36 protein-coding genes (2 of these 36 only partly in view) are annotated in these 57671 nt (G+C 72.2%); 16 read left to right on the top strand and 20 right to left on the bottom strand.

Annotation, left to right across the window (positions count from 1 at the left end; genetic code table 11):
• The 8 genes from WMF26_RS16820 to WMF26_RS16785 form a co-directional block, all read right to left on the bottom strand.
• Positions 1–768, bottom strand: the 5' end (the start) of a protein-coding gene (locus WMF26_RS16820; protein ID WP_438001160.1) for a PAS domain S-box protein. Its footprint begins 2145 nt before the window's first position; only the first 768 of its 2913 coding nucleotides appear in the window; it begins with the start codon at positions 766–768; the stop codon falls past the left edge of the window.
• Between the two features lie 228 nt (positions 769–996).
• On the bottom strand, positions 997–1422 hold the full coding sequence (locus tag WMF26_RS16815) for a DoxX family protein (RefSeq protein ID WP_438001159.1): 426 nt from the start codon (positions 1420–1422) through the stop codon (positions 997–999).
• Positions 1423–1518: 96 nt separating this feature from the next.
• Positions 1519–2373 (bottom strand): ABC transporter ATP-binding protein, encoded by an 855-nt coding sequence (locus WMF26_RS16810; RefSeq protein ID WP_438001158.1) that lies wholly within the window; start codon positions 2371–2373, stop codon positions 1519–1521.
• Positions 2370–3293: an ABC transporter permease gene (locus WMF26_RS16805; RefSeq protein WP_438001157.1), complete on the bottom strand. Its 924-nt coding sequence runs from the start codon at positions 3291–3293 to the stop codon at positions 2370–2372. The genes WMF26_RS16810 and WMF26_RS16805 overlap by 4 nt, the downstream gene beginning before the upstream one ends.
• Positions 3290–4720 (bottom strand): ABC transporter substrate-binding protein, encoded by a 1431-nt coding sequence (locus WMF26_RS16800; protein ID WP_438001156.1) that lies wholly within the window; start codon positions 4718–4720, stop codon positions 3290–3292. The genes WMF26_RS16805 and WMF26_RS16800 overlap by 4 nt, the downstream gene beginning before the upstream one ends.
• Before the next feature lie 4 nt (positions 4721–4724).
• Positions 4725–5699: a HEAT repeat domain-containing protein gene (locus WMF26_RS16795; RefSeq protein WP_438001155.1), complete on the bottom strand. Its 975-nt coding sequence runs from the start codon at positions 5697–5699 to the stop codon at positions 4725–4727.
• A 23-nt stretch (positions 5700–5722) separates the two neighbouring features.
• A complete protein-coding gene (locus WMF26_RS16790; protein ID WP_061625266.1) occupies positions 5723–6007 on the bottom strand; it encodes a 4Fe-4S dicluster domain-containing protein in 285 nt (94 codons plus the stop codon).
• A gap of 22 nt (positions 6008–6029) precedes the next feature.
• Positions 6030–7763 carry a fumarate reductase/succinate dehydrogenase flavoprotein subunit gene (locus WMF26_RS16785; RefSeq protein ID WP_437338033.1) on the bottom strand — a complete coding sequence of 578 codons (1734 nt, stop codon included), beginning with the start codon at positions 7761–7763 and terminating at the stop codon, positions 6030–6032.
• Positions 7764–8254: 491 nt separating this feature from the next.
• Here WMF26_RS16785 and WMF26_RS16780 point away from each other — a divergent pair, with 491 nt between their 5' ends.
• The 3 genes from WMF26_RS16780 (at position 8255) to WMF26_RS16770 (ending at position 15490) form a co-directional block, all read left to right on the top strand.
• Complete coding sequence (locus tag WMF26_RS16780) at positions 8255–12706, top strand: serine/threonine-protein kinase (RefSeq protein WP_061625268.1); 4452 nt, start codon at positions 8255–8257, stop codon at positions 12704–12706.
• Entirely contained in the window at positions 12703–13989 is a 1287-nt protein-coding gene (locus tag WMF26_RS16775; protein ID WP_061625269.1) for a patatin-like phospholipase family protein, read from the top strand. Before WMF26_RS16780 ends, WMF26_RS16775 begins: the two co-directional genes overlap by 4 nt.
• Before the next feature lie 400 nt (positions 13990–14389).
• Complete coding sequence (locus WMF26_RS16770) at positions 14390–15490, top strand: ABC transporter substrate-binding protein (protein WP_438001154.1); 1101 nt, start codon at positions 14390–14392, stop codon at positions 15488–15490.
• A 187-nt stretch (positions 15491–15677) separates the two neighbouring features.
• On the opposite strand, the gene WMF26_RS16765 is transcribed toward WMF26_RS16770, so the two are convergent.
• Entirely contained in the window at positions 15678–17870 is a 2193-nt protein-coding gene (locus WMF26_RS16765) for a PilZ domain-containing protein (RefSeq protein WP_438001153.1), read from the bottom strand.
• 305 nt (positions 17871–18175) lie between these two features.
• On the opposite strand from WMF26_RS16765, the gene WMF26_RS16760 reads away from it, so the two are divergent.
• Positions 18176–18538 (top strand): hypothetical protein, encoded by a 363-nt coding sequence (locus WMF26_RS16760; protein ID WP_437338028.1) that lies wholly within the window; start codon positions 18176–18178, stop codon positions 18536–18538.
• A 7-nt stretch (positions 18539–18545) separates the two neighbouring features.
• Here the strand turns inward: WMF26_RS16760 and WMF26_RS16755 are convergent, their stop codons facing one another.
• Positions 18546–23696, bottom strand: coding sequence for an AAA family ATPase (locus WMF26_RS16755; RefSeq protein WP_438001152.1), 5151 nt, complete (start codon positions 23694–23696; stop codon positions 18546–18548).
• A gap of 271 nt (positions 23697–23967) precedes the next feature.
• Between WMF26_RS16755 and WMF26_RS16750 the strand changes: the two genes are divergently transcribed.
• Together WMF26_RS16750 and WMF26_RS16745 are read left to right on the top strand one after the other, a co-directional pair.
• Positions 23968–24609, top strand: coding sequence for an RNA polymerase sigma factor (locus WMF26_RS16750; RefSeq protein ID WP_061623461.1), 642 nt, complete (start codon positions 23968–23970; stop codon positions 24607–24609).
• Positions 24599–25999 carry a FecR domain-containing protein gene (locus tag WMF26_RS16745; RefSeq protein WP_438001151.1) on the top strand — a complete coding sequence of 467 codons (1401 nt, stop codon included), beginning with the start codon at positions 24599–24601 and terminating at the stop codon, positions 25997–25999. The genes WMF26_RS16750 and WMF26_RS16745 overlap by 11 nt, the downstream gene beginning before the upstream one ends.
• A gap of 175 nt (positions 26000–26174) precedes the next feature.
• Here WMF26_RS16745 and WMF26_RS16740 read toward each other — a convergent pair whose 3' ends face one another.
• Positions 26175–26939: a hypothetical protein gene (locus WMF26_RS16740; protein ID WP_438001150.1), complete on the bottom strand. Its 765-nt coding sequence runs from the start codon at positions 26937–26939 to the stop codon at positions 26175–26177.
• Between the two features lie 436 nt (positions 26940–27375).
• Here WMF26_RS16740 and WMF26_RS16735 point away from each other — a divergent pair, with 436 nt between their 5' ends.
• Positions 27376–28509, top strand: a complete 1134-nt coding sequence (locus tag WMF26_RS16735; protein ID WP_438001149.1) for a hypothetical protein — start codon at positions 27376–27378, stop codon at positions 28507–28509.
• A 185-nt stretch (positions 28510–28694) separates the two neighbouring features.
• The gene (locus WMF26_RS16730) at positions 28695–29906 is read left to right on the top strand and encodes a hypothetical protein (RefSeq protein WP_438001148.1); all 1212 of its coding nucleotides are present in this window, start codon (positions 28695–28697) and stop codon (positions 29904–29906) included.
• Here WMF26_RS16730 and WMF26_RS16725 read toward each other — a convergent pair whose 3' ends face one another.
• Complete coding sequence (locus WMF26_RS16725; protein WP_438001147.1) at positions 29907–31031, bottom strand: STAS domain-containing protein; 1125 nt, start codon at positions 31029–31031, stop codon at positions 29907–29909.
• A gap of 295 nt (positions 31032–31326) precedes the next feature.
• A complete protein-coding gene (locus WMF26_RS16720; protein WP_438001146.1) occupies positions 31327–32646 on the bottom strand; it encodes an expansin EXLX1 family cellulose-binding protein in 1320 nt (439 codons plus the stop codon).
• A 413-nt stretch (positions 32647–33059) separates the two neighbouring features.
• Between WMF26_RS16720 and WMF26_RS16715 the strand changes: the two genes are divergently transcribed.
• From WMF26_RS16715 to WMF26_RS16685, 7 genes are all read left to right on the top strand, one after another.
• The gene (locus tag WMF26_RS16715; RefSeq protein ID WP_438001145.1) at positions 33060–34571 is read left to right on the top strand and encodes a 3' terminal RNA ribose 2'-O-methyltransferase Hen1; all 1512 of its coding nucleotides are present in this window, start codon (positions 33060–33062) and stop codon (positions 34569–34571) included.
• Entirely contained in the window at positions 34568–37135 is a 2568-nt protein-coding gene (locus tag WMF26_RS16710; protein WP_438001144.1) for a polynucleotide kinase-phosphatase, read from the top strand. Before WMF26_RS16715 ends, WMF26_RS16710 begins: the two co-directional genes overlap by 4 nt.
• A 349-nt stretch (positions 37136–37484) precedes the next feature.
• Positions 37485–39476: a S8 family peptidase gene (locus tag WMF26_RS16705; RefSeq protein WP_438001143.1), complete on the top strand. Its 1992-nt coding sequence runs from the start codon at positions 37485–37487 to the stop codon at positions 39474–39476.
• 276 nt (positions 39477–39752) lie between these two features.
• On the top strand, positions 39753–41408 hold the full coding sequence (locus WMF26_RS16700) for a LamG-like jellyroll fold domain-containing protein (RefSeq protein WP_438001142.1): 1656 nt from the start codon (positions 39753–39755) through the stop codon (positions 41406–41408).
• A gap of 472 nt (positions 41409–41880) precedes the next feature.
• Entirely contained in the window at positions 41881–43080 is a 1200-nt protein-coding gene (locus WMF26_RS16695) for a polysaccharide deacetylase family protein (protein WP_438001141.1), read from the top strand.
• Between the two features lie 208 nt (positions 43081–43288).
• Entirely contained in the window at positions 43289–44083 is a 795-nt protein-coding gene (locus WMF26_RS16690; RefSeq protein WP_438001140.1) for a peptidyl-prolyl cis-trans isomerase, read from the top strand.
• On the top strand, positions 44080–45078 hold the full coding sequence (locus WMF26_RS16685; protein ID WP_438001139.1) for a HupE/UreJ family protein: 999 nt from the start codon (positions 44080–44082) through the stop codon (positions 45076–45078). The genes WMF26_RS16690 and WMF26_RS16685 overlap by 4 nt, the downstream gene beginning before the upstream one ends.
• 226 nt (positions 45079–45304) lie before the next feature.
• Here the strand turns inward: WMF26_RS16685 and WMF26_RS16680 are convergent, their stop codons facing one another.
• The 5 genes from WMF26_RS16680 to WMF26_RS16660 form a co-directional block, all read right to left on the bottom strand.
• The gene (locus WMF26_RS16680; protein ID WP_438001138.1) at positions 45305–46690 is read right to left on the bottom strand and encodes an MFS transporter; all 1386 of its coding nucleotides are present in this window, start codon (positions 46688–46690) and stop codon (positions 45305–45307) included.
• 438 nt (positions 46691–47128) lie between these two features.
• Positions 47129–50164 carry an ATP-binding protein gene (locus WMF26_RS16675; RefSeq protein ID WP_438001137.1) on the bottom strand — a complete coding sequence of 1012 codons (3036 nt, stop codon included), beginning with the start codon at positions 50162–50164 and terminating at the stop codon, positions 47129–47131.
• The gene (locus tag WMF26_RS16670) at positions 50161–50448 is read right to left on the bottom strand and encodes a hypothetical protein (RefSeq protein WP_438001136.1); all 288 of its coding nucleotides are present in this window, start codon (positions 50446–50448) and stop codon (positions 50161–50163) included. Before WMF26_RS16670 ends, WMF26_RS16675 begins: the two co-directional genes overlap by 4 nt.
• A 152-nt stretch (positions 50449–50600) precedes the next feature.
• On the bottom strand, positions 50601–51572 hold the full coding sequence (locus WMF26_RS16665; RefSeq protein WP_438001135.1) for a macrolide 2'-phosphotransferase: 972 nt from the start codon (positions 51570–51572) through the stop codon (positions 50601–50603).
• Between the two features lie 400 nt (positions 51573–51972).
• Complete coding sequence (locus WMF26_RS16660) at positions 51973–54327, bottom strand: pyridoxal-dependent decarboxylase (protein ID WP_438001134.1); 2355 nt, start codon at positions 54325–54327, stop codon at positions 51973–51975.
• Positions 54328–54950: 623 nt separating this feature from the next.
• On the opposite strand from WMF26_RS16660, the gene WMF26_RS16655 reads away from it, so the two are divergent.
• Entirely contained in the window at positions 54951–56051 is a 1101-nt protein-coding gene (locus WMF26_RS16655) for a hypothetical protein (RefSeq protein ID WP_438001133.1), read from the top strand.
• 140 nt (positions 56052–56191) lie between these two features.
• On the opposite strand, the gene WMF26_RS16650 is transcribed toward WMF26_RS16655, so the two are convergent.
• On the bottom strand, positions 56192–56614 hold the full coding sequence (locus WMF26_RS16650) for an MbnP family protein (RefSeq protein WP_438001132.1): 423 nt from the start codon (positions 56612–56614) through the stop codon (positions 56192–56194).
• A 506-nt stretch (positions 56615–57120) separates the two neighbouring features.
• Positions 57121–57671, bottom strand: the 3' portion of a protein-coding gene (locus tag WMF26_RS16645) for a DTW domain-containing protein (protein ID WP_438001131.1). Its footprint extends 622 nt past the window's final position; only the last 551 of its 1173 coding nucleotides appear in the window; its start codon lies beyond the right edge, outside the window — the gene reads right to left on this strand; it ends in the stop codon at positions 57121–57123.

Raw genomic sequence — 57671 nt, 5'->3', positions numbered from 1 at the left:
ATCCGCGCCGATCAGGAAGAGGCGGCCGATCGCGAGCGGGGCCAGGACGACGAACGGCAGGGAGCGCCGCAACAGGACGCCCCCGGGCCCGCTGGCCGTCAGCACGGCGAACGCCCCGCCATCGCGCCGCGCCGCGAGGAGCCCGGCGCAGAGCGCGAGGAAGGCGATCGCGGCGTGGAGCGCCATGCCCGTGAACGGGAACAGCGGCGGCAGGCCGTAGAAGTAGCCGACGCCGAAGACGTACCCGGTCAGCGCGGTCAGCGCGAGCGCGGCGGCCGAGAGCGCGCCGCCGTCCGAGAGCCGGGAGGCTCGCCGCGTCTTCACGGGCAGCGAGAGGAGCGCCGCGCCGATCAGGACGCTGCAGAGCGCGGTGTTCGGCGGCGGCCTGCCGGGGAACTTGCTCGTGAACGCCACGCGCGCCGGGAAGAGCAGGCGATCGAGGCCGAGGTCCCACCCGAAGACGTACTGCACGAGGGCCACGAGGCCGAACGCGACGACGCCGGCGGCGCACGTCCGCCCGAGCAGCCGGCGGAGCGGCGCCGGACGCTCCCGCCCGCCCAGCGCCCAGAGCGACGCCGCCGCGAGGACGAGGGCGACCGCGGTGTTGGGCACCATGCTCGGCAGGCCGTCCGCGATGGAGACGAGGCGGGTCGACTCGATCGACCAGCCGAGCAGCCCCACGGACCCGAGGGTGAACGAACAGGCGGCCGCGATGGCTACACCGCGCGGCGCGCCGTTCGAGAGCGCCCTCGCCCCGCCGTCGTTCATCGAGCCCCTCCCAGCGGCAGCATAATGCCGGGGCCACCGGGACGGCCTCACTTCATTGGCGCAAACGGCGGCGATGCGCTCGCCGTCCGACCTCGATGGAACCGCGGGCTCCCGCGGTGCCCATCCCATGCGCCGGGCCGGAGGGATCGGCCGGCGAGGCTCAGGCGCGCCGCCGGAGCGCCGGCGGCGACGCGATGGCGCGCGTCGGGCGAGCGCGCGCGGAGCAGCTCAGCGCTTCGGCCCGAAGATCGCCGCGTCGGCGGAGAGCCTCCCCGGCCCGAGCAGGAGCAGCACGAGGGAGATGCTGAAGTAGACGGCCGCCGCCTCGTAGGAGGCGGCGCCCATCGCGAAGAACGGGTCGCCGCTCATCACGTGCACCGAGACGGCGACGGCCATGGTGATGGCGATCCCGAGCGACGCGAGCGGCGTCAGGAGGCCGAGGATCCAGGCGATGCCGCCGCCGACCTCGGCGAGGACGGCCAGCGCCTGCAAGAACCCGGGGACGGGCGCGGTGGGCCCCATCCAGCCGAAGGGGGCCTGGATCTTCCCCCAGCCGTGAAAGATGAAAGCAATGCCGGTGACGACGCGAAGCGCGAGCAGCCCGACCGAGCCGGAAAACGGCACGTCGGTCACCCGCAGGAACCTGGTGAGCATCGGGGATCACTCCTCTCGGCTCGGTAGTAAGGAAAAATGCAGAGAACATCAAGGCCGTGCGCCTGAGCTCGCCCCGCAGGCGCGCCGGTCGGCGCTTCACGCGGTCGGGCGCTGGTCGAGGCCGCGCGCGGGGGCCGCGGGCGGCGCGGTGATCACGCGCCCGTCGTTCAGGGCGTCGAGGCACCGCCGCTTGATCGCGGCGAACTCGCTCGAGCCCACGATCGCGGCGCTCCTCGGCCGCTCGAACGGCACGGCGATCTGCGCGCCGACGCGGCACGGCCGGCGGGTCATGAGGGCGATGCGGTCGGACAGGAAGATCGCCTCGTCGATGTCGTGCGTGACGAACAGCACCGTCGTGCGCACGTGGCGGATGACGTCGAGGAGCAGCGCCTGCATCGAGAGCCGGGTCTGGGCGTCGAGCGCGCTGAACGGCTCGTCCATCAGGACCACGCGCGGCTCGGTGATCAGCACGCGCGCGATCTCGACCCGCTGTTGCATGCCGCCGGAGAGCTGCGCCGGATAGGCGTCCTCGAACCCCGACAGCCCGACGAGATCGAGCAGGCGGCGGGACGCCTCCCGGCGCTCGCGCTCCGGGACGCCGCGCATCTTGAGGCCGAAGCCGACGTTGTTCAGGACCGTCTTCCAGGGGAGCAGCGAGGACTGCTGGAAGACCATGCCGCGCTCCGGCCCGGGCGCGTCGACCGGCTCGCCGCCGACGGCGATGCTGCCGCGCTCCGGCGTCACATACCCGGCGACGGCGTTCAGGATCGTCGATTTGCCGCACCCGGACGGGCCGAGCAGGCTCACGAGCTCGCCGCCCTCGGCGGTGAGATCGAGATCCCGCACCACCTCGACGCGGCGGGACCCCGCCCCGAGGGCCACGGACAGGCCGCGGATCTCGACGGCGCCCCCCGGGCTCTCCCGGCGCGCCGCGCTCGCCGCGGGCGTCATCGGCCCTTCTCCTCGGGCCGGTGCCAGGGCGTGAGCCACGCGCCGATCCGCTGGACGAGCGCGCTGCTGAGCATGCCCATCAGGCCGATGAGCAGCATGCCGAGGACGATGTCCGGGTAGCGCTGCAAGTTGTACGACTCCCAGGTGAAGTAGCCGATGCCGTACTGGCCGCCGATCATCTCGGCGGTGACGAGGCAGAACCAGGACGTGCCCATGCCGATGCTCATCCCGGTGATGATGCTGGGCAGCGCGCCCGGGAGGACCACCTCGAGGAAGAGGCGGAAGGGGCGCGCGCCGAGGCTGCGCGAGCTCGCGATGAGCCGCGGATCGAGGGCGCCGACGCCGAGGATCGTCGCGAGCAGGATCGGGAACAGCGCGCCCATATAGGTGATGAAGATCATGCTCAGCTCGGCCGACGGGAACATCAGGATCGCGAGCGGGAGCCAGGCGACGCCGGGGATCGGGCGCAGGACCTCGAGCGGCGGCAGGAGCGTGTCCTCGGCGAGCCGCGAGCGGCCGATGGCGAGCCCGAGCACGACGCCCGTGACGCCCGCGGCGACGAAGCCCGCGAGGACGCGGAGCACGCTGCTCCGGAGGTGCAGCCAGAGCTTCGGCGAGCCGAAGAGCTCCCGCGCCGCGACGAGGACCTCGGTCGGCGCGGGCACGTTGACGAACGTGACGAGGCCGAGGTCGACGCGCGACGTCGACGCCCACTGCCAGAGGGCGACGCACGCGGCCACGGACAGGACGCGCAGCGCGGCGCGGCCGAGATCGCGCCGCGGGCGCCGCTCGCCCCCCGGCGCCGGGGAGGCGCGCCGCCGCGACGCGCTCGCGCTGGCCGGCGCGGGCGCGGGCGCGAAGGTCGCGCGGCCGCCGAGCTCCGCCGCGGCGGGCGCGCTGCGCTCCGAGATCATCGTCATGGCGCCGCCGCCGTGAGCTTGGTGACGTCGCCCCGCAGGGTCGCGAAGTCGACGAGCGCCGCGGCGTTCTCCGCGGCCCACCGCTCGGCGTCCTCCTTCGCCAGGAACGCCGCGAGGCTCCCGTCGGGGCGCCGCGCGTACCACGCGCGATCGGCGAGGAGCTTCACCCCGCTGAGCCGGTCGTGCACGAAGGCGGCGCGGATCTCCTTGCCCTCGGCCGCGAGCTGCTTCAGCGCGGCGAGCGCGGAGCCCGGGCTCGCGTACGCGCGCACCTTCGGCTCGCCCCCGACCCAGATCTGCGCGGCCAGCGTCGGCTCGGCGATCGGCGCGCCGGACAGGGCGTCGCTCCCGGAGAGCGGGAGCTTCGCGTAGCTCGCGAGCCGCGCCTCGTAGTCGAGCCCGAGCTCCTGGGCCGCGCGCCGGATGTACCGGTCGTCCACGAACGCGCCCACGTCGAGCGTCGTGTCGGTGCGCTTGAGCAGCGTGAGCGTGTCGACGGCCACCTGGAGCGCGCGGCGGACCTCCGGCTTGACGGTGAAGTCCCGCGTCTGGATGCCGAGCGGCCCGTGGAACATGTAGGCGACCTCGGCGTCCACGCCGGTCACCTTCTCGATGAGCTCGCTGTACTTCTCGGGCTCCTCCGCGAACAGCCGATCGGCCTCGAGCGCCGCCTTGAGGAAGGCGACGACGATCTCCGGGTGCTCCTCCGCGTACGCCGCGCGCGCCAGGACGCCGTGCGCCGTCGGCACCTTGACGCTGGCGCCGTCGTAGATCTTCCGGGCGAAGCCGCGGAACGGGAACAGCTCGGCGAACGGGACGAAGTCGGCGTGCGCGTCGATCTTCTTCGCCTTCAGCGAGGAGCCGCCGACCTCGGGCGACTGCGACACGAGCGTCACGTCCTTGTCCGGATCCCAGCCGAGATCGCGGATCGCCCGGAGCAGCATGCCGTGGGCGGACGAGCCGAACGGGACCGAGATCTGCTTGCCCTTGAGGTCCTTCAGGCCCTGGGCCGGCGAGTCGATCGGCACCACGATGCCGTTGCCGCTCCCGAGCGCGCTGCCCGAGAGCGTGGCGATGTAGAGGCTGCGGCTCCCCTGCTTCTGGTGGGCGACGCCGTTCAGCACGCCGGGGAAGTCGGCCATCGCGCCGATGTCGAGCTTCCCGGCCACCATCTCGGTCGTCAGCGGCGGCCCCGAGGTGAAGTCCTTCCACTCGATCTCGTAGGAGACGTCCTTGTACTTGCCGTCCCTCGGGAGGTGCTTCTCGAGCAGCTTGAGCTCCCGGATCAGGAGCCCGCCGGTGGCGCAGTTGATCGTCGTGTCCTGCGTCCCGATGGCGATGCGGATCGTCCGCTTCTCTTCCTTCGTGCACGACAGGCCGACGAGGACCGCCACGAGGAGCAACAGCACGCGCGCTGCCTTGATCATCGGCTCAATCCCTCGCGAAGGTTTCATGGCGCCCGGCGCCTGCCCGGATGGCGTCGAGGGCGCGGGACGCCGCCTTCCGCACCTCGACGTCGGCGTCGCCGAGCAGCCGCCCGAGCGGCGCCTCGGCCGACGCCGCCGCGAGCTCGCCGAGCGCCTGGGCGGCGGCCTTGCGCAGGTCGGGCAGCTCGCTCCCGAGCAGCCCGACGAGATCCGCCGCGGCCGAGGCCGCCCGGAGCCGCCCGAGCGCGAGCGCCGCCTCCTTCCGCACCTGCCAGGCCGCGTCCTTGAGCGCGGTCCGGAGGTGCGGCGCGGCGAGGCCGTGCGCCGAGCGCCCGAGCACGATCGCGGCCTCGACGCGCACCCGCCAGTCGGGGTCGGACAAGAGCGCGACGAGCTCCTCGACGAGCGCCGGCGCGCCGAGCGGCTCGAGCGCGCCGATCGCGACCTGCCGCACCCGCGCGTCGGGATCGCGCAGGCTCCCGCGCAGGGCGCGCGCGGTCTCCGGCCGCCGCAGGTAGGCCAGCGAGAGGACCGCCTCGCGCCGCACCTCGGGCGAAGGGTCGACGAGCGCGCCCTCGAGGTGCTCGAGCGCCCGCGGATCGCGGATCTCCCGGAGCGCCACGATCACCGACATGCGCACGAACGGGTTATCATGACGCATTGCGTCAATCAGATAGGTGGCCGCCTCTGCCCCGCGGAGCTCGCGGAGCGCCGTGGCGGCGGCCTCGCGCACGTGGGTCTCGTCGTCGTCGAGCGCCCGGAGGATGGCGGGCACCGCGCGCGGGTCGCCGAGGTCCTCGAGGTGCCCGAGCGCGAGCGCCCGCACCGTGGGGTCCTCGTCGCGGACGGCCTCGATGAGCGGGTGGAGGATCTCCGGGTCCGAGAGGTCCTCGATCTGGGTCAGCGCGAGCTGGCGCGCGCCGGGATCGGGATCCCTGAGCACGCTCACGAGCTCCTGTGCGAGCGAAGGCTGTGTCATGTCGTCTCTCCGCCTCGAGGCCGCTACCGGATGAGGAAAGGGATCTTCACGGTGATGGCCTCTTTCGGGCAGTCGATCTCGCACGCGAGGCAATACCAGCACTCGTCGTAGGCCATGTGCGCCTTCTTCGTCTCTGGATGGATGGCGAGGCAGTCCACCGGGCACGAGTCGATGCAGATGCGGCACCCCTTGATGCAGGACGCCTCGTCGACGACGACCGGCAGATCGAGCCGGACGGAGGCCTCGGCGTGGCCGACGGTCCTGGCGCGCTGCGCCTTGACGGATTCGCGGTTGAGAAGGTGACCCATGGATTGATGACCTCGTTGCTCGTCAGAGCGGCGCGCGCTGCTCTTCGGCCGGGATGCGCAGCCGGTGGTAGGTTTTGAGCTCGCCGTCGTCGATCGGGAAGAGATAAGGCTCCACGGGTCGCTTGAAGGCGACCATCTCGCCGTCGTCGCCCTTCTTCAGGTTCACGTGGGTGAACCAGCGGCGGTCGTCCATCTCGGGGTAATCGAGCCGGTAGTGGTAGAGGCCCCAGCGGCTCTCGGTCCGGTACAGCGAGGCGCGCGCGGCCATCTCCGCGCAGTCGCGGATGAAGTGGCACTCCATCACGCGCATGAGCTCGTGGGGGCTCGCCGCCGTGACCTCGTCGAGCTCGTCCTTCGCGCGCAGGAAGTACTCGAGGCCGAGGGTCATCCGGTTGCCCGTCTTCGGCGGCTGCAGGTAGTCGTTCACGAGGCGCCGCACCTTGTATTCGTACTGGTGGGGCGCGACTCCGCTCTTCCGGGAGAGCGGGGCGAGGATGCGCTCGCGCTCGGCGTCGACGTCGGCCGCGAGCGGCTCGACGGCGGGCGTGCGATCGAGGTAGTCGAGCGCGTTCTGGGCGCAGATCTTCCCGTAGGTGAGCGCGCCGAGGAGGTAGTTGTGCGGCACGCACGCCATGTCGCCGGCGGCGTAGAGCCCGGGCACCGTGGTCTCGCCCTTCTCGTTGACCCAGACGCCCGAGGCGCTGTGTCCGCTGCACAGGCCGATCTCGGAGATGTGCATCTCGACGAGATCGCTCGCGTAGCTGTGCCCCCTCCCCTCGTGGAAGCGGCCGCGGCTCGGGCGCTCCGTCTGGTGGAGGACCCGCTCGACCTCGGTGATCGTCTCCGGGGCGAGGTGCGTGAGCTTGAGGTAGACAGGGCCGTTCGCCGAGTGCAGCTCCCGGTAGAACTCGAGCATCATCTGCCCGCTCCAGTAATCGCTCTCGATGAAGCGGTGCCCGCGCGCGTTCACCGTGTGCCCGCCGAGCGGGCCGGTGACGTAGGCGCACGCCGGACCGTTGTAGTCCTTGATGAGCGGGTTGATCTGGAAGCACTCGATGCCCGTGAGCTCGGCGCCCGCGTGGTAGGCCATCGAGTAGCCGTCTCCGGCGTTCGAGGGGTTCTCGTACGTCCCGTGGAGATAGCCGGACGCGGGCAGCCCGAGCCGCCCCGAGGCGCCGCAGCAGAGGATGACCGCCCTGGCCTTGATGATCTCGATGTGACCCTCCCGGGTGTCGAAGCCGATCACGCCGGCGACCTGCCCCTCGGTCACGAGGATCCGTGTGGCCATGACGCGGTTGATGACCCGCACCCCGGCGCGCTTCACCATGCGCGTGAGGATCTTCTTGAGATCGTAACCCTCCGGCATCGGGAGGACGTAGCTCCCGTTGTGGTGGACCTTCTTGACGTCGAAATCGCCCGAGCGCGTCTTCTGGAATTTGACCCCCCAGGAGTCGAGCTCCTGGAGCATCGCGAAGCTGTTCCGCGCGTATTCGTAGATGGCGCGCTGGTTCACGATGCCGTCGTTGGCCACCGTGATCTCTTTCACGTACTGCTCCGGCGTCGCGTGTCCGGGGATGATCGCGTTGTTCAGCCCGTCCATGCCGATCGCGATGGCGCCGCTCCGCTTGATATGCGCCTTCTCGAGGAGCACCACGCGCCCCCGCGGCAGGCGCTGCTGTGCCTCCACCGCTGCAGTCGAGCCTGCGCTTCCGCCGCCCACGACGACGACGTCCGCCTCTGTCACGCGAATGTCCATTACGAACCCCTCGAGGTCTCCAGCGCGCACACGACGACCCCGCCGCCGATCGGCCCGGCGGCCGGGGTCGGATGCACGGCGTCTTCCATTACGGACGCCGCATCCGCTGCACCGGATCCGCTTTAACAGACGGTCGCACCCTGGGCAATCGCTTTGTTGCCCTCGGCCGGCCGCGGCGGCCCGGGGGCGGGCCCCGCGTGAGGGCGCCTTGCAAGCGAAAATTCAGCGTCGATGGCGGACGGCCGCGCCGCCGCGGATCCGCGGCGCGCGGGCGGGCTCACCGGGCGCGCCGACCCCCGACCCGCCCAGAAAGATTCGCCTTTCCACCATGGTTGTCTCCCCGAAGACGCGGGCGGGACGCTACCATGCGGGTCAACCCGTAGTCCTCCCATGGATCGGGGGGAACCGCGCGCGGTCCTTCTTTCATCGGTCTCCCTGATCCACCGCGCCCGGCCCCTCCCAGCCGCGGCGCCCGCGCGCCGCTTCGCTGCATGGCCAAGCACCCGTCCCAGCTCGCCGACCTAGAGATCCAGCGCCGCCTGGGCGCTGGCGGCATGGCGGAGGTCTTCCTCGCCAAGAAGCGCGGCGCCGAGGGGACCTACAAGCTCCTCGTCGTCAAGCGGATCCTCCCCGCGCACGGGGCCTCGCGGCGCTTCCGCGCGATGTTCGTCGAGGAGGCCCACCTCGCGACCCGCCTGAACCACCCGAACATCGTCCAGGTCTACGAGTTCTCGGACCACGGCGAGGACGGGCTGCTCCTCTCGATGGAGTACGTCGAGGGCTTCGACCTCGGCAAGCTGATGCGCGCCGCCCAGCAGAAGGAGTCGCGGATCCCGCCCCTCGTGTCCGCGTTCATCGTCTCCGAGGCGGCGAAGGGGCTGCACTACGCCCACGAGCGCAAGGACGAGGGCGGCATGCCGCTCGCCATCGTCCACCGCGACGTCTCGCCGCAGAACATCCTCCTGTCGTTCGAGGGCGTCGTGAAGATCGCCGACTTCGGCATCGCCAGCGCGAACCTCTTCCGCGAGGAGCCCGGCGTGCTCAAGGGCAAGTTCGGGTACATGTCGCCCGAGCAGGCGCGCGGCGAGCGCGTCGACCGGCGGAGCGACATCTACGCCCTCGGCGTCGTGCTCTACGAGCTGCTCGCCATGCGCTCGCCCTACGGCAAGCTCGACGACGAGGCGCTCCTCCAGGCCGTCAAGGAGGGCCTGTTCGACCCCCCGTCGGCCCACGCGCGCGACATCCCGGCGGAGCTCGAGGCGATCGTGATGCGCGCCATGGCGCACGCGCCCGAGGACCGCTTCCAGACCGCGCGCGATCTCGCCGGCGCGATCGCGCGCGTGCTGCTCGCGAAGCAGGAGCTCGTCGACAACGCGTCGGTCGAGCAGACCGTGGCCCACCTGCTCGGCCGCGATCGGCACGAGGACGCGCGCGACAACGCCGCGGGCGGCGCGGCGGAGCAGGCCCCGGACAGCGGCTCCATGGCGCAGCCGCAGACGCTCGCGGCGGTGCCGGCCGCGCGCACGGGCGGCGAGGCCGAGAACACCGGGGCGCCGCGGGTCGTGCGCGAGGTGCGCCACGTCGCCGTGGTGACGCTGCGCATCGAGGGGGTGGACGAGCTGCTCGGGGCGCAGGGGCGGCTCGCCGGCAAGCGCAGCGGGCGCTCGATCCGCACGACCCTCGACGCGATCGCCTTCAAGCACGGGGCGATCTGGTCGTGGGAGTCGCACGCGAGCGCGCGCGCCGTCGTGGGGCTGCTCGCGAACCCGTCGCGCGCCGCGGCCGACGCGGCCTCGCTGGCCGTCGACGTGCACGAGGCGCTCGCCGGCGCGTCGGAGGACCTGCCCGTCGAGCTCCGCGCCGCGATCGGCATCGTCCGCGGCATCGCGTACGGCGAGCGCGACGAGCAGGGGCACCTCATCAACCACGTGCTCAAGGAGCCCGCGAATTTCCTGGCCGAGCGCCTCGGCAGCCGCACCCCGTTCGGCAAGACCTGGGTCGCGGGCGGCGTCTACCGCCTCGTCCGGCGCGACTTCCGCTGGGGCGACGCGCCGTCGCTCGATCTCAACGACGCCGGCGGCTACCAGGTCCCGCACCAGATGCGGCTCTACGCGCTGCAGCGCCCGCTCACCCGCGAGGAGCGGATGGCGGAGATCGCGCTGTCGCCGAACGACCTCGTGGGGCGCGACGCCGAGCGCGCGGACCTGCACGCCGCCTACCACCGCGCGGTGTCGCCGCCCGTGAAGGGCCTCGCCGAGCCGCCGTCGCGCTACGGCGAGAGCGAGCCGCCGCCGCCGCCGAGCCGGCAGAGCAAGCCGCCGAGCCCGCCGGGCGGCGCGCTCCGGGGCCAGTCGGTGGCGCGCGTCATCGTCGGCGAGATGGGCATCGGCAAGAGCGCGCTCATCTCGACGTTCCTCTCGGAGCTCCCCGGCGAGGCGCGCGTGCTCCACGTCGAGTGCTCGCCCGTGAAGAGCGAGCTGCCGCTCGCCACGGTCTGCGACGTGCTCCGCGACGTCACCGGGATGGGGCTCGACCACTCGATCGACGACGCGGCGCACGTGATCCGCGCGCTGCTCGGGTCGATCGCGCGCTCGCCGCTCGGGGCGCGCATCGTCACGCGCCTCGCCGAGCTCGTCACGGGCAAGCAGCTCGACCACCCCGAGGAGGACGCGTCGGCCTACGGCCGCGACGTGGTGGTGCGCGGCGTGAAGTACCTGCTCGGCTCGCTGGCGCGCCACCAGCCGCTCGTCGTCGTCATCGACGGCCTGCAGTGGGCCGATCGCCCGAGCCTGGAGCTCATCTCGGAGCTCCTCAAGCAGCGCTCGGAGCGGCTGCCGATCCTCGTGCTGCTGCTGACGCGCCCCGAGGAGCGCGTGACGCCGTTCATCGAGGGGCTCGTGCGGATCGAGCTCCGCGGCCTCAGCGCCGAGGAGCAGATGCGCCTCGTCGAGGCGCGCCTCGGCGTGCGCGAGGGCGTCTCGGCGGTCTGCGGCGAGCTCGTGCCGCGCGTCGCCGGCAACCCGTTCTTCCTGCTCGAGATGGTCGACGCGCTGCTCGAGCGGGGCACGCTGGAGATCGTCGAGCACCCGGACGGGCGGCACGAGCTCGTCCGCCACGACCGGACCGGCGATCGCGGCGAGCCGCTCCCGTCGACCCTGGAGCAGCTCATCGGCGACCGGCTGCGCGAGCTGCCGCCCGCGGAGCACGACGTCGTGAACTGGCTCGCGGTCGCCGGGGGCCCGCTGCTCAAGGACGACATCCTGAACCTGACGCGGCTCGCGGACGACGAGGCGGTGACGCGCCTCTGCGCGCGCGGCCTGTGCGATCGCCGCGCCGGGGCGGTGGACTTCCGGCACCCGCTCGTGCGCGACGTCGCCTACCTCGCGCTCGACAGCGCGAGCCGCGTGCGCATGCACCGCCGGCTCGGCGAGCACCTGTCGACGACGCCGCTCGCGCAGGGGCTCTCGGCCGCGATCGTGGCGCAGCACCTCGCGCGCGGCGAGGCGCCCGGGCCGGCGGCGGAGCTCTACCTCGACGCGGCGCGGGCCGCGCGCGCCGGGCACCAGGCGCAGCTGTCGCGCCGGTACTACGAGCGCGCGCTGTCGCTCCTGCCGACCGGCGACACCCGCCGGATGATCGCGCACGAGGCGCTGGAGGCGATCTTCCGCCACCTCGGCCGCCGCCGCGAGCGGAGGAAGCACCTCACGGCGCTGCGCCAGCTCGCGAAGGAGAGCGGGCAGGCGCGGTGGGCCGCGCTCGCGCTCGTGCGCACCGCGCGGCTCGACCTCGACGACGGCCACCTCGCCCGCGGCCTGCCGGTGGCGCAGCGGGCGGCCGAGATCGCCCGCATCGCCCGGCGCCCGGCGCTCGAGGTCGAGGCGCTGACGATCCTCTCGGAGGTGCTGCGCGAGCTCGGCGACGTCCAGGGGGCGATCAGCGCGGCCGACCGGGCGCTCCGGGTGACGCACATGGGCGGGCTGACGCCGCGGGCGCGCGCGGAGGTGCTGCGCACGAAGGGGGTGCTGCTGCGCCGGGTCGGCCGCGTGCAGGAGGCGGTCGAGGCCTACGCCGAGGCGATCGCGGTGTTCCGCGCGGTGGGCGCGCGCCGCAGCGAGGCGCGCGCGAAGAACTCGCTCGCGGTGGCGATGTTCGTGCTCGAGCGCTTCGAGGACGCGATCGCGGTCGGGCTCTCGTCGATTTCCATCGATCTCGCGATCGGCGGGAGGTTCCAGATCGCGAAGACGCTGAGCAACATCGGCCACGCGTACGCGAAGCTCGGGGACATGCCGCGCAGCCTCGCGTACATGAAGCGGGCGCGGGAGGCGCACGAGCGCTATGACGACCAGGATGCGCGGGCCGACACGCTCCTCTGCACGGCGGGGATCCTCCTCGAAGCGGGCGACGCCGACGCCGCGCACACCCTGTGCGCCGACGCGGGCGCGCTCATCGCGGTGACCGGCAGCGTGTACGACATGATCCACGAGCGCAACGTGCGCGGCCTCCTCGCGAAGGCGCAGGGCGACGTCCAGGCCGCGATCGCGAACGCCTCCGAGGCGCGGCAGCTCGCCGAGTCGCAGGGGCTGATGAGCTACCACGCGTACGCGACGGCGATCGAGGCGGCGGCGCGGGTGGACGCGGGCGAGGTGCACTCCGGGGTGCTGCTCGCGCGGACGGCGCTCGGCGCGGTCGAGGCGGGCAGCTCGGAGTACGGCATCGAGGTGCGCGACCTCTGCTGCGAGGCGCTGCAGAAGGGCGCGCCGGCGAGCGCGGCGGACGCGTACCACCGCGCCGCGCTCCACGTGCAGAAGGTGGCGAGCTACATCCGCGACGCGCGGCTCAGGGCGCTGTTCCTGGAGCGCGCCGTGGTGCGGCGCATCCTGGCCGCGGAGGCCGAGGGTCCGGCGGCGGGGCACGACCCGCTCCGCCGCGGGGAGATGGCATGACGGGTACCGGCGGAAGGACAGCGGCGAAGCCGCGGCGCAAGGTCGCGGTGATCCTCTCGGGCGGCGGCGCGCGGGGGGCGTACGAGGTCGGGGTGATGTCGTACGTGCTCGACGCGTTCGCCCGGCTGCGGGGCGCGCCGCCGAGGATCGACATCCTGTGCGGGACGTCGGTGGGGGCGGTGAACGCGTGCTACCTCGCGGCGCACCTCGACGATCCGACGCTGGGCGTGCGGCGGCTCGTCAACCTGTGGACGCAGCTGAAGCTCGAGACGGTGCTCGGCTTCGGGGTGCGGCAGGCGATCTCCTTGCCGAAGCTCATGTTCGGCGGCGGCTCGGAGGGCGTGGGCCTGTTCGACGTCTCGCCGATGCAGCGGCTCGTCGAGCGGGAGATCCCGTGGCGCGCGATCGCGCGCACGCTGCGCCACGGGTACCTGTCGGCGGTCAGCGTGTCGGCGACCGAGATCGCGACGGGCCGCACGGTGATCTTCATGCAGACCGGCCCGGACGGCGCGCTGCCGACGACGGCGCCGCCGCGGACGATCATCCGCGGGGCGCTGATCGGCCCGCCGCACGCGCTCGCGTCGGCGGCGATCCCGATCCTGTTCCCGCCGGTGCGCATCGGCCGGGATCTGTACATGGACGGCGGGGTGCGGCAGAACACGCCGATCGCGCCGGCGCTCCGGCTGGGGGCGACGCACGTGCTGGCGATCGGGCTGTCGCGGGAGGTGCGGAGCATCGACGCGGGGGACAGCGGCAAGCCGCCGGGGATGGCGCTGGTGCTCGGCAAGGTGCTGAACGCGTTCCTGCTCGACCACATCCAGACGGATTTCGAGGTCCTGACGCGGGTCAACCACATGATCGAGGACGGGGAGCGCGCGTTCGGGCCGGATTTCCTGCACTCGATCAACGGGGCGGCAGCGCAGCGCGGGGCGCTGCCGTACCGGCGGGTGGAGACGCTGGTGGTGCGGCCGAGCGTGGATCTCGGGCGGCTGGCGGCGGAGCACGTGAAGGCGGGCAAGGTGCAGGGGGGGCCGGCGATGATGCGGCGGCTGCTCTCGCTGGTGGACGTGGGGGCGGAGAACGACGCGGATCTGGCGAGCTACCTGTTGTTCGACGGGTCGTTCACGCGGAAGCTGATCGAGCTCGGGCGGGCGGACGCGGAGGCGAGGCGGCACGACGTGGCGGATTTCTTCGGGAGCGCGGCGGAGGAGGCGGAGCCGAGGCTCTCGGACAGCGCGGAGTGGTCGATTCCTCCTCCGGTGGGGCCCGGAGGGTCCATCTAGCTCGTCGAGGGCTGCCCGGCCCTCGGAGGGGGTGTTCGTCGCGCGGTGTGGGGCCCCGCCGAACTCGCCTGGCTCATGGATGCTCCGGCAAGCCGGAGCACCCATGAGCCAGGCTCAAACATCGGCCCGTCCCCACACCGCGCGACGAACACCCCCTCCGAGGGCCTACGGTTTCTTCTCTTCGCGTTGAACAGAGCTGCTGCGGCAGCAGCAGCAGAGGCGAGGAGCTGCTCGAATCGGTGCAGCGATGCGGCCCGAGGAGCGCGCCGGCAGATCGCGAAAGCGCGATTTGGGAGGGATGCGGGAGCGCAGGGGGACGGCATATGTGTTGCTACCACCGCCGGCTACCTCCATCCCTCGAACGAGACGAGAACCATCATGCCGACCCGAGCGACTCGCGGTGAGACAGCTCCCCTCCGGGGCTCCCCCTGAGGCGCCGACGCGCGGGCGCGGCGCGCTGACGCTCCTCTCGGCGCTCCTCACCCTCATCGCAGGCGCCTGTAGCAAAGCTGAGCCCACGCGGGCGTGGCACGAGGGTCGTGAGATCGAGACGCTGGAGCTCCGGTATCAGGGCTCACCGGGCTCGGTGTCGCCGCCCGAGCTGGCCGAGGACCTCGGGTATCTCGCGCCCATCCGCCTGGTGCACGTGGGCGACGTGCTCGGCGGACCGCAGAGCATCCAGGCCGTCGTCACCGGGGACACGGACTTCGGGAGCGCGTTCAACGGCGCCATCATCAAGCTGATCGCCGCAAAGGCGCCCCTCCGATCGGTCCTCGGCTCGTACGGCGTGAGCGAGCAGTTCTGGAGCGGGTTCTACGTGCTCGACGACAGCCCCATCCGCGCCGCGCGGGACCTCATCGGCAAGAAGATCTCCATGAACACGCTCGGCGCCCACAGCGAGTTCATGACGAAGGAATACCTCTTCCGCAACGGGCTCGGCGCGGAAGCGCGGCAGGTCACCCTGATCGTCATCCCCCCGGTCAACGGCGAACAGGCGCTCCGGCAAAAGCAGGTCGAGGTCGCGATCCTCGGGAACGTCTACCGCGATCGAGCCCTCGAGCGCGGCGGCGTCCGGGCAATCGCCACCGATTACGAGCTGTTCGGCGCATTCACGGCCGGGAGCTACGTCATGAGCACGAATTTCATCGAGGAGCACCCGAACGCCACGCGCAAATTCGTCGAGGCCACGGCCAAAGCGATCGCCTGGACGCAGACCACGCCGCGAGAGGAGGTCCTCGCGCGCTTCGCCTCGATCCTTCGCAAGCGGAACCGCAATGAAGACGACAGCATCCTCAAGTACTGGCGCAGCTACGGCGTCGCAGGAAAGGGCGGCGTGCTGGACGACAGGGACTTTCAGATCTGGATCGACTGGCTGATCCGAGACGGGGAGCTGCGCCCGGGACAGGTGAACGCCCGCGACCTGTACACGAACGACCTCAATCCCTACGCGTCCGGCAAGCCGCCTCACGATCGAGGCCAGACGCCCGCGGCCACGCCGTGATGTGAAGGCCTCGCACCCGCCAAGCACAGGCCCGAGGACGCAGCTCGAATCGTGAGCTTCCCGCGCTGCGGGCACGCGCCCTGGCGCAAACGACACAGCCGCGGAGCGTTCCTTCGAACGCTCCGCGGCTGGATTGCCTCGAACACAGCGCCCTGGCGGCCCCTCGCGCCCGTCCCCGGGCCGCCCCTCAGCGCTCCCTGTCCTTGGCCTTCTTGTCGCTCCCCTTCTCGCCCTTCTTCTTCTTGTCGTCGTCCTTCTTCGACTTTGCCTTCGACGCCACCTTCTTCGGCTCGTCGCGGCCGAGCGCGATCTCCAGGCGATCGCCGCGCGCCTTGGCCTTGTAGGAAGGCACGCCGTCCTTGAACTGCAGGGTGATCTCGGCGCCGTGCGGCGTGTTGACCACGCGCACCGACGCGATGCGCTTGTCCTTCCGGGCGAGGCCGCTGCCCGAGGACAGCGCGCGCCGGTCGGGCAGCGACACCGTGAAGCCCATCGCGCCGGCCGCGCCGTTCAGCTCCTCGATGGGGCCGTCCATCTTCAGCTTCAGCACGATGGGGTTCCTCACGGACCCCTGGCCCCACTCCTTCGGGCCCTCCTGCGCGTCCTCGTCCGCCTCCGCGTCGCCCTCGTCGCCTGGGCCGCCCGGGACCGCGGCGGACCGCTCGAGCGGATCGCCGGCCTGGGCGCCCGGATCGGCGGGCGGCGTCGGCGGCACGGGCTCCGTCGTCGACAGCGGCGTCGCGCCGAACAGCGGGACGTTCGCCGTCAGCACGCCGCCCGGCGCGGCCGCCGTGGCCGCGGCCGCCGGCAGGGCCGGCGCGCCGGACGACGCCGGCAGCGCCGACGCGCCCGCGGCCGCCTCCGCGGCCCCGGCGGCGGGCGCGTCGCCGCCGCGAAGGCCGAGGAGGCGCGCGGCCCCGAACACCACCAGCACCGCCGCCAGCCCGAGGAAGCTCCCGGCCGCGGCCGCCTTCTTGTTGAAGCGCGGCGGCTCCGCCCCCTCGCCCGCCGCCTCTTCGGCCTCCTCGCGCACCAGCCGGCGCCCGCCGGACTTCAGCGCGCCGGCCGGCGGCGGCGCCGTCTTGCGGCGCGGGCCGCCGTCCTTGCCCGACCCGTCCTCGCCGGCCGCGCGCGCAGCGCGCCGCGCCTTGATCCGCGCCACCATGCCGGCCATCGCCGTGGCCGCGCGCGCCCCGGCGCCGGCGAGCGCCGGCCCGAGCTTGCCCGCCACGGCCTTGCTCGCCATCGCGGCCTTCTCGCCGACGTCGCGCAGCCGGCTCGGCTGCGCGCCGGCCGCCTGCGCGGAGCCCGCCTCGTCCGACCCCTCCTGCGAAGGCGGCGCCGCGTCCTGCGCCGAGGCCGGCGCCGCGTCCGCCGCGGGCGCCTCCCGCGCCGAGAGCGCCGGCGACATGTCGCCGTCGTGATCGTCGTCCGCCGCGGCCGCCGCGCCGCCGCTCGCGCCCGCCGGGGCGCGCTCGCCCTGCGGATCGCGCGGCGGCGCCGACGACGCCCGCGCCGGGGCGCGCTCGCCCTGCGGATCGCGCGGCGGCGCCGACGACGCCCGCGCCGTCGCGCGCTCGCCCGGCGGCGCCGACGACGCCCGCGCGCCCTCGCCCGGCGGCGGCACCGACGGCGCCCGCGCGGGCGCCCCGGCGTCGAGCGCCGCCGCGGGCTTCGCCGGGGGCAGCGTCTCGGACGGCGCCCGCGGCCGCGACGCCCTGGCCGCGCGGGGCGCCTCGTAGCAAAGCGTGACCACGAGCTGCGGCACGCTCGTCGCCGGGTCGACCTCGACCTTCACGTGGTCGATGTACGCCTCGCGGCGCGTGCCCTGCTCGACCTCCTCCAGCTCGAGGGAACGCCCCACCTTGAGGAACTCCAGGTTGGAGCCCACCTCGAGGTCGTCGAGCCCACCCGCGCGCACGCGCGCCTTCATGGGCGAGCCCAGCCCGTCGATGTGGAGCCGCACGCGCGCGCCGCGCTGCGCCGTCCCCTGCCCCGCGCCGGACGGGATCGTGAGCGCCGGCGCGGAGCCGGCGGCGCCGGCGTCCATCGACGAGCACATCGCGCGCACCGCCTCCTCCGCCTCCGGATCGAGGCCGGTGAAGCGCAGGCCGAACTCGCCGCCGCGCGCCTGCTCGGCGCGCCAGCAGACCTCGCCCTCGACGACGAGCTCCTTGCCGAGCCCGTCGAAGCGGCAGATCAGCGCGTCGCCGACCCGCGGCAGGTACGCCGTGCGCAGGCGCATGCCCTCGGGCGACATGTCGATCGACTCGGCCTCGAAGCCGCCGCCCGACGTCTCGCCGACAGCGACGAGCGCCTCGATGCGGACCCGCTGCCCGGCGCCGGCGCGCCGCTCGCCGCCCTCGCGGTCCTTCTCCAAGGATTCCGGCGCCCTGCGAACGCCATCTCCGTCTGCGCCTCGAACGTTCATACGCCCATTCCTCCGCCTCGGCCGCGAAGCCGCGTCCGCGATCGCGGGACCTCCACGGTGCAGAGGGCCCACTGGCCGGCAGTACGGCGTAAGCCCCGCGCTGGCCAAATTTTGGAGGCCGCGCGGCGCCGCGGGACGCGCGCGCCGCGTGGATTTCTGGACGCCGCGCGGCGCCGCGGAACGCGCGCGCCGTGTGGATCCGACCGCTCGCTTCGCCTGGCGCCCCCGGGGGCAAACGTGGGAAGCTCTCGGCAATGGGCAAGGACGAGCCGCCGCAGAAAGACGACAAGCCCGCGCCGCCCGCGAACCAGGATGTCGTCTTCATCCACAGCCCCGTCGAGCAGGGCGAGGGCTTCCGGGTCATCCGGAGCCGGGAGGACCGGCTCGAGATCGGCGAGCTGCGGCCCACCGAGCACGGACGCCCGCTGACCGGGGAGCTCGTGAAGCTGACGCAGCGCTCCGAGCACGCCCGGCTCTTCGACGTCGAGGTGCTCCTCCCGGCGCCCGGCGGGGCCGACGCGCCCCGGTCGGGCCCCGCCCAGGTCGCGACCGACGCCTACCGCGCGAACTGGGAGGCGATCTTCGGCCCGCGCGAGGAAAACAAGCTCGCCAACTGAGCCGCGCTCAGGGGCGGCCGCCGGACGAGCGGCGCCCGAGCCGCGGCGCCTCGCCGGTCCTCCGGATCGCGTAGGCGATCCCGCGCTGGAGCGTCCCCTGGACGACGGTCCCGCCGAGGTCGATGTCGAGGCCGACCAGCGTCTGTGACACGCGGGGGCCGATGCCGGTGATCACCGCCTCGGCGCCGAGCAGGCGCAGCGCGGCGGCGGCGCGCAGGAGCGTGGCCGCGACGCTGCTGTCCACGCCCCGCACGCCCGTGATGTCCAGGATGACGACCCGGGCCCCCGTCTGCGACACGCCGCGGAGCGCCGCGGCGAGCGCCTCGTCCGCGCGCTGCGCGTCCATCGTCCCGATGAGCGGCATCACCATGACGCGATCGGTGATCGGGATGAGCGGCGTCGACAGCTCCGCGAGCCGCTCGCGCTGCACACGGATGAGGTCCTCCTGCAGGCCGGCGCGCTCCTGCTCGGCGCGCGCCCGCTCGGCGAGCTCCTCCTCGAGCCGCGCCATCGCCGACGAGAGCTCCGCGGTGCGGGCGGCGACGGCCGCCTCGAGCGCGTCGTTGGCGCGGCGGAGCTCGTCGCTCGCCGCCTGGACGCGCGCGTAGAGCAGCGCGTTGTTCACGGCGATGGCGGCCTGCGCGGCGACGAGCTCGAGCACGTCGAGGCGGGCGGGCGAGAACACGTCGGGCGCGGCGTTGTTCTCCAGATAGAGGACCCCCGAGAGCTCGCCCTGGCTCACCATGGGCAGCGCGAGCACCGATCGCGGCTTGCGCGCCGCGACGTAGGGATCGCCATCGAGCCGCGCGTCCTGCGCGGCGTCCGCCACGACGACGGCGCCCCCGGTGCTCATCGCGAGCTCGATCACCCGGGCGGCCGCGGCGCCGCTCTCGCGCACGGGCGTGGACGGCCCGACGCGCACCTCGCCCGCGTCCTCGACGACGGCCTCCACGCGCGGCCCGCCCTCGTGGCCCAGGATCAGCGCGCCCCGCTGGGCGCCGACGCTCTCGACGGCGAGCCGGAGCAGCCGCGTCATGACGCGGCCGAGGTCGATCTCGCGCGCCACCGCCTGCGCGGCGCGGATGAGCGCCGCCGCGTCGAGCAGCGCCACGCGCCGCGCGACCATCTCCGTGGTCGACACGGCGACCGAGGTCAGGTTCGACAGGAGGTCCGCGGACGCGGGCTGGCCCGCCGCCGCGCGGGGGAGCAGCTCGACGTAGGCCTCCTCCATCTGCCGCAGCTTGGCCGTGGCGCCCCAGCGCGCGTAGGCCTGGTAGGCCTCGACGAGGCACGACCGCGCGAGCCACGGCATGCGCCTCGAGGCGAGGAACCTGCCGCAGAGCTCGCTGACGAGCGCGCGGTAGCGCACGTACCCCGCCTGCTCCGCGGCGTGGCTCGCCTGCTGGTAGAGCTCGAGAATCGGCTCCAGCGCCTCCCCGGCGACGCGCGCGCGCTCCGCCCGGACGAGCAGCTCCAGGTGCCGGAGCTCGGGGCAATTCCGCGCGAGGACGGCGAGCTTGTCGTGGCTCGACGCGAGCATCTCGGCCAGCGCGCCGCCCTCCTCCCCGCTCGCCCGAGGGCCGAGCGCCAGGAGGGTGAGGCACGTGTAGAGCGGCAGATCGACGATGCCGATGTACTGGCCCGTCAGGGCGCGGGCCCGCTCCTGCGCGCGGCGCGCCATCCGGAGCGCGCCCTCGTGATCGCCGTAGAGGTACGCGAGCGCGAGCTTGTTCGTGTAGTAGAAGCCGGCGACGATCGCGAAGCCCACCCCCTCGAGCTTCGGCACGAGGGCGTCCTCGTCGAAGCCGGCGTCGCTCAGCGTGCCGCGGTCCAGCGTGCGCCCCTCGAGGTTCTGGATCACCTGCCGCGCGACGGTCTGGACCGCCGTCGACAGCGCGTCCTTCGTGCGGGAGGTGAAGCGCAGGAACCCGCCGACGTCCTCGCGCACGCGCCGGAGCTCGCCTTCCAGGCTGAGCTTCATCTGGGCGACGATGTTGGAGGACGCCGACGCGAACATGAAGTCGCCGGTCTCCATCCCGGCGACCCGCGCCCGCTGGAGGACCTCGAGCGCCTCGCGCTGCGGCCTCGAGAGGTTCATGACGACCCCGTAGTTGAAGTCGAGCTTCGCCCTGATGGCGTCGACCCGGTACCTGTCGTTCAGGGCGACGCCCATCCGCACGATCCTGTAGCCCTCGTGCGGCTGGCCCCAGAACGCGGCCAGGTAGAAGCCGTGGTACGCGTACGCCACGCTGGCCATCGGCGAGCTCCCGTGCCGGAGCGACAGGTTCGCCATCCTGACGGCGAGGAGCTGGGCCAGCGGCGGGTTGAGAAAATACGCCGATGGCGAGCCGTAGCCGAGCATCTCCACCGCGACCTTGACGCGCGGATCGGCGAGCTCCGGGCCCGCGCCGACGTCCTCGCCCCGCCGGGCGGCGAAGCCGCGCTCGGCGTCGGCGAGCTCCGCGCGGAGCGCGGCGGCGAGCGCCTCGCCCTCGGTGGGCACCTCCATGCCGAGGAGGCGCAGGCCCTGGAGCGCCACCGCGAGCGAGTCCGCCCAGCGGTGCTGCGCGTTGTAGAGGACCATCCGCATGCAGTGAACGCGGGCGCGCTCCACGTCCGAGGCGGCGCGCTCGAGGAGGGCGTCGAAGAGCGCCTCCGCCTCGTCGAAGCGGCCGCTCAGGTGCGCGCACTCGGCCTTCGCGGCGTGGATGTTGAAGACGTCGAAGACGTCGAAGGCGAGGCCCGGCTCGCCGGCCCATGGGTCCGGGCCGAGCGCGGACACCGCGGCGCTCAGGTAGCCGAACGCGGCGTCGTACGCGGTCGCCGCCTGCGCGCGCCGCCCCGCGGCCAGGTTGAGCCGCACGAGCTCGCCGCGCTCCGCCGCGCCCTCGATCAGGGCCGCCGCGACGTTCAGGTGGCCGACGACGACGAACAGCTCCTCGTCGCTCGGGTCCTCGCCGAGGCTCGCCGCGAGCAGCCGGCCGATGCGGTGGTGCAGCCGCTTGCGCTCCGGCTCGTCGATGAGCGCGTACGCCGCCTGCTGGACGCGATCGTGCAGGAACCGGTACGAGACGCGGAACGAGGGGTCCTCGAGCAGCCTGCCCGCGACCGCCGCGTCGCCGGCGTGGACGAAGCGGTACTCGGGATCGAGGGGCACGACGAGGCCCTCCCGCAGGGCGTCCCAGAGCGCCGCGGCCACCTCGCCCGGGGGCTGCTCGGCGACGAGCGCGAGCGTCCTGAGGTCGAAGCGGTGGCCGACGCAGGCGGCGAGCCGGAGGGCGCGCTGCGCGCCGGGCGCGAGCCGCCGGATCTTCGCGGACATCAGCTCGACGACGCCCTCCGCGCCCTCCGCGCTCCGGGCGCGCTCGAGGCTCCACGCCCACGCCCCCGCGGCCGGATCGAAGCGCACGATCCCCTCGCCGGCGAGCGCGTGCAGGAGCTGGTGGATGAAGAACGGGTTGCCCGCGGTCCTCTCCAGGATCAGCGCCGCGAAGGCGTCCGTGTCCTCGAGGCGGCAGCGCAGGGCGTCGGCGAGGAGCCGGCGGATGTCCTCGATCTCGAGCGGCCCGAGCCACACATCGGACGCGGGCGCGTTCGCCGCCCGCAGGTCGCGGACGAGCCTCGCCAGCGGGTGGGCGTCGTCGACCTCCTGGTCGCGGTAGGCGCCGATCACGAGCATCCCGCGGCCGTCGGGATCGGTCATCAGGAGCTCGAGGAGCCTCAGCGAGGCCGGGTCGGCCCACTGGAGGTCGTCGATGAAGAGCACGAGGAGGTGCTCCTCCGCGACGGCGCGGACGAAGGTCTGGAACGCGAGGCTGAAGCGGTTCTTCGACTCGGTCGGCCCGAGCGGCTGCACGGCGGGCTGGGGTCCGACGACGCGCTCGAGCTCGGGGATCACGTCGACGACGACCTGCCCGATCGCGCCGAGCGCGGCGCTCAGCCGGGCCTTCCAGCGCGCCACAGACTCCTCGCCCTCCGACAGCATGCGCTCGCACAGCTCGCCGAACGCCTGCGCGATGGCCGCGTAGGGGGTGCGCTGCTTGAGCTGGCCGAACTTCCCCGACACGAAGTACCCGGGCCGCTGCGCGAGCACCTTGTAGACCTCGCGGACGAGGGCGGACTTGCCGACGCCGGCGTGGCCGGAGATGAGGAAGAGCTCGACGGCGCCGGCCGCCGCGCGCTCGCACGCGGCCACGACCGCCTGCGTCTCGGCCTCGCGCCCGTAGAGCTTCTCCGGCAGCCAGAGCCGGCCGCCCGCGTCGCGCTCGCCGAGCGGGAAAGGATCGACGCGGCCGTCGGCCTCGTACCGCCGGAGGCACTCCTCGAGATCGGCGCGCAGCGCCTCGGCGCACGGATACCGATCCTCGGCGGCCTTGGAGAGGAGCTTCATGACGAGATCGGAGACGACGCGCGGGATCTCGGCCGACGCGGCGTGCGGCGGCGTCGGCGTCCTGGCCAGGTGGCAGTGAACGAGCTCCATGGCGCTCGGCGCCGTGAACGGGGGAGCGCCCGTGAGCATCTCGTAGAGGGTGGCGCCGAGGGAGTAGAGGTCCGTCCGGCAGTCGAGGTTGCGGTTCATCCAGCCCGTCTGCTCGGGCGACATGTACGCCAGGGTCCCCTCCGCGGCGTCCGGGCTCTCGGCCCGCGGCGCCTCCTGCGACAGGCGCGTTGCGATCCCGAAGTCGGAGAGCTTGACCACCAGCGGATCGAGGCGGACGAGGATGTTGTGCGGCTTGATGTCCTTGTGAATGACGCCCGCGTGGTGCAGCGCCGCGAGGGCGTCCGCGACGTGGATGCCGATCCGCAGGATCGTCGCCAGGCTGAGCCTGTCGCTCCGCAGGACGATGTCGAGCGACGCGCCGCCGAAGTCCTCCAGGACGAGCACGGGCCCCCCGTCGCTCTCCTCGACGTCGAGGATACGGAGGACGCCCGGGTGCGCGATCTCGCGCGTGATCACCTGCTCGTGGCGGAGCCTCGCGATCGCCCGCGGCGACGCCCGCCCCGCGCTCGCTCCCTTCAGCACGACGGGCTGCCCGTCCGACGCGCGGCGCGCGCGGCGCACGATGATCATCCGCCCCTCGTGGAGGACGGCGTCCGCGGCGTAGCCCTGCAGCGGGCTCGCGGATCCAGTGGCATAAGCCGCGCCAAGTGTCGTCATGCGTACAGGTTACAGCTGATACGGAACCTACCGTGACGCCGTTCGACGTCGCGTCGGGGGCGCCGTGGGGCGCGGTGGCCGGGATCAATGATTCCGCGCACATCCAATCGATGTTCCTTCTCGTTCCTTGGCGGGAGCTCCTCCGGGGCGCGGGCGTTCCGAATCTTGAGCCGCGGCGGCCCTCCGGAGAACACTGCTGGACGTGATCCGAAGCCGTCGGTCGACCGTGCCGCCATTGACAGCGGTCGCGCCCTCCACGCAAAGGGGGAGCGTGCAGGCGTTACCGCTGTCCGCGACCGACGACGTGGCGCTGGCGCGCGCCGCCGCGCAGGGGCACCCGGGCGCCGCGCCGATCGTGTGGCAGCGGTTCGCGCCGCTCGTGCGCCGGATCCTGAAGCGCACCCTCGGCCCGGGCGACGAGGTCGACGACCACGTGCAGGACACGTTCCTGCGCTTCTTCCGCGTGGCGAAGGACCTGCGCGATCCGTCGCTGCTCTCGAGCTTCATCGTCGGCATCGCGGTGCGCGTCGCGCGCGCCGAGCTGCGGCGCCGGCGCCTGCGGCGCTGGCTCCAGCTGTCGCCCTCGGGCGAGCTCCCGGACGTCGGCAGCGCGCAGCAGGATCCGCAGGGGCGCGCGGCGCTCGCGCGGCTCTACGGCATCCTCGACCAGGTGGACGACCGCTCGCGGACGCTCTTCGTCCTGCGGTTCATCGAGGGGCTCGAGCTCACCGAGATCGCCGCCGCGCTCGGGTGCTCGCTGGCCACGACGAAGCGCCACCTCGCCCGCGCGTCCCACCGGATCCTCACCGCCGCGCAGCGCGATCCCGCGCTCTCGGCCTACCTCACGAAGGCCCCGCAAGCGCTCGATCAGCCCGGGAGCCTCCTTGCCTGCGGAGGAGAGCATGATGAATGAAGCGGAGAAGTTGAGCCGGCTCGCCGACCTCGCGCGGGAGGGCATCCCCGCCGACGTCGACGCGGCGCACGACGCCGCCGAGCGCGCCCGCTTCGTGGAGGCGGTGAGCCGCGGGGCCGCCCAGCGGCGCGGCGGCGTCCTGGGCTGGGTCGCTGCCCTGAGCGGCATGGACACGTGGCTCCGCTTCCTCGGGCTCTCGCCCGCGCACGCGGGGCGCGCGCGGTGGGGCCTGGCGCTCGCCGGCGCGGCGGCGCTCGCGGTCGCGCTCGTCGCGCTCTGGCCGGCGCGGCGGCTCGACTACGCGGTCGAGGGCGCGCCCGGCGCCGCGGGCGGCTACATCGCCGCGGCGGTCGAGGAGGCCCGGCTCCGCTTCACGGACGGCACCACCGTCGCGCTCGCGCCGGGCAGCGCGCTGCGCGTGGCGGAGGTCGACGCGGCCGGGGCGCGGATGCTGCTCGAGGACGGCCGGGCGTCGCTGCGCGTGACGCCGCGGCCGAAGGCGCGCTGGTCGGTCGAGGCGGGGCCGTTCGCGGTGCTGGTGACCGGCACGGCGTTCGACGTGTCGTGGACGCGCGGCGACGGCACCCTGCGCGTCGATCTGCACGAGGGGAGCGTGACCGTGCGCGGTCCGCTCGCGCCCGAAGGGCTGCCGCTCCGCGCCGGGCAGCGGCTCGTGGCGCGGATGCGCGAGGGCGACGTGCAGATCTCGAGCCTCGACGCGGCCGGCGCGGTGGGCAGCGCGGCGGGGCCGGCGGAGCGGGCGCCGTCGCCCGCGGGCGCGGCGCCGCCCGGAGGAGAGAGGAATACCGGGCCCGGCGACGTCGACGGCGACGCCGGGGCCGCACGGCCGGAGGGCTCGCGGGCTGAGGGGGCGCCCGCGGGCCCTCCGCCGGGCGGTTTGACGGCGGCGCCGGACGGCGCGGCGGCGGCGCCGAGCTGGGCGAAGCGCGTGGCCGCGGGGGATTTCCGGTCGGTCCTGGCCGAGGCCGAGCAGCGCGGCCTCGGCGGCGTGCTCGAGCACGGCTCGCTCGACGACCTCGTCGCGCTGGCGGACGCGGCGCGGTACGCGCGCCGCGGCGACGTCGCGCAGCGCGCGCTCACGGCGACGCGCAAGCGGTTCCCCGGGACGAGCCACGGGAAGGCGGCGGCCTTCCTGCTCGGGCGCATGGTCGACGACGGCGGCTCGCCGGGGGCAGCGGTGGCCTGGTACGACGCGTATCTCGCCGAGTCGCCCGGCGGCCCATTCGCCGCCGAGGCGCTCGGCCGCAAGATGGTCGCCGTCGAGCGCACGGCCGGCCGGGCGGCGGCGCGGCCGGTCGCGGAGCTCTACCTGAAGCGCCACCCGCGCGGCGCGCACGCGCCCGTGGCGCGCGATCTCGTGGAGCCGTGACGCGCGGCAGGTGACGCCGGCGGCGGCCGGGGCTGCCTGCGGTCAGCCCCGAAACCCCTAGAACTGAAGCACAGCGGCGCAGAGGACACAGAGGAACAACGAAATTACTCTGTGCCCTCCGTGCCTCTGTGATTCCAATCTCCTCATCCTCGCGCGTCTCAAGCCGATCGGCGCCCTAGACGCCGTAGAACGCATAGAAACTTTGAATCGGCGCCTCGACGGTCAGGACGGGAAACGGAAAGCAGTCGCCCAGGCCAGCGATCGATCGACGCTCGGCGATGGCTTCCAGAAATGTTCGCGCCATCGCCGTCTTCACGCCGCCTCCGTAATGCAGGAACTGGCCCCACAACGGCATGGATCGATAGAGGCCGTGGACCGCGCGGGCCGATGCGGCATAGTCGGGCGGGAAGAGCCTTCGGTACGCGTTGAGGTTGTACAACCACGAGACTCCCGCGACGACGAGCTCCCGCGCAAACTCAGACTTGATCTGAGCAAATAACTCCGTCAGCTCGGCGCGTCGCTGTCCATACCGCGCGGCCGAGAGCGGCGAGCACCCTTCGGGGTCGACGTTGCGGAAGTGCAATCGGACCACGTCGCTGTCGAGCACGGCATATGAAAAGCAGCCAACGGTCGCGAGGACAGCCGGCGACGTGTTCGCCTCTGCGTCCATCAGGTAGTAACGATAGGTCCACTCACGAGCGTCCGCCGCGGTCTTCAGTCCAGCCACGTAGGCGCGCCACAGCTCATGCTCGCTGTCGAAGTCGCGTCCGAGACCGAACCGAACATACAGGTTCGTATACTTGAGCAGGGCCAGCTCCAGCGGGATCCCGGACAGCGCTGCGGCGGTCTCTGCGAACGTGAGCTGGAGATCGAAGAATTCTCTCGCGAAGATCGTCCGACCGTCACGCGACGCCACGTCGAGCTCCCGCGAGGGCGCCATCCCAGCGTCGAGCCTGCGACGCTTTCATCGGGCGTGCAAGTCCGCGCGTGGGTCGCCCATCGCTGGCATCGAGACCTCCTCGGATCCCGGCTTCCGCCGTTCGGAGGCTCGCGGTCCGATGCGTCCGGGAGGGCCACCGCGCCGGCGCCGGCCGCGACATCGGCGGCGCGCTGGGCGCGCACGGCGGTGCGGTGATCGCGGAGGGGGAGCAGGCGGAGCGCTGCGTACCTGGCCTCCTGCCCTGCCCGCGGCGTGCCATCGTCGATCCGTCCTCGGACGGACGTGGCGGGCGCAGGTCGGGCCGCTCCGAGCGCGCGATTCTCCTTGGAAATCGTCGGAAACCGCGGCTCGCGGCGCGCGTGCGCTCCTCGTCCGGGGTCGCTTGGAGCCGTGATGCGTCTCCGCGTGCCGGCTGCGATCTGATAAGCCCTGGCGTGTGCGCCCCTTCACCCTCCTGGCCTCGCTCCTGCTCGCCCCGGCGCTCGCCCCCGCGCGGGCCGCGGCGGCGCCGCCTGCGCCGTCGCAGCAGGCCGCGGCGGCCGCCTCGCGGGTCGTGATCGTCGAGGCCGACGCGGACGACCCGCTGGTCCACGAGGCCGCCACGCGGCTCCGGGCCGAGCTCGGCGCGGCGGGGTTCGAGGTGGTGCGCGTCCCGCGGGGGCGCGAGGGCGACGCGCGCGCCGCGCTGGAGCGCGCCGCGCAGGACGAGGGCGCGTTCGCGGCCGCGGCGATCTTCCGCTCGCGGGCGGGCGCGACGGCGGACCTCTGGATCGTCGACCGGGTGACGCAGAAGACGGTCGTGCGCACGGTGGAGGTGTCCGGCGCGGCGGCGCCCTCGGTGATGGCCGTGCGCGCCGTGGAGCTCCTGCAGGCGAGCCTGCTGGAGGCGAGCCTGCTCTCGTCGCGCGCGCCGCCCGAGGGCGCGGCGGGCGGCGAGCGCGCCGCCGTGCCCGAGGACGTGCAGCGGTGGATGGCGCCGGTGCGGCGGCAAGCCGGCGCCGATCCGGCGCCGGCGGCGGCGCGGCCCGGGATGCTCGCGGGCTTCGGCGTGCAGGCCGGGCTCGCGGCGCTCCTCAGCGCGGGCGGCATCGGGCCGGCGCTCGGTCCGGCGCTGCGGCTGTCGTACGGCGCGGGCGCCGGCGGGGGCGCGCTGCCGGCGGGGCTCGCGGCGCGGCTGACGTTCGCGGGGCCGGCGATCGGGCCGGCGCTCGAGGGCGCGCTCGGCGCGGTGTCGGTCCGCCAGGAGATGGCGCTGCTGGAGGCCGTGTGGGCGCCGGAGACGGGCGCCGCGATCTCGCCCGTGCTCTCGGCCGGCGTGGGCGGGATCCACCTGTTCATCGCTGGCGATCCCCTGCCGCCGCTCCGGAGCGCCACCGGCGAGGTCTGGTCGATCGCCGCGAGCCTCGGCGGGGGCGCCGGGCTGCGCCTCACCGATCGCGCGGCGCTCCTGCTCGACGTGCACGCGATCTTCGCCGAGCCTCGCGCCGTCGTGACGCTGGGGGGCGAGCGGCTCGGCACGGCGGGCAGGCCGACGTTCGCGGGGTTTCTGGGGCTGCTCGTGCGGCTTTGAGTCGGGGCCGCAGCTCAGGCGCCCGTCGAGAGCGCTGAGGCCGCCGCACGCGGTCCTTCGTCGCACGAAGTCATCTGTCGCAAGCCCCCTTGTCGATGTTGGAGCAGCGCCGATTCCGTTACTGTCGCGAGATCGATCGAGGGCGCGCCCGCTGCGGGCCGGGCCTCCTGGCGCGGGAGACATCGATGAAAACGCGAACGATTTCGGCGGCTTTGCTCACCACGCTCGCCCTTTCGACAGGCTTCCTCGGTTGCGCTGACGACGCGGACGACGGCGAGGAAGCGAGCTCGACGAGCACGAGCTCCGTCTCCGGGAGCGCCAGCTCGGGCGTGGGCGGCGACGGCGGCTGCGGCGCCGACGGGGGCAGCGGCGGCGGCGGCGGCGGCGACGGTGGCGGCGGCGACGGTGGCAGCGGCGACGGCGGCAGCGGCGGCGGCGGCAGCGGCGGCGGATACGGCGACGGGGGGCTCGGCGCCCGGTGCGAGCTGGACGCCGACTGCGGCCCGAGCGGCATTTGCCTCTCCGCCTCGGGCAATGAGTTCTTCGGCGGAGGTCCGGCGGGCGGTTACTGCACGACGTCGTGCGCTGCCGACGGCGATTGCGAGGGCGAGGGCAGCGCGTGCGTCGAAGGCATCTGTCTTCTGGGGTGCCCCCTGGGAAATCCCCCGCTCGTCCAGATCACCGACGAGCTCGATCCGGGAAAGTGCCACGGCCGCGAGGATCTTCGCTGCGACAGCATCGGTGACGTATCGGTGTGCATGCCGAGCTGCGGCATGGACAGCCAGTGCGCCGGCCGTGCGTGCGACCCCCGGATCAACCTCTGCGTCGACGAGCCGACGACGGGGCTGCCCGCAGGCTCACCCTGCGAGGTCGGGGACGAGGGCATCGACCCCTGCGCGGGGTGGTGCGTCCCCTTCGGTCCGGAGCTCGGTGTCTGCGCGGGGCTGTGCGCGCTCGGCGGAGACATCGCGAACGAGGACTGCGGAGGGTTGCGGAGCGGGATGTGCGTCTACGCGCTCAAAAAAGATCCCGGCATCGGCGACACCGGTGCCTGCGCCAAGGCGTGCACGACGCACGGCGACTGCCTGATGCCGCACGCCTCGTGCACGTTCGTGGGGCAGGAGAGCAACGGCTTCTGCGTCTTCGGACCGACGAAATGCCCGCGCGGCCAGGGGGATTGCAGGACAGCAGGCGAGGTCTGCGCCGAGACGCCGGATGGCCCGCTGTGCCTCGATGAGAGATACCCGCTGAACGATGCAGGTGCGGGCGGTGCGGGCGGCGCCGGCGGCGCGGAGGGCTCCGGCGGCGCCGGTGGTACGGGCGGCGCTGGCGAGCCCGGCGGCGCTGGCGGCGCCGGTGGGGCAGCTGGCGCAGGCGGCGCCGGCGCTCGCCCGTGACTACCTCCCCCCGCCGCCGGCGGGCGCTCCCGCCAGCGATCGAAGGCACATCCGCAGCCCCTCGCGGACGCTCCGCAGCGTGGCCACGGCGGCCATGTCGAGGCCGAGCGACGTGATCAGCGCCGCCACCGCGGGGCGCACCCCGGTGATCACCCCCTTGGCGCCGAGCAGCTCGACCGCGCGGACGATCCGGATCACGTGGTCGGCCGTCGCCTCATCGATGCCGTCGACCCCGGTCATGTCGAGGATCGCATAGCGGGCGCCGGTCCGGACGATCGCGTCGAGCAGCTCCTCCGTGATCACCCCGGCCCGCACGCCGTCGAGCGTGCCGATCAAGGGGAGCGTCAGCACGCCGTCCCACACCTGGATGATCGGCGTGGCGAGCGCGCGCAGCTCGCGCTGCTGCCGCTCGATGAGCGACAGCTTCTCGCGGAGCTCCTGCTCGGTCTCCTGGAGCTCCTCGGCGATGCGGGCCCGCTCCTCGACCTCGCGTTTGAGCTTGTGCAGCGCGATCGCCAGATCCGCCTTCGTCGCCCGCTCCTCGTCGAGCAGGCGGTTCAGCCGCTCCTCCAGGGTCGTCGTCGCGGGGCGCACCGTGAACTCGTCGTGGGGATCGCCCCGCGCCGCGAACGACGTTTGCTCGACCTCGCACTCCTGACCGAACAACCTCGTGCAATATCCGGCCAGCTTGCCCGCCATCATGCTGCTCCCCCAGCAGACGTCGAGCTCCTTCTGATAGAGCGCTTCCCACCCGTTCACCACGCGGAAGCGCGCTTCCTTCCGCTCTCGGTCGATGGTGACCGCCTGCCACAGGCCCCAGCCCGCGGTCGCCGCGCCGATGCCGAGCGCCCTGAAGCCCTCCTCGAACGTCGGATAGCCGGAGAGGAACGTCCAGTCGTCATCGACGCTGAGCCGACCGCCGCTCTCCACGGCGAGGTTGAAGCGCTCGGTCCCCGCCATCCGCTGGAAGCCCGACATCAGCCCGAGCACGCTGCTCGGCACGAACATGGACACCGACGGGACGCCGGCCCAGGTGCACTGCCCGCGCGCGACGTCCCACTCGATCGGCATTCCCCCGACGTCGACGCGGATCTTCTCGTCCAGAAGCTGAGAGCTTGTGCTCATAAATTCTCCGAATCCACGAGCTCACCCGCCCGCCTGGCGCAGTGTACCGGCTCAGCCCGGCACGCGTCGCCCTCGACGGGCGAGCCGCGACAGGCCCCGTTCCGGCCAAGACGGCAGTCCGGAGCTCGCGCAGGAGCGCACGTCCGCGACGGCCTTCTAAGGGCGGTGAGGCCGGAGCAGCGGTGAACGGATCCCCTCGCCGGGGTGGGCGCGAATCACGGCGGCTCCGGCCGGGCAGCGGGCGCCGCGCGCCGGAGCGTCGATGTGAGGAGCGGGTGCGGTGATGGGATGGGGCTCACTCGCACGTCGAGAACTGGGCCGACGCGGTCTGCTCGGCCGTGGTGACCTGGACCGTGGTCTCGATCACCTCGTCGAAGACGTCGATCACGCGCACGCGCCACGGCCCCGGCTTCATGTTGCCGTCGCCGACACGCCAGTAGTTGTAGTCCCGCCGCGTGGCCTCCTTCCACGCCCCGTCGAGCTGGACCTGGACCCTGGCGATCGGGTTGCGGTGGCCCTGCACCCGGAACTCGTTCCACCAGTTGTTCTGCTCCTTCAGCGAGATGGAGAGGTCCCCCTCGACAGGGCATGAAACGAACTTCCACGAGATCTTGCCCTTCGCCCCGCCGTTGCCGGTCCCGAGATAGCCCTCGTCGGCCGACCCGATCTGCAGGAAGGCGTCCTTGCTCAGATCGATGTGCCCGGCCGTGCATTTCGGGTTGCTGCCGGTCGGACATTGATCGACGACCGTCGCCACGACCTTGCGCCCGTCGTCGCGGCTCACCTCCACGCAGGCCCCGCACGCGGCCGCGGTGTCGTAGTCGGCCGTGTTCAGCGCCGCGAAATATCGCCCTCCGCCGGTCGCCACGTGCGCGACCTTGTCCGGGTTGCTCCCGAGCACCGGAAAGCTGCAGTTCACCGCGCCGCCCGAGCCCTGTCCGAGCGTGTACCACGTCACCGATCCACGGCCGTCCTCGTAGCTCGGGAGCGGGATCGAGCAGGTGCCGCCGCTCCCGTCGCCCTCGGAGCCGCCGCCGGTCACGGCGCTCCCGCCGCCCGAGCCACCGGCGCCGGTCGTCGCACCCCCGCCGCTGCCCCCTGCCCCGCCCGAGCCGCCCGCGCCGGTCGTGACCCCCGAGCCGGTCGGGCCGCCGGAGCTCGTCGTCGCGCCGGAGCCGGTCGCGCCGGTCTGGGTCATGGACACCATCACCGGCTGGTAGTCGCTCCCGGTCGCGGTCGCGCAGAACCCGAAGCTGGCCGCGCCCCCCACCGGGATCTGCCCGCGACCGGAAGCCGGGGTCACCGTCAGGAGCGAGCCGCTCCGGCTGGACTGGGCCTCCCACAGGTTGCTCAGGGTCGACTGCCTGAGATCGATGACGACGGTCCACGACGTCACCGGCGTGGTCCCCTCGTTCACCACGTTCACGTTCGCGCAATAGCCGCTGCCCCAGTCGGACGATCTCGTCAGCGCCGCGACCCCGAGCCCGTCGGTCGTCACCACGGCGCTGGTGAGGTCGTCCGCGGCCTCCTCGCCGGGCACCTCGGCGGTGCACGCGGCGGCGAAGAGGCCAGAGAGAGACAGAGCAACAGCGGTTCGATAAGCCAGAGATCGCATCCTAAGTCTCCACGTCGTGGGCGCGCCGAGAGGGCGCGACCGGCACCACCTCCCTTAATGCAGATTCATGAGCTCGCCATCGCTCCAACGCACAGAAACGTCATTTTGACAAACAAGCACCCTGAAATGATCTCCCACGGCCGGAGAAATCCCCTGTTCCATCGAAGATTTCAATTCAGTCACAAGCATCTACACAGGCACTGATTGCCCACATCACTCCCCACGAGCGCCCCTATCACCACCGGCTCCCCCTCGAGCGTTCGACGTCAGCGAACCCGAGCTGGCCTGTCGATCTCGCGCCGGCGCGCCCTGCCGAGCAGCGCGCTTTCGCGGTGGCGATCCTGCTCTGCGCCCCGGGGCTCCGGGCGCGCGGTTGTCGCGCGTCGCTCGGCTCCCGTAGACTGCGGCGCCCGATGCTCCTCACGCTCACCACCACGCACCGGCCGGCGACGGATCTCGGCTACCTGCTCGTCAAGAACCCGGCGCACACGCAGTCGTTCGCGCTCTCGTTCGGCAAGGCCCACGTGTTCTATCCGGAGGCGACCGAGGAGCGGTGCACCGCGGCGCTCCTGCTCGACGTCGACCCGGTGGACCTCGTGCGCGGGCGCGGCGGCGGCGAGCCGGGCACGCTCGCCCAGTACGTCAACGACCGGCCCTACGTCGCCTCGTCGTTCCTCTCGGTGGCGATCGCGCAGGTCTTCGGCTCGGCGCTCGGCGGCAAGTGCCGCGACCGCCCGGAGCTCGCCGACGTGCCGCTCCCCCTCTCCGCCACGATCGAGGCGCTGCCGTGCCGCGGCGGCGAGGCGCTGCTCCGGCGGCTCTTCGAGCCGCTCGGCTACGAGGTCGCGGCCGAGCGCCTCCCGCTCGACGAGGCGTTCCCGGACTGGGGCCAGAGCGTCTACCTGCGCGTCTCGCTCGCGAGGACGTGCCGCCTCCGGGAGCTGCTCGCGCACCTCTACGTGCTCGTGCCCGTGCTCGACGACAAGAAGCACTATTACGTGGGCGACGCCGAGGTCGAGAACCTCCTCGCCAAGGGCGAGGGCTGGCTCGCGGAGCACCCCGAGCGCGAGGCGATCGCGCTCCGCTACCTCAAGCACAGCCGGCCGCTCTTCCGCGCGGCGCTCGCCCGGCTGGTGGCCGACGAGGAGGCGAGCCCCGAGGAGGCCGAGGACGACAAGGCCGCGCCCGAGGACAGGGCCGAGGCGCGGATGAGCCTCGACGAGGAGCGGCGCGCGGCGGTCGTCGCGGCGCTCCGCCGCGCCGAGGCGAGGAGCGTGCTCGACCTCGGCTGCGGCGAGGGCAAGCTGCTGAAGCGCCTCGTCGACGAGCGCGTCTTCGAGCGCGTCGCCGGCGCCGACGTCTCGATGCGCAGCCTCGAGATCGCCAAGAACCGGCTCCGCCTCGACGACCTCCCCGACAAGCAGCGGCGGCGGATCCAGCTCTTCCAGGCGTCGGTCACGTACCGCGACGCCCGCTTCTCGGGCTACGACGCCATCACCCTGATCGAGGTCATCGAGCACGTCGACCCCCCGCGGCTCGGCGCGCTCACCCGCGCCGTCTTCGAGCACGCGCGGCCGCGCGTCGCCGTCGTGACCACGCCGAACGCCGAGTACAACGTGCGGTTCGAGGGGCTCCCGCGCGGCGCGCTCCGCCACGGCGACCACCGCTTCGAGTGGACGCGCGCCGAGTTCCACGCGTTCTGCGCCGAGGTCGCGGGCGCGCACGGCTACGCCGTCGAGCACCTGCCCATCGGCCCGATGGATCCGTCGCTCGGCGCGCCGACGCAGATGGCGATCTTCACGCGCGCGGCCGGAGAGGACGGCGCGGACGGCCCGGGCAAAGCGGACGGCCACGGCGGCGCGAACGGACACGGCGGCGCGGACGGCGGCGGCGCCGGGGCGCAGGCGGAGGAGGACGCGTCGTGAGCGAGCCGAAGCCGCTGGTCGTCCCCGCGCTCTCGCTGGTCGTGCTCGTCGGCGCCTCCGGCTCCGGCAAGAGCACGTTCGCGCGGGCGCACTTCAAGCCGACCGAGATCCTCTCGTCCGACCATTACCGCGGCGTCGTGTCCGACGACGAGAACGACCAGGCCGCCAGCGCCGACGCGTTCGAGGTCCTGCGCTTCATCGCGGGCAAGCGGCTCGCGGCGGGGAGGCTCACCGTCGTCGACGCGACCAACGTGCAGCCCGACGCGCGCAGGCCGCTCGTCGCGCTCGCGCGCGAGCACCACGTGCTGCCGGTCGCCATCGTGCTCGACCTGCCCGAGAAGCTCTGCCACGCGCGCAACGCCGGCCGCCCGGACCGGCAGTTCGGCCCGCACGTCGTGCGCGGCCAGAGCCGCGAGCTCCGCCGCTCGCTCAAGGATCTCCGGCGCGAGGGCTTCCGCTACGTGCACGTGCTCTCCTCGCCCGAGGAGGTCGCCGCCGCCACGATCGAGCGGCAGCGCCTGTGGACCGATCGCCGCGACGAGCGCGGGCCGTTCGACATCATCGGCGACGTCCACGGCTGCTTCGACGAGCTCGTCGAGCTGCTCGAGGCGCTCGGCTACCGCCTCGAGGGGCTGCCGGACGCGCCGCGGGCGTCGCACCCCGAGGGCCGGCGCGCCATCTTCCTCGGCGACCTCGTGGACCGCGGGCCGCGCTCGCCCGACGTGCTGCGCCTCGCGATGGCGATGGTCGCGTCGGGCGCGGCGCTCTGCGTGCCCGGCAACCACGACGTGAAGCTGCTCAAGAAGCTGCGCGGCCGCGACGTGCGGCCGACCCACGGCCTCGAGCTGACGCTCGCGCAGCTCGAGGTCGAGACGGACGAGTTCAAGGCGAAGGCGGCGGACTTCATCGACGGCCTCGTCAGCCATTACGTGCTCGACGACGGCAACCTCGCGGTCGCGCACGCGGGCGTGAAGGAGGCGTTCCAGGGCCGCGGCTCGGGGGCGGTGCGCGAGTTCTGCCTATACGGCGAGACCACGGGCGAGACCGACGAGTACGGCCTGCCCGTGCGGTACAACTGGGCCTCGGAGTACCGCGGCAAGGCGATGGTGGTCTACGGCCACACGCCGACGACCGTGGCCGAGTGGGAGAACCGCACCATCTGCATCGACACGGGGTGCGTGTTCGGCGGCGCGCTCACGGCGCTCCGCTACCCGGAGCGCGAGCTCGTCGAGGTCAAGGCGCGCCGGGTGTACTACGAGCCGCAGAAGCCGCTCGCGCCGCGCGGGGCCGACCCGAAGGCCGACCCGCGGGGGCCGGCGGACGACGCGCTCGACATCGACGACATCCGGGGCCGCCGCGCGATCCGGACGCGGGTGCACGGCATGGTGACGATCCGCGAGGAGAACGCCGCGGCGGCGCTCGAGGCGATGAGCCGCTTCGCCGTGGATCCGCGCTGGCTCATCTACCTGCCGCCGACCATGTCGCCGAGCGAGACGTCGAAGGACGGGGGCCTGCTCGAGCACCCGCGCGAGGCGTTCGCGTACTTCCGGCAGAACGGCGTGGGCCGCGTCGTGTGCGAGGAGAAGCACATGGGGTCGCGCGCGGTGCTCGTCGTGTGCCGCGACGAGGCCGCGCGGAGGCGGCGGTTCCGCGTCGACGGCGGGCCGCTCGGCGTGTGCGTCACGCGCACGGGCAGGCCGTTCTTCGCGGACGAGGCGCGGAGCCGGGAGCTCATCGACCGCGTGCGCGCCGCGATGGACCGCGCGGATCTCTGGGCCGAGCTCCGCACCGACTGGGTCTGCCTCGACGCGGAGCTCCTGCCCTGGTCCGCGAAGGCGCAGGACCTGTTGCGCGGGCAGTACGCCGCCGTGGGCGCGTCCGGCCGCGCGTCGCTCGACGCCGCGGTCAAGGCGCTCGAGATGGCGGCGGCGCGCGACGAGAGCGCGCGGCCCTTGCTCGAGCGCCACGCGGCCCGCAAGGCGGCGATGGACGGGTACGTGGCGGCCTACCGGCGCTACTGCTGGCCGGTGCGGTCGATCGCCGATCTCCGGCTCGCGCCGTTCCACCTGCTCGCGAGCGAGGGCGCGGTGCACGCCTCGCGGGATCACGGCTTCCACCTGCGGCAGCTCGCGCGGCTCTGCGAGGTCGATCCGGCGTTCTTCGTGCCGACCCCGCACCGCGTCGTCGACCTCTCGGATCCGGCGAGCGAGGCGCAGGCGGTGGCCTTCTGGACGGAGATGGTCGAGCGCGGCGGCGAGGGGATGGTGGTCAAATCGTGGGAGTGGGTGGTGCGCGGCCCGCGCGGGCTCGTCCAGCCGGCGATCAAGTGCCGCGGGCCGGAGTACCTGCGCATCATCTACGGCCCGGAGTACCTGATGCCGCAGCACCTCGCGCGGCTGCGCCACCGCAGCGTGTCCGCGAAGCGCGCGCTGGCGCTGCGGGAGTACGCGCTCGGGCTGGAGGCGCTCCACCGCTTCGTGGAGGGCGAGCCGCTCTACCGCGTGCACGAGTGCGTGTTCGGGGTGCTCGCGCTGGAGAGCGAGCCCATCGATCCTCGGCTTTGAACTCGACAGCGCAGCCTGAGCTCCTCCCTGGGTAAGCGGGTATCGCCGATCCGCCCGGCCCGCGGGGATACGTCATCGGCGACGAGCTCAGGAGACGCGACGCGAGCGCGGTAGAGGGAGCGCTGAGAGGAACAGCCGATTCCGTGCTGGTCGCGCCGCCCCTGAACAACGGCGAAAACCCGTTGCGCAGGGGGGAGGGGGTGGGAACATGAACCGAGTTCATAAGGGAAAAAGGCTGTCATCGCCGTGATGACATAGCCAGGACGCCCTGGATGAACATCATTGCTTGAAGTCAAGCGGGCCTCGTGGATAGCAGCCGCGCGTCGACCCGCTCAAGGGGGGGATCGCGATGAAGCTCTGGGGGATCTCTGCGTGTGCTCTCTCGATGGTGCTGATAGGGTGCGTGGGCGAGCCCAGCTGGGAAGAGGAGACGGATCTGCAGCAGACCGCGCAGGCGCTGCATGAGCGCAAGCGCGACCTGATGTCCGGGCCGGGCGCGAAGCTCGGGCCTCATCTGCGCGCGCTGCAGCGGGCCGCGGCGGCGCGTCCGTCGGCCGACGAAGCCGCGTTCGACCGGAAGTTCCCGACGCTCCGCGTGCAGGACGGCTACGTCGCCGTCAGCGCGTACGGCGACGACGGCGCGGCGCTCGCGGCGCAGCTCGCCCGCGAGGGCATGCTCGACGCGCGGGTCCATGGCGAGTCCGTGTCGGGCCGCGTCCCGATCGCCCGCCTCGGCGCCATCGCGGCCATGGGGGACCTGAAGTACATGAAGCCCACGATGGCCACGACGCAGGCAGGTCTGGTCACGACGCAAGGTGATCGCTCGCTGCGGAGCGACGTCGCGCGCGCGCGGTTCGGCGTCGACGGCCGCGGGGTCCGCGTCGGCGTGCTCTCGGACAGCTTCGACTGTCGGCATGAGCCGCTCTTCCCCGGGCAGATGTTCACCGACGCCGCTCAAGACATCCGCAACGACGACCTGCCTCGGGATACCGTCGTCCTGCAGGATGTGGACCGGACGACGTTCCCCGACTGCATCGACGAAGGCCGCGCCATGATGCAGATCATCCACGACGTCGCGCCGGGAGCGAGCCTGTCCTTCCACACGGCGCTCTTCAGCCAGGAGGACTTCGCCGCCGGGATCGTCGAGCTCGCCGACAATGGCGCGAAGATCATCGTCGACGACATCATCTATTTCGCCGAGCCGATGTTCGAGGACGGCGTGGTCGCCGACGCGGTGGACGAGGTGTTCAAGCGCGGCGTGGCGTACTTCTCGGCCGCCGGCAATCTGGCGCGCCAGTCGTACCAGTCGCGGTTCCGCGACTCCGGTCGCGCCGGTGACTCCGGGGGGCGACGCCACGACTTCGACCCGGGCCCGCGCGTCGACGACCTGCAGCGCGTCTCGGCGGGCGCGCGCTCGATCACGCAGCTGGCGTTCAACTGGGACCAACCGTCGCTCTCGGCCAACGGCAGGCGCGGTTCGCGGAGCGACGTGGATCTCATCTTCTACCACGAGAACGGCGAGCCCGTGGAGGAGTGCACGATGGACCCCGCGCAGGTCGTCTGCCAGGTCGCAGGCATCGCCAACAACCTCGGCGGGGACGCGGTCGAGGTCCCGGTGCTCGTCAACGGATCTGACGAGGAAATGGTCTTCAAGATCGGCATCGAGCTGATCGCAGGCCCGAAGCCCGATCTCATGAAATATGTGTGGTTCAATATCGAGGGCACGTTCAGCGTCGACGAGTTCGACACGCGGAGCTCCACGATGTACGGCCACCTGAACGCCGCCGGCGCCGAGGCGGTCGGCGCCGCGGCGTGGTTCCAGACCGAGGAGTGGGGCCCGCTCAACCCGGCGTGCGTGCCCGCATGCCTGGAATCCTTCTCCTCCGTCGGCGGCACGCCGATCTTGTTCGACGATCGCGGCCGGCGCCTCCCGATCCCAGACGTGCGGCTGAAGCCCGGCGTGACCGGACCGGACGGCGGAAACACGACGTTCTTCTTCGCCCCCCTCATGCTGGAGATCCCCGGCAGCACCGAGCCCGACCAGTTTCCGAACTTCTTCGGCACGTCGGCGTCTGCACCGCACGTCGCGGCCGTGGCCGCCCTGATGCTCGACGCGCGCGCGCGCGACGTCGCGGCCGGCACGAGCATCCTCGGCGCGCACAGGCTCCCGCCGTCGCTCGTCTATCTGGCGCTGAGGCTCACCGCGGAGGACATGCGGCTGCGGGACCTCCGAGGCGAGATCGGCCCGGTACCGGTCGAAGGCGCGCGCGGCTTCGACTTCGAGACGGGCTTCGGCTTCGTGGACGCGGTGCGCGCGTTGCGAGCGGTCCTGAACCTCTAGGGAAGGCCGGGCTCGACGCTCGGGCCACGCAGCGCCACGCGCTGGGGCGCTCGCCGGCGGCTGCCGCGCGCAGCCAGCCGGCGCGTCGTTTTCTTGCCGTCATGTCAGACGCCCCGAGGGAGCGGCGAAGGAATGGGCAGGCGGATCGCTCGGGGCGAATCTCCCCGGGGCCCTGCCTCATTCCACGGCGCTGGGCGCGCCGCTGGCCCACCGGCGGAGCACGCTCGCGTGGGCGCGCGCCAGGCAAGAAAGGCACTCATTTCCATGCGAACTCCCATGCACACGGTATCTCTATCGGTCGCCCTCGCCCTGCTTTCGAGCCTCGCGGGCTGCGTCGCGCCCGATCCTGCGGATGAGGCGGAAGGCGAGGCGGTGGACACCGCGTCCGGCGCGCTCGTGGCGGACCGGGCCAGCCTGCCGACGCCGGCGGCTTACTGGAGCTTCGACACCTGCACGGACGGGACGAACGCGCGGGTCCGGGAGGACTCGGGCCGGGGGGCGTTCGGGGTGATGTCCGGCCGCGGCCTCTGCAGCCCGGGGAAGTTCCTGTCCGCCGGCGACTTCAACGGCGCCGGCGATCAGGTGGAGATCAGCAGCGCGGGGCGGAGCTACCTCCACTTCCAGGACCAGATCACGGCGGCCGCCTGGGTCAACCCGCGGAGCGTGACGGGATACCGCACCATCGTGAACCAGTGGTACGCCGCGGACTCGTTCCTGCTCGGCATCGATCACGGCAAGTACTTCTTCTCCGTGGCCTTCCCCGGCGCAGGCGCGGGCCAGCACGTCCTCGTCGAGACCCCGGCCGTCGCGAACGCCTGGGCCCACGTCGCCGGCGTGTACGACGGCGCCGCGCTCAAGCTCTACGTGAACGGCGAGCTCCGCGCCTCGACGCCCGCGTCCGGCGCGCTGCAGCAATCGACGCGGCCCATCGTCATCGGCGGACACCCCACCTGGAACGCCTACGACGGCCTGATCGACGAGGTCCGCCTCTACCAGCAGGCCCTGAGCTCCACGCAGGTGGCGCAGCTCGCCGCCGGCGAGGTCTACCCGGTGAGGGCATATTACGTCTATCCGAACGACCAGCCGTATCATCAGGAGTACGTCGACGCCATCAACACGACCCTCGCCGAGCTGCAAGGCTGGTATCGCCAGCAGTCGAACGTCTCGTTCCACCTCGTCGGCTCGGTCCAGGCGGTGCGCTCGTCGCAGAACTACGTGAACATGCGCTGCGGCTCGTCCCCGTCGAGCGCCTGCCAGAACAACCCGATCGAGATCCCGAACTGGCTGAACGCGGTGTCTCAGGCCGTCGGCGGCTTCCCGGCGCGGCAGTCCACGCTCGTCTTCTCCCAGGGCGGCGGCGGCTATGCCGGCGCCAACCTCTATGGCGACTACACCGGCTTCGCCGTCGTGGGCGACTGGGTGCTGGAGCCCATCTCCGGCGTGCGCGAGCCGCTGGCCATCCACTGCGGGTACGCCACGTGGCAATGCCTCGACGGCACGCCGAAGGGGACCGTCGCGCACGAGCTCGGTCACTCGCTCGGCCTGCACCACCCGGACAGCTATCCCGGCGAGTCGATCATGGGGTGGCACGGCGGCTACCCGACGACCATCTTCTTCGATCACGAGCAGATGATCCTCCAGGAGAGCCCGATGCTCTCGTCCGGCGTGCTCGTGCGCGGCGGGCTCTGGCTCGACTTCGGGAACGCCGATTACATGTACTCGAACACGACGGTGACCCTCACCGGCTCTGGCTTCGGGCCCGGCGCACAGGTCGAGTTCGTGGACGCCACGCACACCGCCGTCGTAAGCCCGACCACCATCACCGGGACGAGCCTCACCGTGCAGGTCCCGAGCGGCCTCGGCCCCGGGTACATCCGCGTGCGCAACGGCAGTGGGGCGAGCAACAAGGTCGCCGTCAACTTCTATCCCTGATGGGCGGAGGCCCTCGCGGCGGCGCCGCAGCGCTCGCGCCGCCGCGAGCTGCGCTGTCCGCGCGCCGCGCCGAGTCCGGCGGCTGAGGAGGCTCGTCCTCCGGCCCGGCGCGGCCGCTCCTGCCCGCGCCCCGACATCGCGTGCGCCGCCCGCCTCTTGACCTCGCGCGACGACGATGCGACAAGAGCAGTACGACGAACGAGGTCGCTAGATCGCGAGATCGAGCACGGCGCTGCACGCGAGGTCGAGGCGAAGCTCGGGATGCTCGGGCCATCGCCGTGCCGCGAGGAGGAAGGTCGACGGCGCGCTCCGTCGACGCGGCCCCGTTCCTACCTGTCAACTGCAAGCGGTTCATGCGCAGCGTCGATCCGCGTGCGTCGTGATCATCCGAGCGCCTTGCGGGAATCTTTGTGGTTAACCTATGTTGAGACAATCTCGATTGCGCCACTTCGGGAATTTTTCATCGTCACCCGTGCTCGGCGCGTTGCTCCTGTTGGGAGCGCTGCACATCAGCGGCTGCGGCGATGACGGCGATGGTGGCTCCGGCGGCGCCGGTGGCCAGCCTGGGACCACCAGCAGCGGCACGACGGGAAGCGTCACCTCCGGCGATCCGGGCGGCACGGCCTCGGCGTCGACCGGAGGCACCGGCGGCGCGAGCACCAGCAGCAGCAGCACCAGCGCCGGCACCGGCGGCGGCGGCGAGGGCGGCTCGGGTGACGGAGGCGCGGGCGGCGAGCCGACGCCGCCGGTCGATTCCGGTCTTCCGACGCCCCCCGGCGCCGACAACGTGGCGAAGCCGTCCGGCGCTGTCGGCGGGCTCAAGGTCATCGATTGGGCCGGCTTCGCGGGCGCCGTGACGTACTCCTTCGACGACGTGAACCAGACCCAGATCCAGAACTACGATGCGCTGAACGCGCTCGGCGTGCCGTTCACCTTCTACGTCTGGACCGGCAAGAACGAGGCGAACAACCCGGTGTGGACGAGGGCGCTCATGGACGGCCATGAGCTCGGCAACCACACGAAGAGCCACAGCAGCATGGACACCGGCTCTGATACGGACGCCGCGACGCAGTTCATCAAGGACAAGTGGAGCATCACGCCGTATACGATGGCGGCTCCGAACGGCTCGGATGCGTATGTGAGCATCGCCCAGTCGCGCTTCCTCATCAACCGCGGCGTGTCCAACGCCCTGATCAGCCCGAACGACTCGAGCAATCCGTTCAAGCTGCCCACCTACATTCCCCCGCAGAACGCCAGCACGGCGCAGATGGACGCGGAGGTCACGAGCGCGCGGGTGGGCAAGAAGTGGCGCACCTTCTGCATCCACGGCTTCACCGGCGGCAGCGACGGCGCCTATATGCCCATCCCGCTCAACGCCTTCCTCGAGCACGTCAAGCACGTCAAGGATTTCGGCGACGTGTGGATCGGCACCATGGAGACGATCGGCGCCTACTGGCTCGGCCAGAAGGCGGTCACCGACGGCGACAGCAATCAGACCGGCGGCGAGACGACGTACACGTGGCAGCTCCCCGCGAACTTCCCGCCGGGCAAGTACGTGCGCGTGACGGTCACCGGCGGCACGCCCAAGCAGAACGGCGCTGCGCTTCCCTGGAATCCGCACGGCTTCTATGAGGTGGCGCTCGACGCGAAGTCCCTCACGCTGTCGCCGTGAAGCGAGCCGCCCGAAGGTCCGCGCCGTCACCGGCGCGGCTTCGGGCGTAGCCGACCCCCACCCGTTCATGCCAGGATGGCGGCCACGCGCAGCCGTGGCCGGCGAGCGGCGACCGCGCCGGTGGCGCAGAGCGCGACCCTCGGACGCCCCGGCATGAAGGCGGCATCTTCGACCCCTAAATACCATGTCTGACACCACCGGGAGACCCATGGGGAGCTTCGCTCGGTTGCTCCGCGAGCCGATCGTTCATTTCCTCTTCATCGGCGCGCTGCTATTTCTCGCCCACCGGCTCATCGTCGGCGATCCGAGGGTGGTCGTCGTCAGCCCGGGGCTGAGGGCGGACGTGGAGCGGCGGTTCCGCGATGAGACGGGGCGGGCGCCGACCGAGGAGGAGCTGAAGGCGGCGCTCGACCGGTGGAAGCGGGACGAGGTGCTCTATCGTGAGGCGCTGCGGGAGGGGCTCGATCGGCAGGACGCGACGGTGCGGACCGTGCTGGCGGACAAGCTGCGGGCACGGGCGGCGCAGCAGACGCCGCCGCGGGAGCCGACGGATGCAGAGCTGGACGCGTGGTTGGCCGCTCACCGGAGCCACTACGAAGCGCCGCAGCGGTACAGCTTCGAGGTCGTCGCTTTTCCCAAGAGCGATCCAGCGGCAGAGACGCAGCGGTCGACGTATCGACGTGCGCTGGCCGACGGTGCGGACCCAAGCACGCTCGGTCGTCCGATCGCGGGCGGCAACTTCACCCGCGACAAGCTCGCAGCCAAGTTCGGAGCTGCGGTCTCCGAGAGCATTTGCAACCTGCCGCTCGCGACGTGGCAGCCCCTGGAGACCGAGGACAGCCTGCTGCTCGCGCGGGTCAACCGGATCGAAGGAGGGCTGCCCAGCCGCGAGTCGATACGTCCGACCCTCGTCGTCGACTGGGCCGCCGCGAGGAAGAGGCAAGCCGCGGACGACTTCGTCGAGAGCGTCGTCGCCCGGTACCGATTCGAGGAGGCGCCGTGAATCGCCTGTGGCTGCTCCGGCTGGCGTGGTCCCTGCCGCTCCTGTTGGCCGTATTTCTGGCGCCTGCCCCCGCAAAAGGCCACGAGCTCAACTCGGCGTCGCTCTCGCTGACGGAAGTGGAAGGGCGCGAGGGGCGGTTTCTCGTCCGCTGGGAGGCGAGCTCGTCCACGCTCAAGTCCGAGCTCGCGGCGCCCGCCGTGTTCCCACCGCCCTGCAAGCTCGACGGGGAATTTCTCGACTGCGGTCCCGCTGGCCTGGTCGGCACCGTCGAGCTCCCCTGGCTCGAGGGGAGCGAGACCAACGTGATGGTGGCGATCGAGTGGCGGAGCGGAAGCCGGCTCCTCCGGGTGCTCACCGGCAGCGATCCGACTTTCGTGGTTTACGGTATCCCCGCTTCCGCCGGGCTCCTCGCGCTGAAGCCGATCGTGGTCGATTATACGTGGCTCGGCGTCGAGCACATCCTGACCGGGTTCGATCACCTCCTCTTCGTCATTGCGCTCACGCTCCTCGTGCGCGGCGGTCGGAAGCTGATCGGCGCCGTCACGGCGTTCACGGTCGCGCACAGCCTGACGCTGGCCTGCGCCGTGTTCGGCTGGCTGACGTTGCCGTCGCCGCCGGTCGAAGCGACCATCGCGCTCTCGATCGTCCTTGTCTGCGGCGAGTGCCTGCGGCCGGCCGACTCGCTCGCCCACCGGGCCCCGTGGGCCGTCACATTCGCCTTCGGGTTGCTCCACGGGCTCGGGTTCGCGTCGTCGCTGCTCGACATCGGACTGCCGGAAAAGCATGTTCCGACCGCGCTCCTGTTCTTTAACGTGGGCGTGGAGCTCGGTCAGCTCGGCGTGATCGCGCTGGTGCTGGCGCTGAGCCTCCTGGCCGCGCGGGTCCCCGTGCAACCGGCGACGGTGCGGCGCGGCCTGGTGTATGCGATGGGCGGAATGGCTGGCTACTGGTCGATCGAGCGCATCGTTGCGACCCTGACCGGCGCCAGCGTTTAGCGGATTGCCTCAGGGGACAGGCATCTCGAACGCCACCGCGTAGTTCGGCTGCGCGGTCCCGGTCATCGAGCCGACACCGGCACGTTGAGGGAGAGAGAGAAAAAAAATTGAACCGCAGAGGGCACAGAGGCCACAGAGGACAGAGATTCTTTTCTCTGCTCTGTGGCCTCTGTGGTTCAATTTCTCTTACGAGATCGGAGACGAGCTCGATCGAGATCGGCGGACGTCAGGACTCGCGCGGGCGCTCGAGCTCGTCCCAGAGGCGCACGTCGCTGCGCTCCTTCAGGAAAATCCCGCCGACCACCACGGTGATGAGCGCCACCGCGATCGGGTAGAGGAGGCCCGCGTAGATGTTGCCGGTCGCGACCGTCACCGAAGAGGCGATGAGCGGGAGCAGCCCGCCGAACACGCCGTTGCCGACGTGGTACGGGATCGAGAGCGACGTGTAACGCACCTTCGCGGGGAAAGCCTCGACGAGGTAGGCCGCGATCGGGCCGTAGACCATCGTGACGAAGAGCACGAGCACGAACACCAGAAGGGTGAGCACGACGGGGCTGTCCGCGTTCTGCTTCATCGCCCAGAACACCGGGAAGAACCCGATCGCGCCGCACAGGTTGCCCGCGATCATGATCTTCTTCCGGCCGATGCGGTCCGAGAGCGCGCCGAAGAACACGAAGAACGGCATGCCGAGGGCGAGCGCCGCGGCGACCACGACCGTGGACGTGATGAACGGGACCTTCAGCGTGTTCTGCAGAAAGTAGAGCGCATAGAACTGCCCCGTGTACCAGACGACGCCCTGGCCGGCCGTGGCGCCGAAGAGGGCGATCAGGATGATCTTCCAGTTGCGCTTGTTGCCGAGGCTGTCCTTGATGGGCGCGGCCGACGTCTTCCCCTCGGCCTTCAGCTTCGCGAAGATCGGCGACTCCTTGAGGCGGACGCGCACGTAGAAGGACACGCCGACGAGGAGCACCGACAGGAGGAACGGGACACGCCAGCCCCACTCCTTGAAGGCGTCCTCGCCGACGACGAGGCGGCTCCCGAGGATCACCGCCAGCGAGACGAACAGGCCGAGCGTCGCCGTGATCTGGATGAACGAGGTGTAGAAGCCGCGCTTCTCGTCCGGCGCGTGCTCGGCGACGTACACCGCCGCGCCGCCGTACTCGCCCCCGAGCGCGAGCCCCTGCACGAGGCGGATCAGGACGAGCGCCAGCGGGGCGACGAGCCCGGCGCTCTCGTACGTCGGCAAGATGCCGATGAGCGACGTCGCGCCGCCCATGAGCAGCAACGTCACGAGGAACGCGTACTTCCGGCCGACGATATCGCCGATGCGCCCGAACACGAGCGCGCCGAACGGGCGGACGACGAAGCCGGTGGCGAACGTGCCCAGCGTCAGCAGAAAGCCCGCCGTCGGGTTGTCCTTCGGGAAAAAATGCGTGGAGATGATCGCGGCCAGACTCCCGAAGATGTAGAAGTCGTACCACTCGATCATTGTGCCGCCGGCGGACGCGAAGATGACCTTCCAGAGCGTGCCGCTGTCGACGACCTCGCGCCCGGCCTCGCGGGCGCGGCTCGGTGGGGTCACGGCGAGGATTTCGGGAGACGTCTGTGCCATGGGAGCGGTTCCTCGAAGGAGTTCCAGCGCTTGTCGAGAGGGCCGAAGCCGGGCTCGCTCCAGCGTCGCGCCGTGGAGAGGGAGCCACGGTGTCGCGCAGGGCCTCTCCCGCGCCACCCCCCAGTGTTCCGTCTGCTGATCTCCAAGATCCGAATACCACGCGAGGCGCCGCGAGAGTACACGTTCTGCTACGGGCCAATCACGTAGACAGGCCCGTCCGGTGAGATCCCGTTACGATCGGTAACACCCGCCGGTGCTCCAGGTGGCATCTCGGCGACTCAGGCCCGTCCGGCGAGACCCCGTTACGATCGGTAACACACCGCCGGTGTCCAGAGGCCATCTCGTCGACTCAGGCCCGTCCGGCGAGATCCCGTTACGATCGGTAACACCCGCCGGTGTCGCAGAGGGCCATTCCGCCCTCGCCCCGCGCGGTCCGGCTCACGGCGCCGCCTCGGGTCCGCGCCGCGCCCCGGGCGCGCCCGCGAGCGGGAGCCGCACGACGACCGTCGTCCCCTGCCCCACCGCGCTCCGCAGCGTGAGCGTGCCGCCGTGATCCTGGACGATCGAGCGCGACAGCGGCAGCCCGAGCCCCGTGCCGCTCGGATCGCGCTTCGTCGTCACGAACGGCTCGAACACGGCGGCGAGGAGCTCCTCGGGGATGCCCGAGCCGTGGTCCTCGACCTCGACAACGATCTCGCCCGCCTCGATCCGCCCGCGGACGGCGATGGTCGCGCCGGCGCCAGAGGCGTCGCGGGCGTTCGCGAGCAGGTTGACGAAGACCTGCACGAGCTCGCGCCGATCCCCGACGACGACGAGCGACTCCGGGCAGGCCTGCTCCACCCGGACGTGCGGCGCCGCGCGGTCGAGCCGGAGCAGCCGCTCGGCCTCGGCGACCACCTGGGCGAGCGACACGCGCCCGACCCGCGCGCGCGGGCCCTCGCCGGGCGACGGCACGGCGCCGGTGCGGCTGTGCTCGAGCAGCGTCCGCAGGATGGCCTCGATGCGCGCGGCCTCGCCGAGGATGAGCCCCGCGCGCGCGCGGATCTCGTCGCTGTCGGCCTCGGCCCGGAGGTTCTGCGCGAGGCAGGCGATGCCGGTGAGCGGGTTGCCGACCTCGTGGGCCACGCCCGCGGCCAGGCGGCCGAGCTGGGCGAGCCGGTCCTTGTGGGCGAGCTGCGCCTCGAGCGCGCGCTGCTCGGTGCGATCCTCGACGAGGAGGACGACGCCGCCCGAGGCGGCGCGCGCGTCGAGCGGATCGAGCGCTGCGCGGTGCACGCGCAGCGAGCGCGCGCGCCCGGCCACGTGCGCCTCGATCTCCTCGGCGCCCGCGCCGGCCTCGCCGGCGGACGCCGCGCGGACCGCGCGGGCGAACAGCTCCGCGAACGGGGCCGGCAGCCGGTCGAGCGGCGCGCCGACGAGGTCGCGTTCCTCGACGCCGACGAGCGCCTCGAGCCGCCGATTCACGAGGCTTACCGCGCCGTCGGAGCCCACGGCGCAGACGCCGAGCGGCAGCTGCGCGAGCACCGAGCGGAGCCACCGCCGCAACAGATCGAGCTCGCGCGCCGCGCCGACGAGCCGCGTCTCCCCGCGCGCGAGGCGGCGCTCGAGCCACCGCAGCTCCTCGGTGAGCGCGCCGCCCGCGCCCGGCGCCGCGGCGGGGGCGCCCGCCTCCTCCGCGACCGTCCTCGCGAGCACCGGGCCGACGAGCGGCGACAGGTTGCGGTGCAGCCGCTCCTGCAGCGCGTGGAGCTCGGTGGGCCGCGTCTCGTCGCGCGGGATGTCGAGCTCAATCCGGGCGCGCGTGACCTCGATGCCCGCCGCCTCGCGGCCGAGCAGCCGGGCGAGCCGCTCCTCCAGCGCGCCGACGCTCGAGGCCACGGTCGCGCGCTCCACCGACGGGCCGATCTCGCGCCGCCGGCACAGCCGCGCCGCCTCGCGCTCCGCCTTGGCCGGCGGGCGCAGCAGCGAGACGAGCGCGAGCGTGCCGCCGTTGACGGCGAGCGACACGAACGTCGGCAGCGACCAGGTGTCCATGGGCAGGGCGCGCGCCGCGCGCGCGGCGCGGCCCCCGTGGTCCACGCCCTCGAGCAGGAGGCCGAGCCACGCCGGATCGAGCCCGGGCATCCCGGGCAAGAGCGGCGCGAGGCACAGGGCCGTCCAGCAGGCGATGCCGGCGAGCAGCCCGGCGATGAACCCCGCGCGCGTGGCGCGCTCCCAGAAGAGCACGGCGAAGAGCCCCGGCAGGAGCTGCGCGAAGGCGACGAACGACACGATGCCGCTCTCGACGAGCAGCCCGCGGTTCGCCTGCGCGCGGTGGAAGAGCCACCCGCCCACGAGGATGGCGGTGAGGAGCCCGCGGCGCATCCACAGCACGCGCGCGTAGACGTTGCGGCGCAGCGTCCTCCGGGCGAGCGGCAGGAGCAGGTGGGTCGCGCTGTCGTTCGCGAGGGCGACGGCGGTGACCATGACCATGGCGCTCGCCGCGGAGATGCCGCCGATGAAGGCGGCGAGCGCGAGCCAGCGCTGGTCGAGCAGCTGGGGCACGAGCAGCACGTAGCTGTCGGCGGGCCCGGCCGGGGCGAGGCGGGTCCCGGCCCAGAGGACGGGCAGGACGGGCAGGTTGAGGGCGAGCAGGAACAGCGGGAAGGCCCAGGCCGCCCTGGCGAGCGCCCGGTCCCCGGCGCCGCTGGCGAAGGCCATGTGCCACTGCCGCGGCAGCAGGAAGGCCGCGGCGAAGCTGATGACGAGCATCGAGGTCCAGCCGCTGTCCTCGCGCACGGGGCGGGCGAGCGCCTCGACCTCGGCGGCGTGCTCGCGGAGCCAGCCCGCGAGCCCGGAGGCCCCGCCGAACGCGCCGAGCACGGCGACGAGGCCCACGGCCGCGAGCACGGCGAGCTTCGCCGCCGACTCGAACGCCACCGCCGTCGCGAGGCCGTCCTCGCGGCGGCGCTCGGCGGACGGGCGGGCGCCGAAGAACGCCGTGAACAGGGCGAGCAGCGCGCAGAAGACGGCGCCCACGGCCTCCTCGTGCCCCGGCCCGGACAGCACGCGGACCGACTCCTCGGTCGCGCGGAACTGCTGCGCGACGTAGGGCAGGCTGGCGACGAGGGAGAACGCGGCGACGAGCGCCCCCGCGGCGGGGCTCTGGAAGCGGAAGGCGAGCAGGTCGGCGAGCGACGAGAGGCGCTGCTCGCGCGTGATGTGGAGCACGCGCGACCAGAGGAGCGGCGTGGCCATGCACGCGAGGGTCGGGCCCAGGTAGACGGCGAGGAAGACGAGCCCGTGGCGCTGCGCGAAGCCGACGCCGCCGTAGTAGGTCCACGACGAGGCGTAGACGCCGAGCGAGAGGGCGAGCACGAGCGGGTGGCGCGCGAGCGCGCGGGGGATCCGCTCGCGCTGGGCGGCGAGCGCGATGGCGGCGAGCACGGCGAGCCACGCCACCGTGGCGGACAGGAGGACGCCGACGTCGATCACGGCGGCGGCTCCCGCTCGCCGCGGCCGGCGCCGCCGCGGCCGGCGTCGCCGCGGTCGCCGTCGCCGCGGTCGCCGTCGCCGCGGCCGGCGTCGCCGCGGTCGGCGCGCGTCGCGAGCCAGGCGAGGGCGATCAGCGCGACCCACACCCCGAAGACGGCCGCCACCGCGAGCGGGCCGCGCGCCCAGAGCAGGCGCGCCGGCGACACGAGGAGGACCGCGCCCAGCAGGGCGAGCACGAGCGCGCGATCCGCCGCGCCGGCCTCCGCGTCGTGTCCTCCGCGCATACGGCAAGAGGCTACTCAGGGTGGGGTCGAGTCGTGGTCAAATTTGAACATGAAGGCGGGAAGCCGGGAAGAAAACATGAATAATATTAAAGCCTTCCCGCCTTCATGTGGACTCTCTCCGGGCAAAGTTGACCACTACCCCCCAGGACCGCTCACCTGCCCTCGGCCGCGATCTGGGCGAGCATCGAGCGCGCGTGCGCGATCACGCCCTCGTTGCCCGTGTCCATCCCCCACTTCGCCGCCATGGCGGGCCAGGCCGCCCAGCGCTCCTGGGCGTGGGCCGCGAGGCCGGGCCAGGTCGCGCCGCCGGCCGCCTCGAAGCGCGCGATGCACGCGTCGAACGCGGCCTTGCTGAAGGCGCCGGCGAAGAGGGCGAAGTCGACCGACGGATCGCCGAGGTGCGCCTCGGTCCAGTCGAGGATCCCGGTGAGCCGGCCGCCCTCGTCGAGGAGCATGTGCCCGGGGTGGAGGTCGCCGTGCACGAGGGCGAGGTGGCGCGGCCAGACCGCGTCGTTCGCGAGCCAGCGCTGCCACCGCGCCCAGAGGGCGTCGGGGGGCGAGAGCGCGGCGCGCGTCTCGTCCATGGCGCGCGCGTGGAGCTGCCGCGTCTCGTCGATGGACTTCACCGGGACGCCCGCCGCCGCGATCGCCGCCACGTCCACGCGCTGCAGCGCCGCCAGGGCGTCGGCCACCGACGCGATGAACGCCTCCGAGGGCGCCGCCGGGTCGACGCGGTTCCAGCGCACGCCCGCCTCGGGGTCGATGGTGATCGCGGGGACGTCGCCGAGCCTCGGGTAGGCGATCACCTGGTCGGTGTGCACGCGCCAGTCGGGGACAGCCACCGGCAAGCGCCCGCGCACGAGGGCGAGCACGCGCGCCTCGACGCGCGCGGCCTCGACCACCGCGGCCCGGCGCGGCGTGCGCACGATCCACGGCACGCCCTCCTCGTCGCTGGCGTGCACGGCGAGGAAGTCGAGCCCGGTCTGGTCGAAGCCCTCGTGCGAGGCGACGAGCCGGAGCCCCTCGCGGCGCGCCGCATCGAGGAGCGCGCCGACGGAGTCGATGGGCGCGAAGGAGGAAGGAGACGGGGACAGGGTGGACGGCGTGTTGGAACGTTCGGTCATGATCGCGAGCCTCGTCGCGCGCCGCCGCTGCGGGCGGCGCGCGTGGATGGGGAAGACTCGCGGCGCGAGCTCACGACCGGCCAGGCGTGCGTGGCATGCTCCTTCCAGGCTACCGGGCGTGAGGCTCCGCGCCCCGGTCTTCCGCGTTGCGGTGGAAGACAGGGCACGGACGGGCACCCGCGCGCTCGCCACGTCGACCCGGCCGTGCCGGGGTTACGGGGGAGACGAGGATGCCGAGCTCAGCGCAGCCGGATGAATGCCACGGACGGAGCATCTCACGCCGCGCCCTGCGCCGCAACAGCGTTCGCGGCGCTCGGCGCGACGCCGGCCCCGCGGCACGGCGGCGCCGCGAGCTCCCGGCTCGGCCTCCCTCCAGGCGGCGAGAGCCCCCTTCACCCGGCTACACCTTCGCCTCTCTCCCCGAGAGCTTCGCCTTCACCAGGAAGTGCGAGAACGCCCCGAGGAACTCGCTCACCGACACGCTGCCGTTCTTGTCGACGTCGCAGACCTGCAAGAACTCGTCGATATCGCCGTCTTGAAAGCCCTTCTCGCGGAACTTCGCCATGATCTCGGAGACGTCCAGGGTGCCGTCCCGATTCGTGTCGATCTCCTCGAAGACCTGGAGCATCGAGTCGCGCATCATCGCCTTGAAGATCGCGTCGCGGAGCTCGATCTCGAGCACGTCCAGGATGCTCCCGTCGGGAGACTCCAGGAGCCAGGGCGCCATCATCGTGGATCTCAGCACCGTCACCGTCGAGCCCGGCGACGCCGAGACCCCGAGGCGCCGCTTGTAGTCCTCGATGAAGACCTTGCCGTAATGCTCCTCGCTGAAGTCGGTCGTGCTCACGATCATCCGGTAATGATAGATGTCGTCCCCGGGGGCGATGCTCAGGAGATCATAGATCGCCTTGTTCAAGCGGTTCATCATGTCGAGGCTCGTGTTGATCGAGCCGTCGGGGTGCTTGAAGTTGACGGCGTAGGTGAGGATGTTCTGGTCGGGGCCGAGCTCCGGCAGCAGCGCCATCGCCTCGGGGTCGGCCAGGAGCTCCTCGAGGCTCGGCCGGTCGATCCGCTCGCGGATGAACTGCAGCTCGCTCTCCGCGTCGCCGCCCCCGATCTCCGCCGGGAGCCGCGGGACCGGGACGAGGGTGAACCGGTCGTCCGGGCGAGCCAGGCAGAGGAGCCGCGCGTAGAACCTCTTGCAGTTGAACAGGGCCTTCCGGTGGAGCTGCCCGTACCCGCTCCGGGTGGGTCGGATGACCTTGTGGCTCAGGTAGACCGCCGCCACCGCGGCGCCTGGCTTCGACCCTTCGAGCCCGTAGATGCCCACGGTCGGCTCCGCGTCCCCGTGGACGATGTACGGGGCCTTGAACGTCACCATGTCGCGCATCGCCGAGTTCCGGTAGCAGAGCGCCCCGGCCGGGTAAGGGACATAGCCCGACTTGTGCGGGTCCACCGTGATCGAATCCGCCCGGCCGAGCGCCGAGAGCTGCGCCGTCACGTACCTGCTCATCCCGATCTCGGCCGCGGGCCCCGAGGGCGCCTCCTTCGCGCGCGGCCCCTCGTCGGGGCGGAGGATCGAGGCGAAATAGCCGCCCCAAGCGGCGTCCGCGTGGACCGCGAACGAGAGCCCCTCCTTCTGGAATCGCTGGCGCAGCTCGAGGATCCCCTTCAGCGGATCGACCGCGCTCTCCTCCGTGCTCCCGACGACGCTCACCACGGTGTAGACCGGCCGCCGCTCGTCGAGGCAGCGCTTCAGCGTCGCCTCCAGCGCGGAGAGGCTCATCCGCGCGTCGCAGTCCACGGGGATGTCGAGCACGTTCGCCGAGCCGATGCCGAGCACCGCCGCGGCCTTGGGGAATGAGTAATGCTTCGTGGCGGGGACGAGGAACACGGGCGAGCACGGCAGGTCCGCCCCACATCGCCGGTAGAGCTCCTGGATGCCGAGGTGCTGGAGGGAGTGGCCCGCCATCGCGGCCGTGATCGTGTCGCTCGAGATGCCGTACTCCTGCGTGAGGCGGGCGGGCAGCGCGAGGATCTCGTCCACCTTGAGGTTCAGGAGCGACCAGGCGTCGAGCGCGCCGAGCAGCGCGCGCCTGCCGTCGCACGTGGTCACGACGAGCTCACGCGCCGCCGAGAGGCTCGGCTCGGACTTCAGCGCGTCCCGGAGCGACAGCGGGTAGAACTTCAAGTTCCTGGCGGACCAGATCGCCTCGATGTTCGCGACCGTGCCGCCGCAGGTGATGTGCCCCCACGGTCGAACGGCCTGCTCGCCGGCGCCGTCGTCCGGCAGCGCATAGCCGAGCATCCGGCAGAGATCGTCGCCCACGATCATCTCCAGGATCGTGGTCGCCGTGGACCCTTCGAACGCGACGTTGTTGGGGTTGTAGAGCATCGCGGCGAAGTAGCCGAGCACGCTGGGGATCGAGGTGTCCCAGTTCATGTGTCCCTGGTACCGATCGCTGAAGAAGGGCACCGATTTCTTGAGGAACGACATGAGCGACCGGAAGTTGTCCTTCAGCGAGTCCATCGCGTGGAGGTAGGCCGGGTGTCGCTTGGACTGCTCGGTGATGTGCGTGGGATCCTGAGGGTGGAAGTTCCGTCGCCAGAACGAGTGATCCCGGATGGCCTCGACGATGAGCCTCTCGAGCTCGTCGGCGTTCTCGGCCTTCGGGCCCAGAAACCACGCCTCCGGCGCCCTGGTCCCGGCCCCTTTGAGGAACGGGCCGTCGCCGAATTGGAACATTTGTTTCATCCTGGATTTGTCGTTCGACGCCCGCCCGCTCATGGTGCTTTCGCTCCTCTTTGCTCGCCCTCTCGAGGGAATCTCGCAACGAGGGTGGCCAGACGGTACAAGGTCGCCTTGACCACGGTCAAGCCGGCGCGATCCGCCCGGATCCGGCGCGCGCTTCTCGGCCAGCGCGCTTCGCTGCGATGCGTCACCGGCCACGGGCGCTCGGCGAGGCGGCGAGCGCGCGCGAACCTGTCTGCCATCGCCGACAGAGTGTCGTCGCTGGCCGTCACTCTTGTGTCGCGAGGCACAGACATCGCCTGTGTGGGTGGAGGTGCATCGAACGCTCGATGCACTCCAGAAGACGAGCGTCAAGCTCTCATGCGTCCTGGTACGCTTTATGTTCGTACGGCGGACGAATCAACGCAAGATCGAATACGCGTATGGTTGCGCGCGTAATTGAGCGCGCTATCACTCGCAAGCCCACCTCATCCATCGGTAAACGATCCCACCGTCACGGTGGAAATATACAGGTGGATATCCCAAGTGAATAGCGGTAGGGACACTGGCGGCTCGACGCGCCTGTTCAACCGAGGCTCATGCCTCCTCATCGCCGCGCGACGCGCGATCTTCCACAAGGTGTGTGCATGAAAGAACGTATCGCAGGTCCCCGTTCCTCCCGAGCCGAAGCCCTCGCCCGAACGAAGACCTCGTTCTACGCCGCTTCGGCCCTCCTCCTCTCTGCCGCCATGGTCGGCTGCATCGGCTCGCTCGATGAGGTGGACGTCGCCGGCGCGAGCCTGGAGGAAGGCCGGGCAGAGGGCGCGCTCGAGAGCCGCGATGGCTCAGGCGACGACGCCGCCCCCGGCGGCAGTACCTCCGCCCCCACGCTTGCGTGCGCGCCGCTGTGCAACGGGAGCTGCACCCCCATCGATCTCGCGACCGTCAACACCAACGGCGCACTTCAGCTCGCGCTGACGGACCAGTACGTGTACTACGGCGGCGGCTATGGCTCCGAGGTCGGCGACGACGAGGTCGGCAGGGTCCCCAAGGCCGGCGGCGCGAAGAGCATCCTCATCGATAGGCTCACGTACGTGACCGAGCTCGTGGGAAGCGGCCCCTACGCCTACTTCGCCGGCAGCGGTCCCGGCCTCGGGAGCAAATTGAACAGGGTGAACCCGGACGGCACCATCACCGCGCTGCCGATCGCCGGCGGCTACCCGTCGGGGGTGGCGGTGGACTCGACCCGTATCTACTGGATTGGCAACAATCGTTACGACATCTACGCCCGGCCGCTCTCGGGCGGAACCCCTTCCGTGGTTGTCCCTCGTGGGGGCGGGTTGCGGACGTCATTGTTCGAGGACGGCGATAGCCTGTACTATCGCGAGCTCGCCTCATCTGGCATCATGAAGGCGCCCAAGTCTGGCGCCGCAGCGCCGACCAGGTTCATACCTCGTCTGAGCTGGTATCTCGACTTCGACGAGGCCAACGTCTACTACGCCGCCAACGGGGTCTACAGAATGCCCAAGAGCGGCGGCACCCCCGTCCAGCTCGCCACCGGAGGGACGAGGGTCGTCGTCGATAACGAGAGGATCTACTGGCTCGATGGAACAGCCCTCCGGGCGATGTGCAAGGACGGCACCGGCACCCAGGTCCTGGCGTCCACCGGCGAGCTTTATGACCTCGCCGTGGACGGCACGGGCGTCTACTGGGCTGGCGAGGGCAAGATCCGGAAGATCGCAAAGTAGCCCGCCTGGGGCGCTGGGGGGCTGCGGTCTGGCGCCGTGCTCCCAGCGCGGTGGCGCGCTCGCGACGGACCCGCGCTCGACGGGCTACGGCGCCTGCGCGCCGTCCACCACGGCCGCGAATTCCGGATCGGTCAAGCTCTTCATGAAGGGGGCAACCCCAGGTTGAACCTGACACCGGCGTAATCGCCGGCCGGGGCGGTGCCCACGATCTCGGTCCTCGTCTCCGGGCTGCCTGTCTCACAGGTCCCCGTGCCGTCCTCGAAGTCGAGGAACGCGACCTTGTCGCGCTGCCGACTGCCGTCCTGCTCGAGCGAGAGCGGCTCCTCGGACCCGTCGTCGCGCACAAGCCGGACGTCATAGACGTACATACGAACATCGAGCGGCTTCACCGCCGATCGGGTCGTGCCGACTCCGTCGAACGTGGTCGTGCAGGAAAACGGCTCGTCGCCGACCTTGGCGGCGAAGCTCAGCGCGAACGTCTTGGAGGCGACGTCCTCGTCGCCCTCGCCGCACCCGCTCAGCGCCGCGAGACAGGCCACGCTCAGGAAGGTGACACGAGCCATCGAACCAACCATCGGGCAACCCTTCAAGCTACGAGGCGGCAGCGTCGTCACCACCGCGCCGGAACGGATAGCAGCCTACTCGAAAGTCGGCTCTCCTGGGGTGCATCGATTTGTCGCACCTCGCGGCCGTCCTCCGCGGGGAGCCGGCGGTATCCGTGCGAAACGTGCCCGAGAGCGCCTATCGAAAGCCAGCGTAGACGCACCTGAGGCAGCTCAGACGGAGGCTATCAGGGTTGCATTCACAGATCCGCGATGCGGCTTCCTCCAAGCGGCCCGGAGCCTCTCAAGCGCTCTGCGGCGTCGCTTCCTCGAGGTGTCTCTCGGTGGACAGGTCGCCTTGTCTCGTCGGCGGGGACCGCGGCGGGCGGACCATGCGCCGGGGCCACCGCCACGACGAATACGAGCCGCCGCTCCATACGTAGGGGAGCTCGGGGCTGTCACGTAGGGGAGCTCGGGGCTGTTCTCCGATGACCGGCGCTCGTCCAGACGTCTGGCCACCGATACCGTCAGTCGCCTCCCGCAGGGCGCTTCTGACTGCCTTTTGCCGTGTCCTCCCCCGCGAGCTCGAGCAGCCGCGCGAGCACGACCTCGAGCCACCCCACCGTGCGCCCGCACCGGCCGGCGCCCCGCGGCGCCGGCTCCCCGGCCTGGAGCGCCCGCGCCCCGTTCGCGATGCCGCCGGGGCGCCGCCGCAGGTGCCGCATGCAGAGGTCGCGCAGGTCGACGAAGGGCGCGCGCAGGAGGCCCTCCTGCGCGAGCAGGTCGACCGTGAAGACGCCCCACGTGCCCAGCACGCCGTCGCCGACGAAGGCGCGGAACCGGGCCAGGGCGGCGCCCGCGTCCTCGCCGTCGCGCAGGCGGGCCTCGGGCACCTCGAGCTGGTGCGCGACGCTCGGGCCCAGCGGGCGCCGCGGCCGGAGGAACGCCTCGAAGCGCTCGCCCGAGGCGCGGCAGGCCACGAGGTGCACGAGCTCGGACCTGGGCTCGACCGCGCCGTCGGCGGCCGGCCAACCGGCGTTGGCGCCGCCGTCGACGACCACCACCCTCGCCGGATCCG

The organism is Sorangium sp. So ce185 (genome assembly GCF_051526825.1).
GTDB classification, from domain to species: Bacteria; Myxococcota_A; Polyangia; order Polyangiales; family Polyangiaceae; genus Sorangium; species Sorangium cellulosum_D.
The sequence above is the reverse complement of the archived record's forward strand: the minus strand, read 5'-3'. Positions and strand labels throughout refer to the sequence as shown.

What these genes read in the sequence shown, in the direction of transcription:
- WMF26_RS16815 (WP_438001159.1), bottom strand. Translation starts at nt 1,422, where the DNA reads ATGCTCACCAGGTTCCTGCGGGTGACCGACGTGCCGTTTTCCGGCTCG.
- WMF26_RS16810 (WP_438001158.1), bottom strand. Translation starts at nt 2,373, where the DNA reads ATGACGCCCGCGGCGAGCGCGGCGCGCCGGGAGAGCCCGGGGGGCGCC.
- WMF26_RS16805 (WP_438001157.1), bottom strand. Translation starts at nt 3,293, where the DNA reads ATGACGATGATCTCGGAGCGCAGCGCGCCCGCCGCGGCGGAGCTCGGC.
- WMF26_RS16800 (WP_438001156.1), bottom strand. Translation starts at nt 4,720, where the DNA reads ATGATCAAGGCAGCGCGCGTGCTGTTGCTCCTCGTGGCGGTCCTCGTC.
- WMF26_RS16795 (WP_438001155.1), bottom strand. Translation starts at nt 5,699, where the DNA reads ATGACACAGCCTTCGCTCGCACAGGAGCTCGTGAGCGTGCTCAGGGAT.
- WMF26_RS16790 (WP_061625266.1), bottom strand. Translation starts at nt 6,007, where the DNA reads ATGGGTCACCTTCTCAACCGCGAATCCGTCAAGGCGCAGCGCGCCAGG.
- WMF26_RS16785 (WP_437338033.1), bottom strand. Translation starts at nt 7,763, where the DNA reads ATGGACATTCGCGTGACAGAGGCGGACGTCGTCGTCGTGGGCGGCGGA.
- WMF26_RS16780 (WP_061625268.1), top strand. Translation starts at nt 8,255, where the DNA reads ATGGCCAAGCACCCGTCCCAGCTCGCCGACCTAGAGATCCAGCGCCGC.
- WMF26_RS16775 (WP_061625269.1), top strand. Translation starts at nt 12,703, where the DNA reads ATGACGGGTACCGGCGGAAGGACAGCGGCGAAGCCGCGGCGCAAGGTC.
- WMF26_RS16760 (WP_437338028.1), top strand. Translation starts at nt 18,176, where the DNA reads ATGGGCAAGGACGAGCCGCCGCAGAAAGACGACAAGCCCGCGCCGCCC.
- WMF26_RS16755 (WP_438001152.1), bottom strand. Translation starts at nt 23,696, where the DNA reads ATGACGACACTTGGCGCGGCTTATGCCACTGGATCCGCGAGCCCGCTG.
- WMF26_RS16745 (WP_438001151.1), top strand. Translation starts at nt 24,599, where the DNA reads ATGATGAATGAAGCGGAGAAGTTGAGCCGGCTCGCCGACCTCGCGCGG.
- WMF26_RS16740 (WP_438001150.1), bottom strand. Translation starts at nt 26,939, where the DNA reads ATGGCGCCCTCGCGGGAGCTCGACGTGGCGTCGCGTGACGGTCGGACG.
- WMF26_RS16730 (WP_438001148.1), top strand. Translation starts at nt 28,695, where the DNA reads ATGAAAACGCGAACGATTTCGGCGGCTTTGCTCACCACGCTCGCCCTT.
- WMF26_RS16725 (WP_438001147.1), bottom strand. Translation starts at nt 31,031, where the DNA reads ATGAGCACAAGCTCTCAGCTTCTGGACGAGAAGATCCGCGTCGACGTC.
- WMF26_RS16720 (WP_438001146.1), bottom strand. Translation starts at nt 32,646, where the DNA reads ATGCGATCTCTGGCTTATCGAACCGCTGTTGCTCTGTCTCTCTCTGGC.
- WMF26_RS16715 (WP_438001145.1), top strand. Translation starts at nt 33,060, where the DNA reads ATGCTCCTCACGCTCACCACCACGCACCGGCCGGCGACGGATCTCGGC.
- WMF26_RS16705 (WP_438001143.1), top strand. Translation starts at nt 37,485, where the DNA reads ATGAAGCTCTGGGGGATCTCTGCGTGTGCTCTCTCGATGGTGCTGATA.
- WMF26_RS16700 (WP_438001142.1), top strand. Translation starts at nt 39,753, where the DNA reads ATGCACACGGTATCTCTATCGGTCGCCCTCGCCCTGCTTTCGAGCCTC.
- WMF26_RS16690 (WP_438001140.1), top strand. Translation starts at nt 43,289, where the DNA reads ATGGGGAGCTTCGCTCGGTTGCTCCGCGAGCCGATCGTTCATTTCCTC.
- WMF26_RS16680 (WP_438001138.1), bottom strand. Translation starts at nt 46,690, where the DNA reads ATGGCACAGACGTCTCCCGAAATCCTCGCCGTGACCCCACCGAGCCGC.
- WMF26_RS16670 (WP_438001136.1), bottom strand. Translation starts at nt 50,448, where the DNA reads ATGCGCGGAGGACACGACGCGGAGGCCGGCGCGGCGGATCGCGCGCTC.
- WMF26_RS16665 (WP_438001135.1), bottom strand. Translation starts at nt 51,572, where the DNA reads ATGACCGAACGTTCCAACACGCCGTCCACCCTGTCCCCGTCTCCTTCC.
- WMF26_RS16660 (WP_438001134.1), bottom strand. Translation starts at nt 54,327, where the DNA reads ATGAAACAAATGTTCCAATTCGGCGACGGCCCGTTCCTCAAAGGGGCC.
- WMF26_RS16655 (WP_438001133.1), top strand. Translation starts at nt 54,951, where the DNA reads ATGAAAGAACGTATCGCAGGTCCCCGTTCCTCCCGAGCCGAAGCCCTC.
- WMF26_RS16650 (WP_438001132.1), bottom strand. Translation starts at nt 56,614, where the DNA reads ATGGCTCGTGTCACCTTCCTGAGCGTGGCCTGTCTCGCGGCGCTGAGC.